This is a genomic window from Pedobacter psychrodurus, from assembly GCF_032678585.1.
GTDB lineage: Bacteria > Bacteroidota > Bacteroidia > Sphingobacteriales > Sphingobacteriaceae > Pedobacter > Pedobacter psychrodurus_A.
In genome coordinates this window covers 1-57,671 of record NZ_JAVTSN010000039.1, presented here as the reverse complement: position 1 = coordinate 57,671, position 57,671 = coordinate 1, and the positions used below count along the sequence as shown (strand labels likewise).

General features: G+C 41.4%; 42 protein-coding genes and 1 tRNA gene (1 of these 43 running past the window's edge). 28 read left to right on the top strand and 15 right to left on the bottom strand.

All coding sequences use genetic code 11. The features are described 5' to 3' along the window. The 4 genes in view from R2S57_RS22410 to R2S57_RS22395 are tightly spaced (at most 52 nt apart) and all read left to right on the top strand, a layout consistent with a single transcriptional unit that may run on beyond the window. Nucleotides 1-577: the 3' portion of a TonB-dependent receptor gene (locus R2S57_RS22410; protein ID WP_316847178.1), read on the top strand. 2,606 nt of this gene lie to the left of the window's left edge; 577 of the gene's 3,183 nt are visible here — the last part of the coding sequence; its start codon lies off the left edge, out of view; the stop codon is at nt 575-577. A gap of 52 nt (nt 578-629) precedes the next feature. Then, nucleotides 630-2,516: a RagB/SusD family nutrient uptake outer membrane protein gene (locus tag R2S57_RS22405; protein WP_316847177.1), complete on the top strand. Its 1,887-nt coding sequence runs from the start codon at nt 630-632 to the stop codon at nt 2,514-2,516. A 41-nt stretch (nt 2,517-2,557) separates the two neighbouring features. Then, on the top strand, nt 2,558-3,742 hold the full coding sequence (locus tag R2S57_RS22400; RefSeq protein WP_316847176.1) for a DUF5000 domain-containing lipoprotein: 1,185 nt from the start codon (nt 2,558-2,560) through the stop codon (nt 3,740-3,742). Between the two features lie 34 nt (nt 3,743-3,776). Then, the gene (locus R2S57_RS22395) at nt 3,777-4,907 is read left to right on the top strand and encodes a DUF4998 domain-containing protein (RefSeq protein ID WP_316847175.1); all 1,131 of its coding nucleotides are present in this window, start codon (nt 3,777-3,779) and stop codon (nt 4,905-4,907) included. Between the two features lie 327 nt (nt 4,908-5,234). Here the strand turns inward: R2S57_RS22395 and R2S57_RS22390 are convergent, their stop codons facing one another. From R2S57_RS22390 to R2S57_RS22370, 5 genes are all read right to left on the bottom strand, one after another. Then, nucleotides 5,235-6,050, bottom strand: a complete 816-nt coding sequence (locus R2S57_RS22390) for a hypothetical protein (protein WP_316847174.1) — start codon at nt 6,048-6,050, stop codon at nt 5,235-5,237. 50 nt (nt 6,051-6,100) lie between these two features. Continuing rightward, nucleotides 6,101-6,925 (bottom strand): phytanoyl-CoA dioxygenase family protein, encoded by an 825-nt coding sequence (locus R2S57_RS22385; protein WP_316847173.1) that lies wholly within the window; start codon nt 6,923-6,925, stop codon nt 6,101-6,103. 490 nt (nt 6,926-7,415) lie between these two features. Further along, nucleotides 7,416-7,489: transfer RNA gene (locus R2S57_RS22380), tRNA-Ile, on the bottom strand. Nucleotides 7,490-7,930: 441 nt separating this feature from the next. After that, complete coding sequence (locus R2S57_RS22375) at nt 7,931-8,656, bottom strand: DUF72 domain-containing protein (protein ID WP_316847172.1); 726 nt, start codon at nt 8,654-8,656, stop codon at nt 7,931-7,933. A gap of 75 nt (nt 8,657-8,731) precedes the next feature. Next, nucleotides 8,732-8,923, bottom strand: coding sequence for a hypothetical protein (locus R2S57_RS22370; RefSeq protein ID WP_316847171.1), 192 nt, complete (start codon nt 8,921-8,923; stop codon nt 8,732-8,734). A gap of 59 nt (nt 8,924-8,982) precedes the next feature. Between R2S57_RS22370 and R2S57_RS22365 the strand changes: the two genes are divergently transcribed. Next, nucleotides 8,983-9,285: a hypothetical protein gene (locus R2S57_RS22365; protein ID WP_316847170.1), complete on the top strand. Its 303-nt coding sequence runs from the start codon at nt 8,983-8,985 to the stop codon at nt 9,283-9,285. On the opposite strand, the gene R2S57_RS22360 is transcribed toward R2S57_RS22365, so the two are convergent. The 3 genes from R2S57_RS22360 to R2S57_RS22350 form a co-directional block, all read right to left on the bottom strand. After that, nucleotides 9,248-11,584 (bottom strand): PAS domain-containing protein, encoded by a 2,337-nt coding sequence (locus R2S57_RS22360; RefSeq protein WP_316847169.1) that lies wholly within the window; start codon nt 11,582-11,584, stop codon nt 9,248-9,250. The genes R2S57_RS22365 and R2S57_RS22360 overlap by 38 nt on opposite strands. An 82-nt stretch (nt 11,585-11,666) precedes the next feature. Continuing rightward, nucleotides 11,667-12,161 carry a DUF421 domain-containing protein gene (locus R2S57_RS22355; RefSeq protein ID WP_316847168.1) on the bottom strand — a complete coding sequence of 165 codons (495 nt, stop codon included), beginning with the start codon at nt 12,159-12,161 and terminating at the stop codon, nt 11,667-11,669. 12 nt (nt 12,162-12,173) lie between these two features. Further along, nucleotides 12,174-13,184: an SDR family oxidoreductase gene (locus tag R2S57_RS22350; protein WP_316847167.1), complete on the bottom strand. Its 1,011-nt coding sequence runs from the start codon at nt 13,182-13,184 to the stop codon at nt 12,174-12,176. Nucleotides 13,185-13,315: 131 nt separating this feature from the next. Here R2S57_RS22350 and treZ point away from each other — a divergent pair, with 131 nt between their 5' ends. The 3 genes from treZ to R2S57_RS22335 all read left to right on the top strand — a co-directional run bounded on the left by treZ (nt 13,316) and on the right by R2S57_RS22335 (nt 19,905). After that, nucleotides 13,316-15,175 (top strand): malto-oligosyltrehalose trehalohydrolase, encoded by a 1,860-nt coding sequence (treZ, locus tag R2S57_RS22345; protein WP_316847166.1) that lies wholly within the window; start codon nt 13,316-13,318, stop codon nt 15,173-15,175. Further along, a complete protein-coding gene (gene treY / locus R2S57_RS22340) occupies nt 15,168-19,220 on the top strand; it encodes a malto-oligosyltrehalose synthase (RefSeq protein ID WP_316847165.1) in 4,053 nt (1,350 codons plus the stop codon). Before treZ ends, treY begins: the two co-directional genes overlap by 8 nt. Nucleotides 19,221-19,320: 100 nt before the next feature. After that, nucleotides 19,321-19,905 (top strand): hypothetical protein, encoded by a 585-nt coding sequence (locus R2S57_RS22335; RefSeq protein ID WP_316847164.1) that lies wholly within the window; start codon nt 19,321-19,323, stop codon nt 19,903-19,905. Nucleotides 19,906-20,149: 244 nt separating this feature from the next. Here R2S57_RS22335 and R2S57_RS22330 read toward each other — a convergent pair whose 3' ends face one another. Both R2S57_RS22330 and R2S57_RS22325 read right to left on the bottom strand, forming a co-directional pair. Next, a complete protein-coding gene (locus R2S57_RS22330) occupies nt 20,150-20,854 on the bottom strand; it encodes a response regulator transcription factor (protein WP_316847163.1) in 705 nt (234 codons plus the stop codon). An 11-nt stretch (nt 20,855-20,865) separates the two neighbouring features. Continuing rightward, a complete protein-coding gene (locus R2S57_RS22325) occupies nt 20,866-22,299 on the bottom strand; it encodes a HAMP domain-containing sensor histidine kinase (protein ID WP_316847162.1) in 1,434 nt (477 codons plus the stop codon). A gap of 237 nt (nt 22,300-22,536) precedes the next feature. Here R2S57_RS22325 and R2S57_RS22320 point away from each other — a divergent pair, with 237 nt between their 5' ends. The 6 genes from R2S57_RS22320 to R2S57_RS22295 all read left to right on the top strand — a co-directional run bounded on the left by R2S57_RS22320 (nt 22,537) and on the right by R2S57_RS22295 (nt 32,894). Next, nucleotides 22,537-23,946 (top strand): alpha-L-fucosidase, encoded by a 1,410-nt coding sequence (locus tag R2S57_RS22320; RefSeq protein ID WP_316847161.1) that lies wholly within the window; start codon nt 22,537-22,539, stop codon nt 23,944-23,946. A 290-nt stretch (nt 23,947-24,236) separates the two neighbouring features. Further along, a complete protein-coding gene (locus R2S57_RS22315) occupies nt 24,237-27,479 on the top strand; it encodes a TonB-dependent receptor (RefSeq protein ID WP_316847160.1) in 3,243 nt (1,080 codons plus the stop codon). Between the two features lie 11 nt (nt 27,480-27,490). After that, the gene (locus tag R2S57_RS22310) at nt 27,491-29,416 is read left to right on the top strand and encodes a RagB/SusD family nutrient uptake outer membrane protein (RefSeq protein ID WP_316847159.1); all 1,926 of its coding nucleotides are present in this window, start codon (nt 27,491-27,493) and stop codon (nt 29,414-29,416) included. A gap of 17 nt (nt 29,417-29,433) precedes the next feature. Further along, the gene (locus tag R2S57_RS22305) at nt 29,434-30,699 is read left to right on the top strand and encodes a DUF5000 domain-containing lipoprotein (protein ID WP_316847158.1); all 1,266 of its coding nucleotides are present in this window, start codon (nt 29,434-29,436) and stop codon (nt 30,697-30,699) included. A gap of 11 nt (nt 30,700-30,710) precedes the next feature. Further along, nucleotides 30,711-31,919, top strand: a complete 1,209-nt coding sequence (locus R2S57_RS22300; RefSeq protein ID WP_316847157.1) for a DUF4998 domain-containing protein — start codon at nt 30,711-30,713, stop codon at nt 31,917-31,919. Between the two features lie 33 nt (nt 31,920-31,952). Beyond that, nucleotides 31,953-32,894: a hypothetical protein gene (locus R2S57_RS22295; RefSeq protein ID WP_316847156.1), complete on the top strand. Its 942-nt coding sequence runs from the start codon at nt 31,953-31,955 to the stop codon at nt 32,892-32,894. A gap of 525 nt (nt 32,895-33,419) precedes the next feature. Here the strand turns inward: R2S57_RS22295 and R2S57_RS22290 are convergent. Continuing rightward, complete coding sequence (locus R2S57_RS22290; RefSeq protein WP_316847155.1) at nt 33,420-34,238, bottom strand: alpha/beta hydrolase; 819 nt, start codon at nt 34,236-34,238, stop codon at nt 33,420-33,422. Between the two features lie 455 nt (nt 34,239-34,693). On the opposite strand from R2S57_RS22290, the gene R2S57_RS22285 reads away from it, so the two are divergent. Next, entirely contained in the window at nt 34,694-36,313 is a 1,620-nt protein-coding gene (locus R2S57_RS22285) for a Na+/H+ antiporter (RefSeq protein WP_316847154.1), read from the top strand. A gap of 203 nt (nt 36,314-36,516) precedes the next feature. On the opposite strand, the gene R2S57_RS22280 is transcribed toward R2S57_RS22285, so the two are convergent. The 4 genes from R2S57_RS22280 to R2S57_RS22265 all read right to left on the bottom strand — a co-directional run bounded on the left by R2S57_RS22280 (nt 36,517) and on the right by R2S57_RS22265 (nt 44,616). After that, nucleotides 36,517-38,469 carry a sigma 54-interacting response regulator gene (locus R2S57_RS22280; RefSeq protein ID WP_316847153.1) on the bottom strand — a complete coding sequence of 651 codons (1,953 nt, stop codon included), beginning with the start codon at nt 38,467-38,469 and terminating at the stop codon, nt 36,517-36,519. Nucleotides 38,470-38,639: 170 nt separating this feature from the next. Continuing rightward, nucleotides 38,640-40,556 carry a sigma 54-interacting transcriptional regulator gene (locus R2S57_RS22275; RefSeq protein WP_316847152.1) on the bottom strand — a complete coding sequence of 639 codons (1,917 nt, stop codon included), beginning with the start codon at nt 40,554-40,556 and terminating at the stop codon, nt 38,640-38,642. A 6-nt stretch (nt 40,557-40,562) separates the two neighbouring features. Then, nucleotides 40,563-42,815, bottom strand: coding sequence for a histidine kinase dimerization/phosphoacceptor domain -containing protein (locus tag R2S57_RS22270; protein ID WP_316847151.1), 2,253 nt, complete (start codon nt 42,813-42,815; stop codon nt 40,563-40,565). A 109-nt stretch (nt 42,816-42,924) separates the two neighbouring features. Continuing rightward, a complete protein-coding gene (locus R2S57_RS22265; protein WP_316847150.1) occupies nt 42,925-44,616 on the bottom strand; it encodes a sigma-54 interaction domain-containing protein in 1,692 nt (563 codons plus the stop codon). A 765-nt stretch (nt 44,617-45,381) separates the two neighbouring features. Between R2S57_RS22265 and R2S57_RS22260 the strand changes: the two genes are divergently transcribed. The 13 genes from R2S57_RS22260 to R2S57_RS22200 all read left to right on the top strand — a co-directional run bounded on the left by R2S57_RS22260 (nt 45,382) and on the right by R2S57_RS22200 (nt 57,506). Further along, on the top strand, nt 45,382-46,014 hold the full coding sequence (locus R2S57_RS22260; RefSeq protein ID WP_316847149.1) for a hydrolase: 633 nt from the start codon (nt 45,382-45,384) through the stop codon (nt 46,012-46,014). A 68-nt stretch (nt 46,015-46,082) separates the two neighbouring features. After that, the gene (locus R2S57_RS22255) at nt 46,083-47,411 is read left to right on the top strand and encodes an alginate export family protein (RefSeq protein ID WP_316847148.1); all 1,329 of its coding nucleotides are present in this window, start codon (nt 46,083-46,085) and stop codon (nt 47,409-47,411) included. A 10-nt stretch (nt 47,412-47,421) separates the two neighbouring features. Then, entirely contained in the window at nt 47,422-48,162 is a 741-nt protein-coding gene (locus tag R2S57_RS22250) for a M17 family peptidase N-terminal domain-containing protein (protein WP_316847147.1), read from the top strand. A gap of 24 nt (nt 48,163-48,186) precedes the next feature. Then, on the top strand, nt 48,187-50,079 hold the full coding sequence (locus R2S57_RS22245; protein WP_316847146.1) for an amidohydrolase: 1,893 nt from the start codon (nt 48,187-48,189) through the stop codon (nt 50,077-50,079). A 2-nt stretch (nt 50,080-50,081) separates the two neighbouring features. After that, nucleotides 50,082-50,516, top strand: a complete 435-nt coding sequence (locus R2S57_RS22240; RefSeq protein WP_316847145.1) for a DoxX family protein — start codon at nt 50,082-50,084, stop codon at nt 50,514-50,516. A 26-nt stretch (nt 50,517-50,542) separates the two neighbouring features. After that, nucleotides 50,543-51,016, top strand: a complete 474-nt coding sequence (locus tag R2S57_RS22235; protein ID WP_316847144.1) for a DNA starvation/stationary phase protection protein — start codon at nt 50,543-50,545, stop codon at nt 51,014-51,016. 12 nt (nt 51,017-51,028) lie between these two features. Continuing rightward, nucleotides 51,029-51,718, top strand: a complete 690-nt coding sequence (locus R2S57_RS22230) for a YoaK family protein (RefSeq protein WP_316847143.1) — start codon at nt 51,029-51,031, stop codon at nt 51,716-51,718. Between the two features lie 3 nt (nt 51,719-51,721). Continuing rightward, nucleotides 51,722-54,028 carry a histidine kinase dimerization/phosphoacceptor domain -containing protein gene (locus R2S57_RS22225; RefSeq protein WP_316847142.1) on the top strand — a complete coding sequence of 769 codons (2,307 nt, stop codon included), beginning with the start codon at nt 51,722-51,724 and terminating at the stop codon, nt 54,026-54,028. 5 nt (nt 54,029-54,033) lie between these two features. Next, complete coding sequence (locus R2S57_RS22220) at nt 54,034-54,969, top strand: ring-cleaving dioxygenase (RefSeq protein WP_316847141.1); 936 nt, start codon at nt 54,034-54,036, stop codon at nt 54,967-54,969. A gap of 5 nt (nt 54,970-54,974) precedes the next feature. Further along, nucleotides 54,975-55,280 carry a GNAT family N-acetyltransferase gene (locus R2S57_RS22215; RefSeq protein WP_316847140.1) on the top strand — a complete coding sequence of 102 codons (306 nt, stop codon included), beginning with the start codon at nt 54,975-54,977 and terminating at the stop codon, nt 55,278-55,280. 2 nt (nt 55,281-55,282) lie between these two features. Beyond that, the gene (locus R2S57_RS22210) at nt 55,283-55,897 is read left to right on the top strand and encodes an alpha/beta hydrolase (protein ID WP_316847139.1); all 615 of its coding nucleotides are present in this window, start codon (nt 55,283-55,285) and stop codon (nt 55,895-55,897) included. A 7-nt stretch (nt 55,898-55,904) separates the two neighbouring features. After that, nucleotides 55,905-56,531, top strand: coding sequence for a TMEM175 family protein (locus R2S57_RS22205; RefSeq protein WP_316847138.1), 627 nt, complete (start codon nt 55,905-55,907; stop codon nt 56,529-56,531). Nucleotides 56,532-56,558: 27 nt separating this feature from the next. Beyond that, complete coding sequence (locus tag R2S57_RS22200) at nt 56,559-57,506, top strand: D-2-hydroxyacid dehydrogenase family protein (RefSeq protein ID WP_316847137.1); 948 nt, start codon at nt 56,559-56,561, stop codon at nt 57,504-57,506. The last annotated feature ends 165 nt before the right edge of the window (nt 57,507-57,671 follow it).

Sequence of the window (57,671 nt, the reverse complement as noted above, 5' to 3'; positions counted from 1 at the left end):
CGGGCCTTATGGTGGCGGGGATATTAAGTATACCGATGTTAACGGCGACGGTCAGATTACGGGTGCGGATATGGTGCCAATCGGCAACCCACGACTGCCCGAAGTGGTTTACGGATTTGGGTTCTCATCCGGATATAAAAACTTTGACCTTTCGGCCTTCTTCCAGGGGCTATCCAATGAATCTTTCTGGATCGATTCGCGGGCTACTTCTCCCTTCGACAATGAAACCCAATTGTTAAAAGCTTACGCCGATAGCCATTGGTCTGAAGATTCGCGTGATATCCATGCACTTTGGCCAAGATTGAGCCCTAATATTAACGATAACAACAACCAGCGAAGTACCTGGTTTATGCGGGATGGGTCGTTTTTAAGACTTAAACAAGTGGAAATTGGTTACAAGCTTCCACAAAGTATCCAGAAAAGACTGCACACCTCTAATTTTAGAATTTATGCAAATGCAACCAATCTGGTCAACTTCAGCAAGTTTAACTTATGGGATGTAGAAATGGGCGGCGATGGTCTGGGTTACCCAATTCAACGTGTGTTCAATTTTGGTGTAAACGTATCCCTTAAGTAATTGGATTTATGGCGTGCCTACCTGCGCCTGTTAAATTATAAACAGACAAATTATGAGAAAATATTTTATAACCGGATTTTACACTACACTCTTCTTATTCGCACTCAGTTCGTGTAAGAAATTTTTGGATGTAGTTCCAGATAATGTAGCCACAATTGACAACGCTTTTACCATGCGTACCCAGGCGATGAAGTTTTTATACACTTGTTATTCTTTCATGCCTAAAAATGGGCAACTGGGAGATGATCCGGCAATGGTTGGTGGAGACGAACTCTGGGAAATACCAGAAAGGGCTGCCTATTTGGATATGGCAAAAGGATTTCAAAGCAAAGTGGGGCCGCTTGGAGACCGGTGGCAATCCATGTATCAGGGGATAAGAGATTGTAACATCTTTCTGGAAAATATCGGTAAAGTGCCAGACATGCAACCAGAAGAAAAAAACCGCTGGATCTCAGAGGTGAAATTTTTGAAGGCCTATTATCACTTTTTGCTGGTGAGAATGTACGGGCCAATTCCATTGATCAAAGAGAATTTACCGATCTCTGCAGACGTAAACGAAGTTAAGGTTTACCGCGATCCGGTCGACTCCTGTTTTAATTACATTTCATCTTTGCTTGATGAAGCTGCTGTCGGACTTCCTGCCATTATTAACAGTCCGGCTACAGAAGCTGGCAGAATTACCCAACCCATCGCTTTATCTTTAAAAGCAAAAGTATTGGTCACTGCTGCCAGTCCGTTATTTAATGGAAACACGGATCAATCTACTTTGAGAAGTCCGAATGGTACCGCATTATTTAACACCACATATTCTCAGACCAAATGGGACAATGCAGCAGCAGCCTGCAAAAAAGCTATAGATGCCTGTTCAGCGGCAGGAATGAAATTGTACATCTATAATCCATCATTTCAGCAATTTGCGGTTAGCGACCTCATCAAAACTCAGTTGAGCATCAGTGGTGCCGTTACCGAAAAATGGAACAGTGAAATTATTTGGGCGAATACCCAGTCCAACACCGATGGCCTGCAGAGATTAATATCTAACTGGTGGGATCCCAGGTACCTTGATGGTGTTATTACCAGAGGAGAACTGTCTCCACCTTTGAAAATTGCAGAAATGTTTTATTCTTCAAATGGTGTCCCGATTAACGAAGACAAAACTTATGATTATACAGGCCGGTATAATCTGCGGGTCTCGGGAGATGCAGATCGTCTTTATGTGCACAAAGGATACACAACTGTAGGCCTGCATTTCAACAGGGAGCCACGTTTTTATGCCGATCTGGGGTTCGATGGTGCAGTTTATTACGGACACGGGCGTTATGATGATAATGACTTCATGGGGCTGTTTTATTTAGAAAGTAAGTTCAAACAGCGGAATGGTAAAGGTAAATACGGATATAACACCGTAACCGGTTATAACCTGAAGAAACTGATTCACTTCCAAAACGTGATTAATGGACAGAATGATTATTCGGTGGTTAATTATCCATACCCGATCCTCCGTTTAGCCGACCTCTATCTATTATATTCAGAATCATTGAATGAATCTACAGGGCCCAGTGCTGAAGTGAGCAAGTACATTGACCTGGTAAGGGCACGTGCTGGATTACCTACGGTGGAAACATCATGGTCAAATTTCTCTACCAACCCTGGGAAATACCAGAATAAGGTTGGTATGCGCTCCATTATACATCAGGAGAGACTCATTGAATTTTCTTTTGAGTCGCAGCGCATGTGGGACCTTCGCCGATGGAAAGAATCTGCGACAGAGTTGAATAAACAAATTTTGGGATGGGACCTTTCGCAAACAGAACCGATTTCATATTACAGAACAACTGTGGTGTATAACCAATCGTTTGGATCCAAAGACTATTTCTGGCCAATTGATGAAAATTATATTGTCAACAACAGGAATCTGGTTCAAAATCTAGGTTGGTAAGTGGTATCATTAATAGCATTGTCATTTAAATAAGATAGAAAATGAAAACAATATATTTAATCGGAGCAGCGTTCATCACCCTTGCATGGTGTGGATGTTCAAAAGAGGGGAGGCTGGATTTTGTAGACAGTAATGCACCGGCTCCAATGCAAATTAGCGACGTAAAAGTTGAGGCAACTCCGGGTGGAGGCATATTAACCTACAAGCTTCCTGCAGATCAAAACCTGGCTTATGTTAAAGCGGTATATGAAATACAAAAAGGGGTTTTCAGAGAAGCGAAATCATCAAAATATACAGATACACTTCGCTTAGTCGGCTTTGGAGATGAGTTGAGCCATAACGTAAAAATATACAGTGTGGCTGCTAACGAAAAAGAATCCGACCCGGTGATAGTGGAAGTGACACCAAAGACTCCTCCAGTTAAAACTGTATTTAAATCGGCGGTCTTTAAAGAAACCTTTGGTGGGGTCAACGTCGCCATAGCAAATCCCTTCAAGGCAGATTTAGCTATAGTTATTTTAAAAGATACTACCGGAAACAATAACTGGGTAACGGTAAGGACCTTTTATACCGCGGCTACGGTCGGAGATTTTGCCGCGCGTGGGTTTGAAGCAAGGCCACAAAAATTTGCAATGTATATCCGAGACCGTTGGAACAACAAATCTGACACTGTTATTAAGACGCTAACACCCAAACCGGAGATAGAAATTCCGAGCGATACGTATAAAAAATTGGTATTGCCTACCGATCAGGTCGCACTTGCAGACCCTGGTTACAATATGGAGAACCTGTGGAATGGCTTGCCGGACCGAAGGCTTTATGCATCGTCCAACGCTTCCTCTCTTCCGCAGTGGATCACCATCGATTTAGGCAAAAAAGTATTGCTCAGTAGATTTAAGCAGTACATGGAGCAGAACGATCATTGTTATACGGGCTCTGGTTTAAAAACTTTTGAGCTTTATGGCTCCAACGCCCCCAACCCTGATGGGAGCTGGGCAAGCTGGAAGTTACTGGGTGAGTTTACAACCTTGAAACCTTCGAACCTGCCGTTAGGGCAAAAAACCAATGAAGACATCAACTACGCTTGTAATCTGGGTGCTGACTTTTATTTCACCACGCAACCGGAGGCTGTAAGATACCTTCGGATCAAATCTTTAGAAACATATAGCAGTCCGGGTCAGGTGGTTATCATGGAGTTGAAGTTCTTCGGGCAAATCATACCTTAAACCGCTTATCTAACTCAATACAAAAACATAGTATATGAAAAAGACAATTCATTTTTGGTTAATATTATTAACAACTGCCTTTCTGCTTTCTGCTTGTAGAAAGATGGATGAGACCTATAGAGCATTCGTAGTTCCTGCCGGCCTGGTCTATCCAGGAAAAGCAGTCGCAGTAGCACAATCTGGCCGAAACAGGATACAAATTGTATGGCCAAAAGGTGTTGACAGGACTGTTGTCACCGCCAAAGTCTATTGGAATAGTTTTGCCGATTCTATCATTGTTGATATTGCTTCGGTTCCTGGAGATACGGTTAAAGTAATGGTGAACGATTTACTGGAGAAAAACTACACCTTCGTAATCCGGACGTTTGATGCAAAAGGAAACAAATCTGTTCCGGTGGAAATAAACGGCGGCTCGTTCGGTAGCAGGTATCAATCGCAACTTCTGACCAGGCCTGTGAACTCCACATTGATCAATGCTGCGGGTAAGCTGACTATCAATTGGGGTGGTGCCGACGTAGCCAATGGCGCTTATGCATCAGAGGTTAAATACACAGATGTTTCCGGAACTGTTAAAACGCAAATCTTTCCGGTTATCGTTAAGGGTAGGGAAGAGAAAATTACCGAAATCAGCGATATGAAGGCCAATACAAACTACCAGTTCCGAACCATATTTCGGCCCGATTCTTTGAGCATCGATAAGTTTTTAACCCCTTATTCAGATGGAGTTTTATTTTCTATTGATAAGAGAGACTGGATAGTTGCTGCTTTCTCGTCTCAACACCCGGGCGGAGATAATGCGGCAGCTAATTTTATTGATGGCACAGAAGATACCCGCTGGCATAGTTGTGCAGGTTGTTCTAGTTATCCACACTGGATCGTAATAGATATGAGGGCGCCCAGGGTTCTTACTCAATTTGGCGTTTGGCGTACCGATTTCGATTCCCCTGGCGGAGATGTGCGCGGTCCGGATAAGTTTGAGTTTCTTACCAGTATAGACAATGTAACCTGGATAAGTCAGGGCATCTTTAACTTTGACAGGAACTTGAATGGCGAGCAACGGTTTTTGCTTCCAAACAGCCCAAAAGCAAGATACTTTAAATTTATGGGAACACAAGGTCCTGAAAATAATATGGTATTGGGTGAAATTAGTGCTTACGGCCTCTAGTTAACGCTGGTAGTTAGCAAATTTGTATTTATTTGGGTAGTAGAGTGTCAGCGGGTGGTTCCCGTTGGCATTTTTTATTAAAAAAAGAACTGTTTTCAAGTGAACCATTAAAAATTTTAGTCTGATAAGGGCCATTTCTCACTTTCCACTTCTTTGTATGATGATAACTAGTATAGTTAATGCTAATAAGTAATCGTTTTATAGTATAATGACCTACCGGATTCAATACAATAGGCTTTGGTATTGAGGTTTTTAACAACAAGCAGTTGTCGTTTTTACATCGCTTATATCCCATCTAAAATGGTGTATAACATAACCATGAATTTGCTAGATCCCATATCTTGTTGATATCAGTTCCTTTAAGTAAAGATTAACTTCAAACTGATCAGTCAGGGCCTGTTCGGTAAATGGCATATTTATCATATAGGGATGTGGTCCAAATTCAGTTGTAATGGGCAGTATAGGGGTATTTATCTTCACATTAATGGCTACAATCTCATCCCACCATTTAAAAAATTTACGTTTAACGTATTCCCATCTTGGGTCCCTTGGATCTGGGACTTGCGGGCCTTGTTCATAACCAAACCGTGCATGGATATGACGCGATACTCCGATCGCTCTTTTCAACTGTGGCCCAAAATGTTCCAGCATACTTTCTGTCACACACACCCAATGCGAAAAATCAGCTGTAAGCAAAAACGGGCTATCGGATTTAAAAAAATCATCAAGCATTTGCGGTGAATAGCCGAATCTTCCCCGATGGGTTTCGTGAGCTACCCTTACGCCTGTTTTATCCGTGAATTCGTTGGCGATATCAAGTAGCGCTAAATTTTGCTGAAACGAAAAATAATCCTTGCCTGTATGAGAGTTGATAAGGAGTGGGTCCGCTTCTGCGCATTCATTTAGATTTTTTGCAAATGATTTGCAAAACTGTGAAAATGTTTTTCCGGTAGCCTGATGTTGGTGCGCCACAGAATACATCTGATGCTTTTGCAGATAATTAAATAGCAACTGTTTCTCTTTATGTTGTGTCGGAACCCAGGTATCAACACCGTGATAGCCTGCGGCACGTACTTTGTCCAAAAAAATTGTTATTGGCAAATCTTCATGTCCCCATGTGGGGCTTAATAGAACTATCTTCATGATTAAAATAAGTGTGCAATTATGACATAAATGTTTTACCCAGGTTATCTTTAACGCACTTTCTTATGGTAAATAAGGGGATTTAAAGAGTCATTTTTGAGGGTGTCACCTATTTCTAGCAACGCTATTTCATCTTCTGGTAAGACGTTTTGGTTCCCATTGTAAACACTTCCATCGGGCATATAAGCACAAGTCATAGCGCGCCTGTTTCCTGGCGTCATATTAGCGTGTGCACCATGAATAATCATCCCGTTATGAAAGGAACAACTCCCTGCTTTCATGGGTACAGCTACCGTGGGTGAGGCCTTGAATTCGGGATACATAGTAAATATAGAATCCATATTTCTTCCAATGCCGGGATTTTCGAATCTTGTGCCTTTATGGGATCCGGGAACGAAGAACAGACATCCATTTTCGAGGGTCACATCGTCTAATGCAACCCATATCGATAATGCTTTGCGATTGGTAAATGACCAAAATGGTGTATCAAGATGCCAGGAGGTAGGATTGGCCCAGGGCTTTTTGAACAGCGCCTGATCATGCCAGATCCTGATGCCATCCACCTGAGCCAGTTCGGCAGCCATTTCACCGATCTGAGGATTAAACATTAATTCTTTAACCTTATCGTTGGTTTGCCACAAGTTGATCAGCTGGTCGAATACCTTGCTTTGATATTCAGTATCTTTATTAATCCCGTCATCCTCTCCAATATTCCCCACACGTCCAGGTATTTTTTGTCCTTTGCGGTCATAGACAGCTTCAGTAACTGCGGCCCTCCAGGTTTCCAGCTCTAACGTGTTTAAGAAATTTTCAATCACTATAAATCCGTTATCCTGGTAATATTCGACATCCGCTGGGGTAATCTTCGTGTTCATATCTGATAAGTTTTAGATTATTCTCTTTGATGAAGTTATTATTTAAGCAAAGTAGGTTGCGTTCAAACGCAACTACAAAACAAATTTAGGCAAGAACAGGAAAGTAAGTGTGCAATTTTTCAACCATTGATTGTACATTTTGATATTTATGATTGCATATTTAAGCAAATAGCTGGCGTTTCAATAATATCATCCATGGGCCGGCTATACGCTATCTTTTTTTCTAGGTACGGAATAGGACGACGCCTGTGCCTGGTAGGGAAGACCGGTGGTGAGGTTGAGAAGGATTACCTTCTGTTTTATAATAGGAGTATAATTAAGCCTTCGCTAATGAAAAACAAAACAGTGTTTCAGGTGTAAGTACAAATACTTAGCTTTAAATCGGCAGCAGTAGTCTGCCATCATCAAAACAGCCTTTGAATGGTTTATAGCATAGCTTTTTGAGCAACAAAAAACCCCTTCAAGTTATCCTTAAAGGGGTTTAAAGCAGTGGGCCCACCTGGGCTCGAACCAGGGACCAAAAGATTATGAGTCTTCTACTCTAACCAGCTGAGCTATAGGCCCGGAAAAAAGGTATTCCTTTTTTGCGAGTGCAATGTTACAAAATTGAATTGAATTTTGGAAAAGGTTTCTCGCAATTTTTTGCTAAAAAACAAATATAAACTCATTTTCAGCTCTTTAATCTTTATCAGTAGATTGGAATGAGCTATTTTTTTTGCGCATCCTAACGCATTAACCAATTCGATTACTTTAAAGCCTATTGGTTAAAATCATTGTATTCGAAATTAATTCTCACCTCCGTTAATCTTTTTCGATCAGGCGATGTCAAAACCCCATTTATTATTTATAACCATGATGGATCAAAGAACAATTGATTGCCTCAGTTAAAAATACAAATAGATGAGCGAAGACAGGTTTCCTAAAGGCATAATATTTTTTATCCTCGTACTCAGTTTGGTTCTGATGATTTTACTGTTGTTCAGGCATTAGCGATCAACATAATATTTATATCATTTTTTTAATTTTCATTGCATTAAAGGCAGCATAACCTTTCTGGTCATTATCGAAATACAGATAAACATCTTTCTTTTCATTTAGCCAGTTATTACACATTTTAGCCCATCGTTCTAAATCCGATCGGCTGTAAGTACCCTGGTATTTTTCTCCGGGACCATGTAACCTGATATATACAAAGTTGGCGGTAGCAAGGATTGGCGATTGGTGCCCGGCAAGATCATAAATGCAGAAAGCGCAATTGTACTTTTTTAAAAGGACAAATACCTCATCATGATACCAAGTCGGATTTCTAAATTCAAACGTATAGTGGTAAACTGGTGGGAGCATTTCTAAAAATCTTTCCAAACGTTCGGTATTAATGTTCCATTTTGGAGGCAGCTGAAAAAGGACTGGTCCTAATTTCTTTTCCAAGCCCTGGCATGCGTCTAAAAATTCAACGATTTCCTTACGTGCCACATTCAGTTTTTTTAAATGTGTAAAATATCTATTGGCTTTAACAGCATAAGTGAAATTGGCCGGAGCCTGTTCTTGCCAGGTCTTGAAATTTTGCAGTGTTGGCTGGCGATAAAAAGAATTGTTCAGCTCCACGGTATCAAAATGTGCTGTGAAATATTTCAGTTGATCTTTCTTTTTAAGATCAGATGGATAAAAAGTTCCCTCCCAATGGCGGTATTTCCACCCTGATGTACCAATATAAATTTTACCTAATTTCATATAATTACTAGTATTATTCAAAACTTGCTGCCATTATACCAGAGCAACTAACAGTATTTAGGCTATTCAAGTTGGTTATTCTATTTCACCATTTGTCAGTCCATCTAAAAACCATCCCGATTTGTATTCAAATCTTACAGATCCGGTTTTTGATTTATTGGTAACCTTGCCCGAAAAATCATGCGCTATATCACCCTCGCTTTCAAGTATCTGTTTTGCAACAAGAGCGTATTCATTTAAGTCAAGTCCATCATTGATGATATACATTAATTCTCCGTTTTCACTCCATAATGATTCTATTACCCCATCGTCGAACTTTTTCTTTAATGCGTTTAGATCTTTTTCAAAATGTTCCTTCTTATATCTTCCATGTTATTTTTTTTAAAGGTTTCTATCTTAAAACAGATAAATTGAGGCTTTGGTTCGGATTGTTTTTATTTATCCCTGAATCCAACGGTTTTGCGGTAGGCAGTAATGATTACAGAAAAGCAAATGATGATCTCTGGATTACAGGTAACGATGGTAAATATCATGGCGTATCACATTTTGTTAGAACAAATTGGCAAAAAACATCAGTATGGGGAAACAGTGCTAAAAGGGCTGTATGGGTAGCGAAAAATAAAATGTAGCTCCATCTCCGGGTGTACTTTTTACGCCGATTGTTCCATTGTGCCATCTTACAATTTCTGCACTAAGGTATAATCCGATGCCAAACCCCGAAATGGTGGGCATGCGTTTGTCTTCTACCCTGTAATATCTTTCAAAAAGTTTTTCCTGATCGGATACTTTGATGCCTGGACCATTGTCACTGACCGATATTTCAATGGCTTCGCTACCCGGTATACAAGTGATGGTGATGACCGACATTGCAGGCGAGTACTTAATTGCATTTCCGATTAGATTGGATAATACACTGGCAATTTTATCACGATCGCCCTGAAGTAAAGCCGGGCCACTAGCACGGTAGTTGATATGATGGCTTGTGCCAAAAAGATTAAGGTCGCTAACAGTTTCGATGATCAGTTTATCGATGTCGAAGGTTTCATAATTAAGCTGAATCTTACCGGATTCAAAACGGGAAACGTTTAGAAAACCGTTAATCATGGTCGTCATTTTGCGGATCTGCCGTTCAGTGCGTTCCAATGTTTTTGATAATTTTTCATGATCAAGGCTTTCGGCCAACAATCTGCCCACCTGAGTATACGCTTTAATGGTAGTTAATGGTGTTTTAAGTTCGTGGCTCACCATTCCGATAAAGTCGTTTTTACGGAGCTCATCAAGTTTTTGTTCCGTAATATCCAAAACAGATCCAATAAAGCGAATGGGGAGGCCACTAGGTGAAAAGTATACTTTCCCCTTAGCTTTTACCCATCTCAGTTTTTGATCTTCCTGCCCAATTGTTCTGTATTCGACATCGTAATCACCATCGCTTACCGTCTTGTTAAAAGCGCGGTCTATGGCTGCGCGAATGCGTTCATTATCTTCTGGATGGAGGCCTTCTAAAAAATCGCGTTCATAAATAACCTTATCGTTATGGCTGATGCCAAATAAGGTTCTGCAGCGCTCGTCCCATTCCATGGTTTCATTTTCGAGATCCATATCAAAAGTGCCCATTTGGGCAGCCTGCTTTGATAAACGGGCTTGTTCGTAAACCCTTTCGAGTTCCTTTCGGATGGTAACATCGCCTGTAATGTCTTCGGCTACGCCAATAATGCGGTCGATCCTGCCTTTGGCATCGTATTCGGGTTTGCCATGCGCACGGATCCAATGGATTGAACCATCTGGCCAACAGATCGGATAATCTGCTACATAAACATTTTGCTCTCTTACGCAGCGTGCAATAATTTCTCTAACTGTGCTGCGGTAGGCGGGAAGTATGGATTTCATCAGATCCTCCAGGTCGAATGTTTCTTCTGGTTCTTTGCCAAAGTTGGTTTTAAACTGTGGGGTAGAATTCATCTTTCCGCTACGCACATCAAGATCGTAAGAACCCAGCATGGCCGCATCAAGAGCCATTTCCAAACGCTGATTACTTTCGGCAAGCTCAAGCTGATTGCTCCGTTCGCTTGTAATATCTTCCATTGTGCCACTAAAGCGGTAAACTACACCATCGGCATCAAAGAGTGCCTTTCCTTTTGCCCGTACAAGCCTCGGACTTGGCATAAGAGGGTTTATAATGGTATATTCAATATCATAATGTCCGCCAGAGGACGGTTGCATGGCCTCCGCTATTGCTTTTAATACGGCATCGCGGTCATCCTCAGAGATCACCTCTGTTGCCTTGGAAAGTGCTATCTCCGCATCTGCAGAAATACCGAACCACGATTTGAGCCTTTCATTTCCAATGAAGGTATTGGTAACAGGGTCGAGGTCCCAGGTGCCAAGTTCTGCAGCCTCAATGGCAAAATCCAGTTCCATTTTTGCCTGCTTAAGCTCGTTAAATGAAGTAACCTGTTTTGTTGTTTCGTTACAGATTACCAAAACTCCACCTGGCTTTCCGCTTTCGTCATTTACACGGCTATATGAAAAAGTCCAGTAAACATCTTCCAGTTCTCCGTTTCGGTAGATAGGGATAAGCTGATTCTCACTCCAACTTGATTCTCCACCAGCCATAACCTGAGCAATGAGTGGATAAATTACAGGCCATATTTCCTGCCAACAGTCTGCTCCACGTTGCCCAAGTGCAGCAGGATGTTTTCCTTCTTTTCCCAGGCTTGGGCGGTAGGCATCATTATAAAACTGAATCAGCTCTTCACCCCACCATAAAAACATTGGAAAGCGGCTATTTAATAAAATGCTGACCGTTGTGAGCAGGCTTTGAGACCAGTTTTGGGGTGATCCGATCAGTGTATCCGACCAGTTAAAAGCGCGTGTTAGCGCGCCCATTTCACCCCCTCCCTGAAGGTATTGTTTGTAGGCTATTGACATAAAGTAGATGCATGCGGGAAAAAATTCCCAAACATTTAAAAATACCAAAAAAAGGATACAAAGCGTTAATCTAGATTAAAAATTAGGCATTAGCTTTCAGTATTATTGAAAGCTTTCCATCTCTTTCCATGAAAATCTTATCTACTTTTTCCAGACTTTCTGCGTGAAGTGCGGTTCTGATCTGTTGCATAATTTCTTCCTCGGATATCAAAGCCCGTTTCATTTTTATTTCCATGAATTTTCCTTGTTCGTAGAGCAGAATTTTTTCCCCTTCTGCAAATTTCCCTAATTTAGGATAGGCACTGATTAACCAGCCCCAAAGCCGATGGAGCAGTACAATAATCAAACTCGCAATCAATACAGGTATAAAGGGAGAAGCACCTACTACCACACGGCTTAGAATTGCGCCAAGCAGAATGGCTATAATATTATCAACCGGACTTTTCATGCCAAAAGACCTGCGGCCGGAGATCCTGATCAAAAGATAAGCCACTATAAAAATAAGGATTCCCCTTATCGACATCTGCAATGCCGTTAAGTCGTTTTTCCGTCCAATAAGGTCATGAATGGTATCCATATTACCCGGAATTTATGGCTGCCCGTTTCCACCAGCAGCACCGTATATCTGTCCGGTAGAAAAACTTGCATCGTTTGCCGCAAGCTGAACATAAATCGATGCCAGTTCTGCCGGTTGGCCAGGTCTGCCCAACGGTGTCTCTTTACCAAATTCTTTAAGTTTTTCGGGGGTAGAACCACCACCCATTTGTAATGGTGTCCAGATCGGGCCTGGTGCAACGCCATTTACCCGAATACCTTTAGGTCCGAGCTGTTTAGCAAGAGATTTTACAAAATTGGTTGTTGCAGCTTTTGTCTGTGCATAATCAAAAAGATCGGGTGAAGGGTCTGTTGCCTGTACAGAGGTAGTGCCGATAATAGACGATCCGGGTTTTAAATGTGGCAGTGCCGCTTTAATAATCCAAAATGGAGCATATATATTCGTCTTTATCGTCCAATCAAACTGATCGCTGGTTAAATCAGCAAGTGAAGGCGTACTCTGTTGGCGGGCAGCATTGCTGATCAGAATATCAAGACCGCCTAGCTGACTTACAGCGGTATCTACCAGTTTTTTACAAAAGGCCTCATCTCTGATATCACCTGGAATTGCCACAGCTTTACGGCCGGCTTTTTTAATCAGTTCGATTACTTCTTTAGCATCAGGCTCTTCCTGTGGAAGATAACCGATGGCCACATCTGCCCCCTCTCTGGCGTAGGCAATTGCTGCAGCTCTTCCCATGCCAGAATCGCCACCTGTAATGAGTGCTTTCCTGCCCATCAACCTTCCTGAGCCTTTATAACTCGTTTCTCCATGGTCGGGTTTGGGTTCCATTTTACTTGCCAAGGCTGGCCATGGCTGATTTTGATGGTTAAAAGGTGGTCTTGGATATTTTGTAGTAGGGTCTTCAAGTGCTGCCATAGGCCTATAATTGTTTTCGCTTAATGTTGCAGCAGTTAAATTAGGGGAAATGGCCATGCCGGCCAGTCCAATGCCGAGACCTCCAATCGCCTCGCGTCGTGTAATGTTGTTTTCCTTGTTCATCATGATGTTTTTTAATAGGTATATATATAACCAGCTAAGATTTTAGATGGTTTGTTTTTTTTGAACTTTAATGCTTTCTGGCCACTGCTCCAAAACTTTGACCCGTTTTTTTTGTTTTTTTCAAAAGCGCTTCAATGGAAATAGACCTAGGGAAAAGAAATATCGGATTAAATTTTAATGAAAATGGAGAAGCGGAGATCAGGCTTTGGGCACCGTTGGCAGCGCAGGTTTCTATTTTAATATCAGATGGCAAAAGGGGGGTAGATCTTCATCTCGAGGGCTATGGTTATTGGTTTCTGCAAACAGACCAGATTAAGCCATCTGACCAGTACAGTTTTAGCATCAAGACATTGGCTGATGGGAAAACGCTTGAGCGTGCAGATCCTGCCACTATATTCCAGGCAGAAGGACCGCAAGGATGCTCCACTGCCTTTGATGTCAATGCTTTCCGCTGGACTGATTCTGATTGGATAGGTCCAAACCTAAAGGATTATATCATTTACGAGCTTCATACCGGAACCTTTACGCCAAACGGCGATTTTGCTGCCATCGAAACCAAACTCGATTATCTAGTTACGCTGGGTATCACGGCCATAGAGATTATGCCTGTTGCACAATTTTCGGGCAACAGAAACTGGGGTTATGATGGTGTATTCCCCTTTGCGGTGCAAAATACTTATGGAGGGCCCTTGGCTTTACAGCATCTCGTTAATGCCTGCCATGCCAAAGGTTTAGCCGTAATTTTAGATGTCGTTTATAATCATATAGGTCCTGAAGGCAATTACTTTGCCGATTTTGGTGCCTATTTTACTGATAAATACCATACCCCCTGGGGGCAGGCCATTAATTTTGATGATGCGGGCAGTGATGCCGTGCGTAATTTCTTTATCGAAAATGCGATGATGTGGTTCAGGGATTTTCATATCGATGCCCTGAGACTAGATGCAGTACATGCCATCAAAGACTTTAGTCCGGTCCATATTCTGGCAGAAATTAAAACATACACCGAAAAACTTGCTCAACATACCGGTAGGGTTTACCAGTTGATTGTTGAACTGGATTTAAATGACGACCGTTATATCAGGCCACAAAGCAAATGCGGTTACGGCATGGATGCGCAATGGATTGATGAGTTCCACCATGCGCTTCGGGTGAGTACTGGCCAACCGAAAGAAGGATATTATTCTGATTTTAACGGCGTGGCGGATCTGGCCAAATCTTATCAGGATGCCTATGTGTACAATGGGCAGTATTCGCCCCACCGGCAGAAAAAGTTTGGCGCACCCGCACATGATGCTACAGGTAGTAAATTTGTCGTTTTTTCGCAGAATCACGATCAGGTGGGGAACCGCATGTTGGGCGAAAGAAGCAGTAGCCTGGTAAGTTTCGAAATGTTAAAGGTAATGGCTGGAGCCGTTTTTTGCAGTCCGTTTTTGCCCTTAATATTTATGGGTGAGGAATGGGCAGAAAATAATCCTTTCCAGTTTTTTGTTAGTCATAGTGATGAAGAACTGATAAAAGCCGTTAGAAAGGGAAGAAAGACAGAGTTTGCTGCTTTCCATACCGATGGAGAAACACCCGATCCGCAGGATGAATCTACTTTTGAACGGTCGAAACCCGACTGGAAAAAAACAGGCGAGCAGGGCCATAAGCTTATGCTCGGTTATTATCAAGCTTTAATTGCGCTACGCAAACAAAATCCGGTATTGACTATTCTGGATATGGAAAACGTGTATTCAGAAGCCTTTCCTGAAAAAAACTGTCTTCTGTTAAAACGCTGGAAGGGCAGCCAACAAATCACTGCGCTCTTCAATTTTTCTGGCCAACCACAAAATTTATCCATTGATCCGGCATTTCAACATTCGTTGGTGTTATTAGATTCTGCTTTGGTTAAATGGGGCGGTCCAAACCAGGAGTCGAACCGTGTATCCGCTGAAGGCCAAATTACTTTATTCCCCGAATCCATTCTTATTCTTTTTAAAACAGATGTATAAACCAACTTCCACTTACCGGATCCAGTTTCATAAAAATTTTAACTTTAAATCTTTAGATCATATTATTCCTTACCTGATTGAGCTTGGGATTGGTACGCTATATGCCTCGCCAATTTTTGAGGCGATGCCCGGAAGTACGCATGGTTATGATGTGGTAAATCCCTTGAAGATCAATCCCGAGATCGGTACCGAGGCCGAATTGTTAAAGGTTTCTAAAAAGTTAAAGGAAGCCGGGATCAGCTGGCTGCAGGATATCGTGCCCAACCATATGGCCTTCCATCCAGATAATACCTGGTTAATGGATGTGCTGCAAAAAGGAAAGGATTCTGATTTTGCCCGTTTTTTCGACATCGATCTGCAAAAGGGTGACGGACGTTTGATGGTGCCTTTTTTAGGTGAAGATTTAGATGAAGCGATAGCGCAGCAGAAAATAACATTACAGAAAATTAAAGGCAATTATTATTTAAATGATGGTGCTTCCAGTTGGCCGGTTAATGCGGAAACGACTAAAATGCTTTCGGCGCAGAACTTAAAGAAAATAAATAATGATGCTGCTGCTTTAAGCGGGATTGTGCAAAATCAGCATTATCGCTTGTGTAATTGGCAGGAAACCGATTATAACATCAATTATCGCAGGTTTTTTACGGTGAACAGCCTTATCTGCCTTAATATGCAGCATCAGGAAACATTTGATCTTTACCACCGCTACATTTTTGATTTGGTTGAGAAAGGCGTTTTTCAAGGCTTAAGGATCGATCACGTGGATGGACTTTATGATCCTAAGGAATATCTATTGCGGCTTCGGAAAGCGGTGGGGAAAGATAGTTATATCGTTGTAGAAAAAATTCTGGAAAAGGGCGAAGAGATGCCCGAAAATTGGAAGGTGCAGGGCAGTACCGGTTATGATTTTTTGGCCATGGTAAACAATCTTTTTACCAATCGCGAAGCAGAAAAACCTTTTACTGCGCTTTACCAGGAAGTAACGGGCAAAAAACTGGATCCATCCCGCCTGATTTACGAAAAGAAAAGCAATATATTATTTGAACACATGCAGGGCGAACTCGATAATTTATTCGCACTGCTTTTAGAACTTAAACTTGCCGATTTTTCGGCCATCGATCAAGCCGACCTTAAAATGGCGCTTGCCGAAATGCTCATCAACATGTCCGTATACCGATATTACAATTACCGCTTTCCACTTGCAGAGGCTGATGTTGTTGCTATACAAAGTTTGTTAATGCCCATTCTCGAGGATAAAAAGCTGGCCAAAGCCGGTGCATTATTGAGCGAAATTTTTTTAAAAAAGCCCATCAAAGCAAATATCGCCCACAATAATAAGGTGCGTCGGTTTTTTCAACGCTGTATGCAGTTTACAGGGCCGCTAATGGCTAAAGGAGTGGAGGATACTGTAATGTTTACCTATAACCGTTTTATAGGCCATACCGAAGTGGGCGATGCGCCAGATGCTTTTGGGATGCCGGTACATAAGTTTCATGATGAAATGCACCAACGCCAGCAGTACTGGCCATTAAGTATGAACGCAAGCGCCACCCACGATACCAAAAAAGGGGAGGATATAAGGGCAAGGTTAAGCGTGCTCAGCGATCTTCCAGAGGATTGGGCTCAATTGGTGCGGCGTCTGAAAAAGAGTTTCGCAGCTTTACAAAAACAGCATACATCTTTTAAACAGTTGCACGATAACGATATTTACCTGCTGCTGCAAACCATTATCGCTGCTTTACCTTTTCAGGAGGATGATGATCCTGATATCGATAAACGATTGGCTCAATTTATTGTTAAAGCCCTTCGGGAATCGAAAAAGCGATCAGACTGGGCAAACCCTGATGAAGATTACGAGGAAAACTTAACTCAATTTTCGCAGGCAATTTTAGCTGAAGAACAGGAGTGCTATCGTTTGATCAGGGAATTTTTAAAACAAATAGCTGATTTTGCGATCATCAATAGTTTAGGTCAACTCACCTTAAAATTTACCTGTCCGGGCATTCCGGATATTTACCAGGGAACGGAATTGTGGGATCTGAGCCTTGTTGATCCTGATAACAGACGACCTGTTGATTACGACAATAGGACCAGTTTGATGTCGGCGCTCGATGCGCCAGTTGATTTTAAAACGCTGTGGCAGGAGAGGTTTTCGGGAAAGATAAAAATGTGGCTAACTAAAACTTTGTTAAAGATCAGAAAATCTGAGTCTGAAGTTTTTGAGCGTGGTGCCTATATTCCATTGCAGGTTAAAGGGAAGTATAGCCAGCACATTTGTGCTTTCGCAAGGCAATATAAACAGCGCTGGCTAATTTCTGTGGTGCCTTTGGGTTTGGCTAGATGCTGTAAAATCCAAAAGGTAAGCGCCGTCAATTTTGATTGGGAAGACACTGCAATAGTTTTACCCAATGATGCTCCTCTTGGCTGGGAAAACCTGCTTACCGGAAAAAAAGAATATAAAGATCCCTTACACGAAGGAATATTGATCAGCCAATTGTTTAACCACGCTCCATTGGCTGTGATCAAATTGAATCCTCAAAACAATGGACGCTCGGCAGGAGTGCTTATGCATGTTACTGCCTTGCCCTCTTCATTTGGTATTGGCGATTTAGGACCGGCTGCATTCAAATTTGTCGATTTCCTTGCTGCGGCCCGGCAAAGGTACTGGCAGGTATTGCCACTTAACCCCACTAAAAAAGATAGTGGCTATTCACCTTATTCCAGTAGTTCGGCCATGGCCGGAAACATCATGCTCATCAGTCCGGAAAGTTTATTTGAAGAGGGATTATTAAGTGAAAGCGATCTTAATGCCTGTATCTTACCAGAAACAGCGCAGGTGGATTTCGAAAAAACTGAAGAAATAAAAGGGCTGATGTTGAACAAGGCCTATCGCCTGTTCAAAAGGAAGGCAGATCAAAATCTGCTAAGCGAATATGATCTTTTTTGCAAAAACGAACAGCGCTGGCTAGGAGATTTTGCCACTTACACCCGCATCAAGCAATGTAATAAAAACAAGGAATGGTTTAACTGGCCAGAAAAATTTAAGTTAAAAGATAAGCAGGCCATCATCGATTTCGAGCAAAGCAATGCGGCCGGACTTGAAGAAATAAAATGGAGCCAGTTTGTTTTTTATAGTCAATGGTTTAGGTTAAAGGAATATGCAAACGCAAAAGGAATTAGCCTGATTGGCGATCTTCCCTTTTACCTCGATTATGATGCTGTTGAAGTATGGGCACAGCGCGAAAATTTTCTGCTCGACAAAAACGGAAACAGGACCGAGGTTGCTGCCGTTCCTCCTGATTATTTTAATGAAAAAGGCCAGCTCTGGGGCATGCCTATATACAATTGGAAGAAAATGAAAGCGGATGGTTTTAAATGGTGGGAAAACCGGTTAAGAAAAAGCGAGCAGATATACGATCTCATCCGTTTAGATCATTTCAGGGCCTTTTCTAATTACTGGCAGGTTAAGGCCGATAGTGAGGATGCGGTAAATGGCGTTTGGAAACCTGGTATTGGCGCTGCGTTTTTTAAATTAATGAGAAACAAGTTGGGTAAACTTCCCTTTATTGCAGAAGATCTGGGCGAAATTTCGGAGGATGTAGAGCAGTTGAGAAAACAGTTTCGCCTGCCCGGGATGAAAGTACTGCAATTTGCTTTTGGCGAAGATTTAGCGGGTTCCCTACATATTCCACATCAATTCGACTCCACAAATTTTATGGTCTATACCGGAACGCATGATAACAATACCACCTTAGGCTGGTTCAAAAATGAAACGGACGCCAACCTTAAAAAACGCATCTCCAAATATGTAGGTACTCCGGTTAATGAAAAGAATATCAATAGCATCCTGATCGGGCTTTGTTATGCTTCTATTGCCAAAATTGCGGTTATCCCCATGCAGGATATCCTGGGCTTAGACGAATCCGCACGGATGAACGTACCGGGAGAGGCGAAGGGAAACTGGGGCTGGAGGGCCAGTAAAGCATTTATAAACGAGGAAATAATACAATGGCTGAAAGCGGAGACCGAACTTTATGGACGCTAAAAAAATTAGAAAAAATCTAATTTATGTTGAGCAAATGTGAGCAGCCAGATTGCTGCTTTTTTTGTAAGTTTGATCATATTCAGCTTTTAACAAAACAAATTTGTCTAACCTAAAACACATATTTTACACCGCTTTGGTACTGCTGCTTTTCAGTTCCTGCAAAAATTCTCCACAAACACCGGAAGATAAAGCAAAGGAACTGATCAGTAAATTATTTGAGGCACGTGAAAACCATACTTATGGTTACAAGGCAGGCGCATTTGGTAAACTGGATAGTGCCTATACCACCTATCGTGAAGATTCGCTCTTTAAGGTAAATTCAGACCGCATTTCTCACTGCCTGGATAATAGTACATTAGCTTTTACCAAACTGGCAGATCTCGGCTACCGGACAGATACCACCAGAAATGAGCGTAAAAAAGAAGCATTATGGAAGGAATTACTGGCCGCTTCTGCAGAGCAAAAATTGTATAACGACAGTGCTTCACTTTTTTCAGCCAAAATCGATTCTTTAAAAAAGCACTATAAATCCTTTTTTAAAGGATGGAAAATTACGCATGAATACAAGGCTAATAATGCTTTTGGTATTCCGGTAGCGCAAAAAACGACCTTTTATTTTGATGTGCAATTAACTAAGATTACCGGGCCTGAAGAGATTGTTAAAATTATGGGAAACAAATTGTAGCGCTGTAGCTTGTCATCATAAATAAAACATATTGTTCTTAATCCCTTGGTGGTTATTATACCACCTTAGGCACATAAATACTGATTTATTATCCTCGTATGCTAACGCTCGTTTCTAACGAGCGTTGTATAGCAAATCGTTCACAACGATAAAATCGTTTAGCTATTTATGCACGCGTTAGGCAACGAGCGGAGGCCTGTAGGATCTTGATTATATGATCCATATTGAAACCCTCAAAATCGCATCACTTTACCTTCAGTATGTAGCCTAATCCATAAACATTTTCGATACTCACCTGTTCAGATGCTTTAAAAAGCCTGCGTAGCCTTGAAATAAACACTTCGAGGCTTTTACCATTAAAGTAATCATCATTTCCCCATAGCGCCAAGAGAATATCCTTCTTTTTAACAACCTGATTAATATTGCCGGCCAAACGGTCCAATACTTCCGATTCCCTTACGGTTAGTGAAACCTCTCTACCATCGGGCATGAACACCAATAACTGGTCTTTCTGATACCTGATGTCGCCAATAGTGAAATAGTCTGCTTTCGAAAGCGATGCTACTTTGGTATTACTGGAAAATTTATTGATAATATTTCCGATCCTTAGAACCAGTTCTTCGATTTCGAATGGCTTTGATATATAATCAATCGCGCCGAGTTTAAGGCCACGAAGCCGGTCTTGTTTTTCATTATGTGCCGTAAGAAAGAAAAAAGGTTGATTGGGATTGATTTTTACCATTTCTGTGGCCAGGTCGAAACCATTCATATCGGGTAATTGCACATCAACAATTACCAGTTTGTTGTCGAGCTGGTTTGCGCCGTAATAATCCAGGGCCTCTGTAGCGGTTTTAAACCACAGTACGCTAAAACCCCTCAATTTCAGGTATTCCGAAATTACGTTTCCCAGGTCGATTTCATCTTCAATAATTACGATATCATAAAGCATAATGCTGTTGGTTAATGATTTGTACTGATTAATGTCTGTTCAACAGGAATATGCACCAGGAATTCAGTCCCTTTTCCCAACTCTGTTCTTACACTGATTTCCCAGCCATGAATATCCAGGCATTGTTTAACATAATATAAGCCAAGTCCCAAACCCGAAACCGTATTATCCTTGCCCGCCCGGAAGAACTTGTCGAATATTTTTTCCTTCATGGTGTCTTCAATTCCCTTCCCATTATCTTTAATGTGGAGGGTATAACCGTCCTTATCACTTGTAATAAAAATCACGGTCATTTTTACATAGCTATGGTTATGTTTAAAGGAGTTATCCAGAATATTCTGCAACATGGTGGTAAACACAAAAGGATCCATCATCAGCAGTATTTCCGAACCATGAGGATCAAAAGTAAGGCTATCGGGTGCCTGTACTTTTATTTTATAATCGTTAACCAGGGTAAGCACTTCATAATTAAGGTCTGTTTCTTCCAGGTTGATATTGTTGTTGATTTCTGAAATTTCCAGCATCTGATTAATATGCGAATGAAGTCTTCGGGCCTGTCTTTCTACAATGTTAACGAGTGTATTTACACGCGAACGATCATTGAGCACCTCTTCCTCATGCAGGCTTTTGCTCGCTACCAATATAGTAGTAATAGGCGTATTAAATTCGTGTTTGATACTGTTCAGGAAATCAGATTTAACATCGGTTTCCTTTTTTTGCCGCATCCAGCTGATATAGGTATAATAATTAATACCTACGATAATGATGATACACAGGGCAACCAGCGAAAATGTAGGTAACATTTGGTAGGCTACTTTTAAGGTACGTCCCGGAGGATCGACAAAAAGATTGAAGGTAATTCTATAATCGTAAACCAGTTTGCCACTAACCGAAAGATTGGTTACCCTATTTTGAAGGCTTGGATCAGTTAATGTACCGCTGATAATCACCCCATAAGGCGTTTTTTGGTCTGCCCGAAAATCGGTTTCGCTATTATTGTCGAGTATGGTGATGTTCCCGATTTTGGTATCGAAGTTGATTTCTATCTGCTGAAAGGTAAGCAGATATTGTAAGTTGCTATCCAGGTCATTTCTTTTTACGATCGAGCGGAAAACACTGTCCATAGTACTTTCCTTTTGCAGGTCTTTTAAAAGTGTGTTGCTCACCCTTTGAGAAAGCTTAACAAATTCTTTTTTATTACTGAGGTAAGTTTGCTTGAGTGCAGGCATATTACTGGAGAGGATCGAATCGATGATTTTTCCACCGCCCCTGTACACTTTATCTTCGGATATACTGCGTCCATATTCATCGTTAATCAGCGTTTTTTCCTTTAAACTATAATCCCTGTCTCTCAGTACATAAGAATTATAGGTTAATCTGAGCTGAACCAGGAGCAAGATCAGAAAACTGACCAGCACAACGGATTTATATATACGATCTTTCATTTTATCCTTTAAAAATAGACGTATTATTCCATAAATACCATCACGTTAAGCTTTTGTTAGGTTTCTGTTACGGTTTCGTTCGACAAATTTCGTCGATGTATGGTGTAGCTTTGGATAATGAAAGCTGGATAGTTCCTGTAAATCCGATTTAATTGACCGATTGGAATCAACAAATCGCTGCAGGCCAGTTCATCATTCAAACAACTCACACCAATACATAAACCAAAAAAAAGAGAAATGACCTTTAAAAGGATTTTATCATTATTACTTATCGTTTCGGGAACGACATCCATTTACCCCGCAATGGCCCAGCAAAAATCGGCCAATAAACCTTTACCTGAGCTTCAGCAGGATTTTGTTGACCTTGGGCTTGGTATGTTTATCCACTATGGGATGCCAACTTTTATGGATCAGGACTGGTCGGACCCAGATGCAGATCTTTCCCTGTTCCAATCACCAAAGCTTGATGCTGATCAATGGGCAAAAGCGGCAAAATCGGCTAACATGACTTATGGTTGCCTGACTACTAAACACCATAGTGGTTTTCCGATCTGGAATACTAAAACTACAGCATATAATGTGATGAATACGCCGCTGAAACGTGATGTGGTGAAGGAATATGCAGATGCTTTCCGCAAAAACGGATTAAAAGTAATGTTGTACTATTCTATATTGGATACCCACCATGGCATCCGCCCGAACCAGATTACAGCAGCAAACGTTAAGATGATCAAAGATCAGATTACCGAACTGCTCACCAATTATGGCGAAATCACCGCGCTGATTATTGATGGATGGGATGCACCATGGTCGAGGATTTCTTACGATCAGGTACCTTTTGAAGATATTTATTACCTGATTAAATCTTTACAGCCCAACTGTTTGGTGATGGACTTGAATGCCGCTAAATATCCTACTCAGGCATTATTTTATACCGATATCAAATCTTACGAGCAGGGCGCAGGTCAGTTTATTTCTAAAGAAAACAACAAACTTCCGGCACTTGCCTGTTTACCACTTCAGGCCAATTGGTTCTGGAAAACATCTTTCCCTACAACTCCTGTAAAAAATGTACCCGAGCTGGTAAACAAGTTCATTATTCCCTACAATGGTGCCTATTGCAATTTTATATTAAATGTGGCGCCAGGCAAAAATGGGCTGATCGATGATAACGCTTTAGTGGCACTTAAAGAAATGGGCCAGATTTATAAAAAACCTGCAGGTCTTCCACGTATTCCGGCCTACGCTGCACCAATTATCTCGAGCAACATGGCCAAGCATATCAAAAGCAACAGCAGCTGGAGTGATGACATGAATATCATGGATTTTGCCAATGATGATGATTTTGGTTCAAGCTGGTCATCTAATCCTACCGTAAAAGCACCCTGGTATGAGTTAAACTTCGAAAAAGCAGTGCCTTGCAACATGCTGGTACTTACCGCAGGCAATAATAGAAAAGCTACCTATAGTTTACAATATTATGCAAATGGCAAATGGAATGCGTTAACAGCAAAAAATGAAGGGGAGAAGAGGGTGAGCATTTTTAGGTTCGAGCGCATCTGGTGCGAAAAAATAAAGGTTACCATTACCGATTTCGATAGCCCACCAGCGATTGCTGAACTAGGGGCATTTAACGAAAGAAAATAAAATATAGTTTAGCCGGATCAATTTTGGCCCGGCTAATTTATTAACCTCTCTTTTTAATATTCTTATTTGCCATTGCAGATAGAGCGGCCTAGATGTTAATGTATTTAAGGGGAAAGAAACATTCATCACGGAGCAATAAAAAACCTGTGTTTATCCCCGCCTGAACGGCAGGGCAGGTGTGCGCATCCGTGGTGAAAAAGAAAGAGTTATGGTATCAGGCATTGACTACTCCAGGGCCTACCGACAAACATTTTTTTTGAAATAAATCAACAATTAACCAACCAAACTTTATGAACCAAACTTTTACTGCTAGGGTAAGGCATCTGCCTTATCTGGGAAACCTGTGGATACTGCTCTCTGTATTCGGTGCCTGTTTGCTGCTCTTGGACAGTCCCACTTTTGCGCAACAGGGCGCAACAATCAAAATTACAGGAACCGTTAAAGATTCACTCGGTCTGGGTATCCCAGGGGTTAGTCTGCAGGTTAAAGGCCAGAGCGCTATGGGAACCATTACCGATGGCGATGGTAAATTCGTGCTGAACGCCACGGCCAAATCTACTGTTGTGGTATCGTCAGTCGGTTTTAGGCAAACAACTTTTGTAGCTGATCCATTAAAACTGAAGGTAGACCTGATCCTGCACTCCGATGATAATAATCTTTCCGATGTAGTGGTTACTGCTTTCGGGAAAAAGGAGCGGAGAGAAGCCATGGTGGGATCGGTAACCAGCATTACTCCTTCCAAGCTGAAAATCCCCTCAAGCAATTTGACGAATGCTATGGCGGGGCAAATCGCTGGGGTGGTAGCCTACCAACGGAGCGGGCAGCCTGGATTGGACAATTCTACTTTTTTTATTCGCGGGGTAACCACATTTGGTTACAAACAAGATCCATTAATTCTGGTAGATAACGTAGAGCTTACCCCAACCGATCTGGCGAGGTTACAGGTTGATGATATCGCCAGTTTCTCTATCTTAAAAGATGCCAGTGCAACGGCTTTATACGGTGCGCGGGGAGCAAACGGGGTGATTTTGGTTACCACCAAAGAAGGTGTAGAAGGCAATGCGAAGGTAAACGTACGCTTTGAGAACTCCATTTCGCAGGCCACACAAAACCTCGAAATTGCCGATCCCATTACTTTTATGAAGATGTACAATGAGGCCCTAACCACAAGGAATCCTTTAGCAGTGCCCAGGTTTAGCCAAAATGATATCTACAACCGCGAGCAGACTTTAAGCGGTGCACCGGGTAGTAACAAATATGTGTATCCTGCGGTAAACTGGATCGACGAACTTTTTAAAACCAGCACCAACAACCAACGGTTGAATGGGAGTGTGAGCGGTGGCGGAAAAATTGCCAGATACTATATCGGTACATCTTACAACCGCGACAACGGAATATTAAAAGTGAGTCCGGTAAACAACTTCAACAATAACGTAAAACTCGAAAACTATCAGCTGCGTTCTAACGTCAACATCAATGTAACACCGACCACAGAGGTGGTATTAAGGCTTTCGGGTACTTTTGATGAGTATAATGGCCCTATTACGGACGACGGTTCTTTTTCTGCCGATCTGTATAAAAAGGCACTTCATACCAGTCCGGTATTGTTTCCTGCATTTTATCCTGCCGATCCTTCATTGGGTATTGATACACATATTCTTTTTGGCAACAGCTCAACTGAAGGAACTGGAAATACCGTAGGTTTTTCCAATCCTTACGCAGATATGATGAAGGGATATAAATCCTTCTCAAGGTCGAGAATGTCGGCGCAATTGGAGCTGAACCAGGACCTGAACTTCCTGACTAAGGGCCTGACTTTTAAAGGGCTCTTTAATACCAACAGGTATTCCTATTTCGACCTGACGAGACAATATTCGCCATTTTTTTATAACATAGCTTCCTATGACCGGATAAGTAATCAATATACACTTAACTGGATCAACAACCAACCTGGTCAGGCTTCAGAATACCTGAGTTTTGAACCCGGCTTTAAGGATATCAATACATTTGTATACATGCAGGCCGTTGTCGATTACTCGAGACAGCTGGGCAGTAAACACAACATCAGCGGTACAGTCATTGCAACCAGGCAACAGCGTTTATATGCCAATGCTATTGATCCGGCTACCGGCTTATCCAGTCTTCAATACTCACTCCCTTACCGGAATGTTGGCCTATCGGGTAGGCTGGGTTATGGGTATGATAACCGTTATTTTGCTGAATTCAACTTTGGTTACAACGGATCGGAGCGTTTCGCTGAGAAAAACAGATTTGGTTTCTTTCCTACCATTGGCGGCTCATGGGTAATCTCGAACGAAAAATTCTGGAACGGTGGCCTAAAAGACGCTGTAAATAAGCTTAAACTGCGTGCAAGTTATGGTCTTGTGGGTAACGATGCCATTGGCGCACAGCGTTTCTTTTACCTATCAAACGTAAACCTGAATGGTGGTAATCCGGCTTATTTCGGACAAACCAACAGCGTAACCAGACCAGGGGTGAGCATTACCAATTATGCCAATGATGCGGTAACCTGGGAAACTTCCAGACAGACCAATATCGGTTTGGAGATCAGTTTGTTTAAAAGCCTGAACATCATTGCCGAGGTCTACAAACAGCACCGTTACAACATCTTGATGGAACGTGCTTCTATTCCTACCAGTATGGGATTGGAATCGGGTGTGAGCGCAAACCTAGGCACTGCTGATTCGAGGGGAATAGATTTTTCGGCCGATTACAGTAAAACCTTTAGGGGCGGATTTTGGATGTCGGGTAGGATGAACTTTACCTTTTCGCAGAATAAATACGGACAATATGAACAACCAGCCTATAAAGAACCATGGAGAATACTCTCCGGACAGAAAATTGGGGTAAGATGGGGCTATATTGCCGAGCGTTTGTTTGTTGATGACCAGGAGGCGGCAGCTTCGCCAACACAGCTTTTTGGCGCCGGAGCATCTGCGCCTAAGGGTGGCGATATCAAATATACCGATGTAAACAATGATGGTAAGATAACCGAAGCCGATCAGGTTTTTATCGGTCTGCCTTCAACGCCCGAGATTGTTTATGGTGCTGGTTTATCAATGGGATTCAAAAAGATCGATCTGTCGCTCTTCTTTCAGGGAGTAGGTCGTACGAGTTTCTTCATCGATCCCTCAGAGGTTAGTCCATTCTTATCAAACAGACAGGTGCTTCAGCCTTTTGCCGATAGCCATTGGACAGAAGAAAATCAAGATTTATATGCCAAGTATCCACGTTTGGGAACCACCTCTTCTGAGATCAGTAACAACCTGCAAACCAGTTCGTGGTGGATGCGCGATGGTGCTTTCATTCGGTTGAAATCGATAGAAGTTGGTTATACCTTTCCTGATAAGTTATCAAAAAAGGCATTTCTGTCTAACTGCCGAATCTATTTCAATGCCTTAAATCCGTTTACCTGGAGCAGGTTTAAAGATTGGGATCCGGAACTGGCTTCAAACGGCTTCAGCTATCCGATCCAGAAAGTGTACAACATTGGAATCAACGTAAACTTATAAGCACACCTGTAATGAAATTCAACATAAAACTTCTCCTACTCATTGCAGTGATTTCGGGAATGACCCTTTCCTGCAAGAAATATCTGGATGTAACGCCAGATAATGTGGCCACTATCGATTATGCTTTCAGAAACAGAAACGAGGCCGAAAACTACCTTTTTACCTGTTATTCTACGATCCAGAATATGGGGCCATCCAATAACGATGCAGCCTTTACCACCTCTGGTGAAATTTATTTCCCCAATACTTTAACCGAGGCCACATTGGGCAGCAGAGATGCAGAACAAGGCTTTCACCTCATCAGGGGTGTACAAACTACTGATAATCCCTCATTAAACTATTGGGATGGAGAACAGCTTGGTCAACCTATTTTTAAGGCCATCAGAAGATGTAATATTTTTCTGGAGAATATCGACCGTCCGAAAGATCTGCCACAATTTGAACGCAACCGCTGGATAGCAGAGGTAAAGTTTTTAAAGGCCTATTACCACTTTTATCTGTTAAGGATGTATGGGCCTATTCCTTTAATTAAGCAGAATTTGCCGATAGATGCCGGCACAGATGAGGTAAGGGTAAAACGTGCTACTGTTGACGAGGCCTTTGCCTATATCGTATCCTTATTGGATGAGGCCACGCCCGATCTTCCACGCACCATTCAAGATCCAGCAAGGAGTTTAGGCCGGATTACGCAAAACATTGCCCTATCGGTTAAGGCTGAGGTGCTGACCACTCAGGCTAGCCCTTTCTTTAACGGTAATCCCGATTATACGGGTTTTAAAGATAAAGATGGCCTTAATCTGTTCCCGGCGACTTTTAGTGCCGAAAAGTGGAGCAAAGCGATGCTGGCCTGCCAGGCAGCTGTAAAATCATGCGAGGAAAGTAATCTTTCACTTTACCGTTTTACTTCTCCCGGCAATCTTCCAAGCATTCCGCCAGCATTAAAAACCGTAATGGACATCAGACAGAGCATTACCGAGAACTGGGAGAAAAATCCTGAAGTGATCTGGGCGCTTAATCCTGAATTTGGACTACAATCTATGGCTATGCCAAGACTTACCAATGCCATGGTTCAGAATATGGGCGGTGCGCCAGGCAATTTTGCTGTGCCTATTGGTATGGCCGAGCTGTTCTACTCCAAAAATGGTGTTCCAATGGCTGAAGATGCCGGTTACGATTACAGAGGAAGATATGCCGTTGCTGCAGCACCTGCCGAAAGCAAATATTATCTGAAAAGCGGTTACCAAACCATTAAAATGCACATGGATCGGGAGCCCCGGTTTTATGCTGATTTATCGTTCGATGGAAGTTGCTTTTTTGGTAATGGACAAACCGATCCTGAGAACATGTTGTATGTACAGGCTAGAGGAGGAACTTCTCTTGCTGGTCCGAAAGATAATATTAGGGTTAACGTATCGGGATATTGGCCGAGCAAACTAGTCAGTTACCAATCTGTTTTTGGTACAGAGGTTACCCAAACGGGTTTCAGAATGCCTTTAATTCGACTTGCCGGACTATACCTTCTTTATGCAGAAACGCTCAACGAGGTAAATGGTCCTACAGCAGATGCGTATACCTATATCGATAAAGTACGCACACGTGCAGGCTTAAAGGGGGTTAAAGAGTCCTGGTCATCTTATTCTACAAATCCTGGTAAGGCTTCGAGTAAAGATGGCTTAAGGGCAATTATCCAACAGGAACGCCGCATTGAGCTTTGTTTTGAAGGAAGAATAGGATGGGACTTAAGGCGCTGGAAAGTGATGCAGGATGTACTCAGCAAACCGCTTCAGGGCTGGAACATTCAGGATACCACACCTGAAGGTTATTACCGTCAGCGCAACCTGGTGGTTCCGGTATTTGGCCTGAAAGATTATTTATGGCCGCTGAAATACAACGACCTGATCGTAAACCCGAACCTGGTTCAAAATCCTTATTGGTAAACTCTAAATAGATGATGATGAAAATTAGATCAAAAATATACAACAGGCTTTACAGCTTGCAGTTTCTTGCGCTGTTGCTGGTGGCCTGCTCACTTTATTCGTGCAAAGAAAGTGAAGGTTTTAATGAGGTGGTATCGAAAGATATGACAAAACCCGGCGCACTTACCGGAGTAAAGGTAGAGAACCTGGCTGGTGCCGCAGTAATTTCTTATGTGTTGCCCAATTCGGAAAACCTGCTCTATGTACAGGCAGAATACCGGATCAATTCGCGAACGGTAAGGCAGAGTAAATCTTCATATTACAGCGATACAATCAGGGTAGACGGCTTTGAAAAAAGTGCCGATTACGATGTTACCCTATATGCCGTATCGCGTGCAAATGTGAAAAGTGATCCTGTGCAGGTGCGTGTTCGCCCGGCAACTCCCTCTTATCTGGCCGTTTACCCAACCGTTCAGCTCCAGGCCGATTTTGGAGGAGTGAATGTAACAGCCAGTAATCCTGCTAAAAAACCGATCGGGGTAATTGTGATCTCGAATGACAAAACTACAGGGAAAATGCTACCGATTGAACAGTTTTATACTGAAGCCGAGAGTATTAATTTCAGCGTAAGGGGATTCGATACATTAAAAAGAGATTTCGGCGTATATGTTACCGATAGATGGGGAAATATCTCTGATACCTTGTATAAATCGATTAGTCCCATCTTCGAAATTATGGTGCCAAAAGCACAGTTTAGTGAGTACAGGTTAGCTTCAGATTCTCCTTTAGGTGCAATATCATTGGGATGGAATACCACCAGACTTTGGGATAATAATACCTCAGATCCGGGATGGCACACAGAAGCCGGTTATGGCAAGCCCCTACAGCTCTGTACTTTCGACATGGGCGTACTTACCAAGCTCAGTCGTTATAAAATATGGGAAAGAGGAGAAGCTTATGGAAACGATTATTCTTATAACCATGGTAACCCTAAGGCCTGGACACTCTGGGGATCGGCCAAAACTGCACCCACAGATATCGCATTGCCTGTAACATCAGCAAAAGGTACCGTGGTTGGCGACTGGATCAATCTTGGCAATTTCAACTGTCCGCCACCTCCATCGGGCAATGCTCCGGGACAAACTACTCCTGCAGATCTTGCTGCGGTTAAAGCCGGATTTGAATTTAACATCGCCCTTGATATTCCAAAAGTGAGGTTTATCAGGCTGGCCGTAAACTCGACCTGGGGAAATGCGGATTTTGCCCACGTAATGGAATTATCTTTTTGGGGAAACACCAACTAAAATTTATACAGATGACAACTAAACATATAAACAGTATTTTAATGGTTTTTTTGACCATTGCAGTGCTTTGTGGCTGTACTAAGGATGCCCTTGATTATAGGAAATATCTCGATGGAAAAGAGCGGGTGTATCCAGGCTTTCCGGGCAAGGTTGCAGCGGCACCGGGCAACTACAGGGTAAAGCTAAATTGGAAGGCCAGTCCCGATCCAAGTGTAACCCGCTACAAGATATTCTGGAACAATTCGGCTGATTCATTGGAAATGGCCGCGCCCGACCGCGCCATTACTGATGTATCGGTAATCATTCCTAAGCTGGTGGAATACAATTATTCCTTTACCATCTATTCGTACGATAAGGCCGGCAATAAATCAGTGCCTGTTCAAATCAGCAACATAAAAGTTTACGGCGATAGCTACAAGTCGAGTCTTACCAACAGATTTCTGGTTTCTGCAGATCCTTATCAGTTGGACGATAGCGGCATCACGCTTAACTTCGAAAAACCTGATACCATCAATATTACAACCGAAATACGCTACACGTATAAAGATGGTACCATTCATAAAAGCGCATTAAGCCCTGATCAAAATTCGATCAGGCTGGCCGACTATAAAACTGGCACAAAAATTTATTTCAAGTCGGCCTATGTACCCGTAAAATCGGCAATCGATACCTTTTATACGGCTGATTTTGACTCCTTGAGCAACATTATGGTGCCAGTAGATAAATCGTTGTTCCGTCCGCTTAAACTTGCCAATGATGTAGGGACTTATTCGAGTGAAACCTCTTTATCGAAACTGTGGAATGGCAATAAAGCCCCTACCGGATATCCGGATATTTTCCATAGCGACGACAAGACGCCGCTTCCACATCACTTCACTTTTGATATGGGAAAAGCGATCACAAACCTGGCACAGTTCGAAATCATCGGGCGCGACTGTTGTAATAATCCTACTAAATTTGAAATCTGGGGGATCGCCGATCTTACCGGTGCAGAAACACAATCGCCAGGCAATTCTGCAGGCTGGACAGCAGAATCGAAAGGAAGAGGATGGACACTGCTTAAAACCGTTGAACGCTCAGATGATGGATCGGCACCATTTAAGGTAAGCCTTCCCGATGGGCTGCCTGCGATGCGCTACATCCGTATACGCGTGATTGAAGTAGCTAGTGGTGATGCCTATTACAGTAATATTAGCGAAATATCCTTTTGGAATAAATAATTTTCTCCTGCACAATGGAGGAATAATACAATTATGAATAAAAATAAAACAATCAATTATTTACTAGTCCCAATCTTTTTTTTGGGACTAGTTTCAAGATCCAATGCGCAGCTTAAGGATCAATCTAATAAAACATCTAGTACTCCAGGTTCTGTGTGGAAGGAACATTGGTTTGAACATCAGGAGGAACTGAAACTGGTAGAAAGTAATGCGAATGTGGCTGTTTTTTACGATAAAAACATGCCAGCCGATGTAAAATGGCCTGTTGCTGTAATGGCCGATTGCTGGGCCTATGTGAAGCGTAATTATGGCGATTTCGGGCCAGACCCAAAACTGTATGTGATTTTACACCGCGCAATTGGTAAGGATTATGGCGGTGGCCATCCATCGCCGTTTTTTGATGCAAGCCACGATTACCGGAACGTTATCGATTGTGGTTTAGGCCAATGGAACAATCCCATTGGAGAACAAATTGGTATGCCGATCCACGAAATGGGGCATATTGTAACCAGCGCCAGCCATGGTACCAAAGGTTCGCCATCTGATGTATTATGGGGGGATAGTAAGTTTATGGAGATTTTCAATTATGATGTGCTCAAAAACATAGGCATGACCGAAGAAGCCAATAGAGTATTTACACAGATGCAGACCCAGTACGACGACTTTCCGAGGTCGGGTACGCAGTGGTTCAAAAACTGGTTTTTTCCCATTTACAGCAAGTACGGGGAAGGAAAAGTACTGAACAGGTATTTTGAACTTTTGGCCTTAAACTTTCCAAAAAGTAAAAATGGACGTTTTAAAAGAGACCTGAATTTTGGAGAGTTTATTCATTTCTGGAGCGGTGCAGCAGGAGTAAACCTACAGGATGTTGCAAAAAAGGCTTTCGGTTGGCCTATGGAGTATGATCTTCAGTTTAAGCAGGCGCAGAAGGATTTTCCGAAACTGCCTTATAAAACCGAAAGTAGTTCAAGGTAAACACGCTATTATTAAAAGATTCCCATTGACGGGTTTGTTAAGTCGAAGATTTGATAAATCATGAATGGATAAGATACCGGTGAGGACCGGTCATAAACCAGCTTGTTAAGATTAATCTTATCAATAGCTGATTTAGTTTGGTCAAAACATAGGTTGTGGCGGATACCCAACCTATGTTTTATATATGCTCACTCTAGTTCGTATAGTAGATAGAGAGATATCGTCATTGCGAGGAGGAACGACAAAGCAATCTTTCATGCTCGTGATTCTTGCTAAAAAGATTGCCTGCCGGCAGCAGGCAGGCTTCGTCGGCTGAAAAAGCCTACTCGCAATGACGATATTCTATTGTCATTTGTCATCCTGAGCTTGTCGAAGGACCTTTTTAAATACAATTGCAGGCATTGCGACAAACACAATGACTGTTTTTCGAGCTCCTCAATCTTAACCCTTTTATTTTTTACAAAAAAAAATGCGCACCAACAAATAACGGTGTCTATTGGTGCGCATCAGTGGTTAATTGGGTTTTTACGATTTAATAAACGCTAAAAGATCCTTATTAATCGTGTCGGCCTCGGTAGTTGGCATACCATGAGGGAAACCTGGATAAGAAATTAATTTTCCGTTTGGCAACAATTTTGCCGCCCTTGGTGCCTGGTTAAATGGAACGATCTGATCATCTTCACCATGTAAAACCAATACCGGAATGTCTACGCTTTTTAAATCTTCAGTAAAATCTGAATCTGAAAATGCTTTTATCCCTTCATAATGTGCCAATACAGAACCCATCATGCCCTGGCGCCACCAATTGTGTTTGATGCCTTCCTGAACGGTTTTACCTTCACGGTTCCATCCGTAAAATGCTACCGGGAAATCGTAAAAATATTGTGCCCTGGTAAAACCGGTACCCTGACGGATTTCATCAAATATCGCCAAAGGCACACCTTCAGGATTGCTTTCATTTTGAATCATAATCGGCGTTACCGCACTAATTAATACTGCTTTTGCCACGCGGCCTTTTCCGTGTTTTGCCACGTAACGGATTACCTCTCCACCACCGGTTGAGTGTCCAATGTGAATCGCATCTTTCAGGTCGAGTGCTGCTGTTAGTTCTGCAATGTCGGCAACGTAAGTATCCATATCATTGCCATTGGCACTTTGTCCTGAGCGGCCATGTCCGCGGCGGTCATGCGCAATTACACGGTAACCCTGTTTCAGGAAAAACATCATTTGTGTATCCCAGTCATCACCAGATAATGGCCATCCATGATGAAAAACGATTGGTTGTCCAGTTCCCCAATCTTTGTAATAAATTTCAGTTCCGTCTTTTACTTTAATGGTACTCATAGCTTTTTTATTAGATTAATTTTAATTGTTTAAAGTAGCCTTGCAAATCCGCCAACTCATTGGATGATCACCAGGTCATAATTTTTATAAAACCATTTATTCAATTTACGCGCCATTGATTTAAGTGACTGAAATACAGTCGTTTTGTGGTTTGCTGCCCCGGGATCTATTGGCTTTATTTCGTTAATTTACGTTAGTTATCTGGAAGAATCAATTATTGCGCATGTTGTTTTATAAACAGAATCATGGTATGGAATAAAACAGCAGGTTGAAGCAGAAGTTTCATTTGCAATTATATTTACAGATTTAAGATGTCTAGGTCGGTTTTAGCTATTATTCCACGTAAAATCACGTGATATCGTCAGTTTTTTTTAATAAAGTAACGGTCCTTTAAAGCTCAAATAACTGGTTATTTGTTGATTATATTTGTGGTTTATTCTTTGCGAGAAAAAGCCATGCATTATACCCTTCTTCAGTTTCTTATTTTACTTTCAGTAGCCTTCCTGTTAATCATGTTGGCACAAAAGGTGAAAATTTCCTACCCTATATTTTTAGTGCTTGCCGGTTTGGGGATCAGTTATATTCCGGGGATTCCTGCCATGTCAATTGATCCTGAAGTAATCTTTTTAATTTTTCTTCCGCCCTTACTTTATGAGGCTGCCTGGTATACCTCCTGGAACGACTTCTGGCGTTTTAAAAGACCAATCAGTTTGCTTGCCTTCGGTTTGGTGATCATCACCTCACTGGCTGTCGCATTTTTAAGCGCCTCCATGATCCCTGGTTTTACATTGGCCATGGGCTTTTTATTGGGAGGAATTGTATCACCACCAGATGCGATTGCGGCAACATCGGTACTTAAAAATATAAAGATTCCGAAACGCATCACGACCATTTTGGAAGGCGAAAGTTTGGTTAACGATGCATCCAGTTTAATCGTACTCCGGTTTGCCCTCGCTGCGGTAATTACGGGGCAGTTTTCACTTTCTAATGCAGCAGGCGATTTTTTCTTAAGTACCATAATGGGCATTCTGATCGGTTTGGCGGTAGCACATGTATTATATCTTATCCACAGGTTTTTACCTACCACGCCGAGTATCGATGCCGCCATCACATTAATTTCACCGTATTTTATGTACCTGGCTGCAGAGCAGTTCCATTTTTCGGGCGTGATGGCTGTGGTAAGTGGGGGTTTGTTTTTGTCTTATCGATCGCACGAGATTTTTGTTGACGGGCAAAGCCGCTTACAGGCTATCAATGTATGGGCAACACTCACCATTATCCTTAATGCTTTCGTCTTTATTTTAATTGGATTGGAATTACCCATTATCATGTCAGGTTTAGAGGGTTATTCGCTTTGGGAGGCCTGTAGCTACGGACTGATCATTAGTGCGCTTGTGATTGTGCTCCGAATCGCCTGGATTTATCCGGTAGCCTTTATTCCGAGGTGGTTATCCGCTAAGGTGAGCAGGAGTGAAGCACATCCCGGCTGGAAAGGTCCGTTAATTATTGGTTGGGCCGGAATGCGCGGTGTAGTTTCATTAGCTGCGGCACTTTCATTACCACTTACTACTGCAGCTCATATTAATTTCCCCCACCGTAACCTCATCATCTTTATCACATTTGTGGTTATTTTGGTTACGCTGGTTTTTCAGGGCCTTACCTTGCCCTATATCATCAAAGCGCTTCATATTGATGAAATTGATCCATTAGTGCCCGATGAGCAGCAAGAAGCCGGCATTAAACTCCGCCTTTTACAGGTTTCTTTAAACCGCCTGGAAGAAAAGTATGTGGAAGAAACTGAGGGTATAGCCTTGGTAAGGGGTTTGAAAAATGAATTGGAGAACAGTTTAAACCATGCATCCAGAAGGCTGGAATCGATGGAGTGTGAGGCAATTGAAAATGCGGAAATGGAAGTGTACAATCATATTTTAAAAGATATTTATCATGTACAGCGCCAGGAGCTACATAAAATCCGTAAGGAAAAAGGGTTTAGCGATGAGGTAATCAGAAAGCAGGAAATGCAGATTGATTTATCAGATACTAAAATTCCGCATGGGAAAATAGCAATAAAGTAGTTTGTGTATCAGTAAATTAAAGCGATCTTATTAGATAGGCTAATCTGTATTTGCTATTTGTGAAAGACGATACCCCGAGTGATTTGTTTCCTTCAGAACATATTATTTATATTGATTTTTATCCAATAAATTATCTTGCAGGATGACAAATCGCGGAGTTTAATCGACTCTGGACTCCAGACTACCGACTTCGGACTAACCGCTTATTTAACAAATTCAAACTTTATCCCAAGTTTTTTAATTTTCGAGTTTAAGGTGGTTGATGGGATATTCAGTATTTCTGCCGCTCCGCCTGCTCCAAATATCTTGCCTTTACACATTTTCAAGATGTTTAAGATGTGCTCCCTTTCCATTTCTTCCATCGTTTTAATTTTGAGCTGATTTTCGCCAGTGAAACCTGTAGCAGATGCGGAATTGGGGAGATCGATTTTAGTGATCGTTTCTCCTTCGGTTAACAACATCGTTCTTTCAATCAAATGTTCCAATTCTCTGATATTTCCCGGCCAGTCGTATGCCTGTAATTCGTGCAGAGCTTCGGAAGAAATTCCGGTAACATTTGATGAACTTTTTTTGCCGTATTTAGAAATGAAATATGCCACCAATGCTGGTATGTCTTCTTTTCGGTCTCTCAGGGCGGGTAATGCTATCGGGAAAACATTCAAGCGGTAATATAAATCTAATCGGAACCTACCTTCTGCCACTTCTTTTTCGAGATTCCGGTTGGTGGCAGTTATAATCCTGACATTTATTTTTTTGGTATAGTTTCCGCCTAAACGCTCAATTTCTTTTTCCTGTAACACCCTTAATAGTTTTACCTGTGCCTCCAGGGGAAGTTCACCAATCTCATCTAAAAAGATAGAACCACCATCTGCTTGCTCAAATTTACCAATCCGTTTTTCGTTCGCACCTGTAAACGCCCCTTTCTCATGACCGAAAAGCTCAGACTCAATTAAGGTTAAAGGTAAAGCCGCACAGTTTACGGTAACCAATGGTTTGTTTTTACGGGGGGATAATTGATGGATGATTTGGGCAATTTTCTCTTTACCTGTACCACTTTCGCCCAGAATAAGCACTGAAGTATCATCGGGTGCCACCAGTTCTAGTTTTTTAAAAGCAGCGTGTAACAATACGCTATTGCCAATAATGCCATTAAAATCTTTCGGAATTTCAGGGATTTCTCTTTTAACAACCGTTTTTTCAACTGCAATTAAAGTTGTCGCCGAAACTTCGGCTATAATATCCTTTCCGTAAATAACTTCATTTAAAATCAGTTCCAAACTTTTCTTAAACTGGTTGATAATTCCTGCATGTACTTTTGTATACAGATCTGATAAGTGATGGAAGAAAATAAACTGGAATTGCCCGCCATCCCTTTCAATTTCGGTAATCAAGGCCGATTCCAGTTTGTAATGATCAGAAAGCACCTGTGTCCATGGGCTTTCCATCCTCAATTTTCGAAAATCATAGCCATTGAAAATCGGTTTCCCGTTGTGAGCAATAGCTGTGCTATTCCATGTTTTAAAATCACGACTGGAAATATTGACTGCTTTCAATAAATGCTCGTTATTCAGCGTGCTAAATTTGCCATCAGGCGAGCGCACAATATTTAGATCTTTTGTAGTGGTCCGGGGATTTGATTTGGTGATCCAAAGGAAATCAAAAGGGACAACTGGATGCAATACGGCACTGATTTGTTTCAACCGTTCCGAAACCGGTTCCTGCTTTTGTATAATATGTTCAATCTGTTTGTGTAATGATGGCTCTGCATGATGGTTGTATTTCAGATGCTGTTCATGCCTGTATCGGGCAATATCCAGCATCACCATCAGGTCTTTCTCCCGAAAAGGTTTAACCAAAAAACCGTAGGGCAAGGTTGCTTTCGCAGCTTCTAAAATCCCCTGATTGGTATTTGCAGAAATATAAATAAACGGAATCCCCATTTCGGTAAGCTGGCCAGCTAAATCAATTCCTGTTTTATCGCCTTGCAAAAAAATATCCAACAGTATCCAGTCGGGTTCTTTGGTTGCGATTAACTCGAGCGCCTTTACCACTGATGGTGCTATACCACACACTTTGTAACCTGCTTTTTCGAGCATAATCCTCAGATCGTTGGCTACAATAAATTCATCTTCTACAATTAAGATTTTCTGTTTCATTTTCAGGCGAGCGTAATATAAAAACCGACATTCAATAAACGGTTTGAGCAGATTAATGCCATTCTATGCATTCAATTAAAATACCAATCCTTAAGTTTTTGTATATCAGTAGTTTGTTTCGTTTGTGTGGTGTTGATATTCATGATATTTCGCCGATTTACTAAATATCATCAGCGTTTGATATCCAGCTTTTTAATTTTGGAATTTAAAGTAGTTGCCGGAATGCCTAAGAGTTCCGCTGCGCCACCGTTGCCTGCAACCTTACCTTTGCAGAGCTCCAAAACCCTGATAATATGGTCTCTCTCGTTATCGCTAATCGTTTTTATTCCATTTTGAGAAAGCGGTTCCTCGTTTTTAATTCCGAGCTCCAAATGATCAGAATTGAGTTTTCCGTTTGATGAAAGCAATACGCTCCTCAGGATCACATGCTCCAGCTCCCTGATATTGCCTGGCCAATCATATATCATCAGCCGATCCATAAAATCAACGGGAATTTCCGGAATATTTTTACCCACGGCCTTTGCATGTTTTTGAACAAAATATTCTGCCAATAATGGAATATCGGTTTTTCGTCTGCAAAGTGAAGGGACGTGTATCGGGAATACATTAAGGCGATAAAAAAGATCAAGCCTGAACCTCCCTTTTGCAATTTCTTTCTCTAAATTGAGGTTAGTAGCGGCGATTATTCTTAAATCTACTTTAACAGGCTGTTTGCCGCCAATCCGTTCAATCTCTTTCTCCTGCAAGACCCGGAGTAATTTTGCCTGAAGGTCGAAGGGCATTTCGCCAATCTCATCCAGAAAAATAGTGCCGCCATTGGCCTCTTCAAATTTGCCGGTTCTGGTATGGAATGCACCTGTAAACGCACCTTTCTCATGACCGAATAAAATGGATTCAATTAAATCTGCAGGTAGTGCCGCGCAGTTTACAGCCACAATCGGTTTTGTGTTTCGATGTGAGAGCCGGTGAATGCTTTTGGCAATTTCCTCTTTTCCTGTGCCACTTTCTCCGGTAATCAATACCGATACATCTGTTGGGGCAACAATTTTTACTTTATCTAAAACACTAAGCAAAGCCGTGCTTTTACCGATAATATTTTCGAAATCTTTTTTAGCTGAGGGATAACCGTTTTCTTGGTGCAAAACGGATTCCGTTCCGGCTTTTTCCAATTCGATAATATGGATCAGTTTTTTCTCTAACGTGCCCGCCAAAAAGTTAAGCAACTCCATGTGGGCTGGTTGGTAAATATTTTCAGTTCTGCTGTAAAATGAAAAGCTGATTTGATCGCCATTTTCCAGGTAGAATGTTTTTACCATGTTGGAATAAAGATGATAAGTGGTGGCGATTAAATTTTTCATTGGCGCTGCCTTTTTCACCCCTTCAAAATCAGCACCGATATAAATGGCGTCGGCTGTGGTTTCTGGTACGAGCTGATTGATGTTGTTGTATTCTGCCCTGCTTAAACCTGTATATTTTAAAAATTCATTGGCAGTAAACAAGTCGTACTGATCAAAGTTTTTCCTGGTGATCCCAATTTCGCTATATCGTTTTCCATCTTTTGCAATACCCGAAAGCGCAATAAAATCAAACGGGACATAAGGCTGAAAGGCACCTGCAATGCATAAGATTTTTTTCTGCCAGGTTAACGATTTCATGGATATATCTACAATAAAATCCTGCATAAAGCGCTCGCTGCTCATTTTCATGTTATTGCTGTTTTCCTTACGGTACCTGGCAATATCAATGCTCAATAAGATATCCCGGTCGCGGTAAGGTTTAACAATAAAGCCATATGGACAGGTAGATTTCGCAGCCTCCAATACTTTCTCATTCGAATTTGCAGAGATATAAATAAATGGGATCTGGCTTTTCATCAAATCATGCGCCAGGTCAATTCCAGTTAACCGGCCCTTTAAGTAAATATCCAGAAGAACCAGGTCTACCTGATGTTTTTCCAACAATTCCTGTGCGTTTTTAACAGAATCGGCAATGCCAACAACCTGATAGCCGGCACGCTGCAAAATCATCTGCAGATCGTGCGCAACGATAAATTCATCTTCAACAATTAGAATCTTTTCTGTTTTCATTTCTAATTAATCTTTCAAGGGGAATAAATCTTCATTTCTGTTCATAAAGGTTAAGCTTAACGAAACACCATCGTTGTTTTCCATCGTAAAAATCCCATCAATTTGGGCACTCAGTCCTTTCATTAAAATAATGCCCAGTGTATTGCTTTGTTCATAATCAAAATCAGCCGGCAATCCGATGCCGTTATCCTTAATAAACAATTGGTAATGATCTTCCTTACATTCTTTCAGGGTGATGATCACTTTTCCACCACGGATATTGGGATAAGCGTATTTAAAGATATTGGTAATCGCCTCGTTAATAATCAAGCCAAGCGGAACAGCTTTTGAAATATCCAGTTCGAGATTTAAAATATTCAATTCGAAACTGATCATTTTATCGTCGTTTAGGCTTTCCTTTAAATACTCGACCAATTCTACGATATAGGGCTGGATATTTATGGTAGCCAGATTTTCTGTTTGATAGAGTTTTTGATGGATCAACGCGATACTTTTAAGCCGGTGCTGACTTTCTTTTATGGCCTCAATTGCCGATAAATCTTCCAGGTAATAACTCTGGCTGTTCAGTAAACTCATGGTTAATTGCAGGTTGTTTTTAACCCGGTGATGTACTTCCTTAATCAAGCCCTCTTTTTCTTCGATTAATTTGTTCTTTTGTTGAATATTCACTTCAAGCTCAGCATAAGCGAGGTCTATTTCGGCTTTTTTCCTGACCAATGTATCATGAAGTTTCTTTTTCAACCGGAACCTGCCATAAATTAGAACAAGCACAATGGTTAAAAAAGCTAAACCAGCTACAGTTGCATTTTTGATCCATTGAATGCGGTTAAGTTCCTGGCTTTGCAGTTGTGATTTTTTCCTGAGGATTTCATTTTCATTCTCCTTTTGTGAAGCCTGGAATTCAACTTTCAATCGTTCAATGGTATTTAAATTATCCTGGCTAAGCATAGAATCCCTAAGCTTATGAAAGTTTTGCAGGTGAATAATGGCTTCTGCCGGCCGATTCGTAGACGCATCTATTTTGTAAAGGATTTCATTTAAACGCATCTGTCTTGGCAGAGTCATGCTGATCTGGTTTTCTCTTGCCTTTTCTGCAAACTGTAAAGCAAGTGCATATTTGTTTTGGGCAAAGTAAAATTGGCTTACAGAGAAAAAAACTGAAGTTTGGAAAGGGTTGGAGTATGTTTTTAATGTAGCATCTTCCAGCAGTTTATCATAATACTTTTGTGCCTCATCGTATTTTTTTAGCGCAGCATAACATTCGCCAAAAGCCAGAAACATAAAATATTGATGTCCGCTTGATGGATTGTTTACTTCGTTCCATGTTTTTTCGAGGATGGATAGAGCCTTTTTCGCCTCGCCCAATTTGATCATCTGACTCGTAATGGCATATGCCGTTATAAAACGGAAAGGGTCTTTTTTGTCTTGGCCGTTTAGGGTTTTACTATACCAGATGATACTTTCTTTGGCTTTGCCCATAGCCTCGTAAGCGGAGCCTACGCGGTTTAAATAGGTGTCGAGTACTTCTTCGTGGTTATTTTGGGCAATTTTTACACTCAGCAATGCGCAATTTAAGGCCTTACTGAGTTCTCCTTTTCTTTCGTAAACTGCCGAAAGTAAATCGTAGGCCATTGGCAGATCCGGAAGTTTAAATTTTTTATCTAAGACAATTACCTCAAAAAGCTCTTTTATCGATAAATCAAATTTTTCTTCTTCTAAGTGGAAATCGGCCATTGTTTTTAAAAGTGATGCCTCTCTGTATTTTTCCTCGAAAGAAGTGCCGATTTCTTTATACAGGGCATGTGCATTAGCGGCCCGATTGTAAAAAGTTCTGTTTTTATAATCTGAAACCGTGTCGGGAACATTAACATAATAAGCATACCATGCGCTGGCTTCAAGGCGCTTGTTGCCGATGTTTTTCGCAATAGCAATTGCCTTTTCATAAGTAAATGCCTGCTGCACCCGTAAATGTTTTTTATTCAGAAACCTGGCGTAAACAATAAGCGTATGAAATTCCCAATTTAACGACTTGAGTTGATCGCTTAAAATGCGCGCTTTTTGTAGATAGGGTAAAGCTTTATTTAAATTTATGCGCTGATTTTCTGGTTGATTGATGAAATGATTGGCAATTTTTAGCAGATATTGTACACGGTTTGTGTCCGGTTTTGACTCAGTCAGCAGTGTTTTTAATTTTTGAAGTGAATCTGTAGGATTTAATTCTTTCACCTGATTTCTGGCTGAACTGCTGTTGCTCTTCATGAGAATTAAACTAAGAACCCCAAGCATGGCAAAAAGAACCATCATTTTATGGAGGTACTTTACTGTTGCGACTTTTTTAAGCAATTCCTTTAATCCGATCATTTAATTTTTACTTGTTCAGGATGTGTTCCCGTTTAATCTTAAATTTTTTAATTTTTGAGTTGAGCGTCGTTGCCGGAATGTTTAAGATTTCGGCAGCGCCACCGATACCGGATATTTTTCCCTTACAGCGTTTTAATATCGATAGGATATGGTCGCGCTCGTTATCGTGAATACTTTTTATTTTTTGCTCTTCTGTATGGTTAACCGCCTCATTTCTATCGATTTTAGGAAGGTGGATCTCTTTTAATACATTGCCTGATGCCAATAATATGCTCCGTTCAATTAAATGTTCCAGCTCCCTGATGTTTCCAGGCCAGGGGTAGAGCATCAGTTTATTGAGTGCGCTTTTGGAAATGGCATTTACCTGCCTACCTGTTTTTGTAGAAATACGGTCGATGAAGAATGCGGCAAGAGGAGGAATATCATCCAGCCGATCCCTTAGCGGTGGAATGGAGATGGGAAATACGTTTAGCCTGTAATAAAGGTCACTCCTGAAATTCCCTTTTTCTACCTCTTTTAATAAATTTCGGTTGGTTGCGGCTACAATTCTAACATTCGTTTTAATTACATCTTTGCCGCCTATACGCTCAATTTCTTTTTCCTGTAAAGCACGGAGCAACTTTACCTGGAGGTCTAATGAAAGTTCGCCAATTTCATCTAAAAAAAGCGTTCCATTGTGTGCCAGTTCAAACTTGCCGATCCGCCGTTCTGTTGCACCTGTAAAGCTGCCTTTTTCATGACCGAAAAGTTCGCTTTCGGCCAGGCTGGCCGGGATTGCAGCACAATTGATTTTAACCATCAATTCATTGCTGCGCAGTGAAGAATTGTGTAATGCCCGCGCAATAAGTTCTTTCCCAGTTCCTGTTTCGCCCGTAATCAATACCGTGCTATCCGTAGCGGCCACAGCATCTACCAGGTGAAAAACACCTTTTAACGATTCGCTTTGCCCGATGATTTCTGAATGATTGTATCGATGTTGGATTTCTTCCTGCAGGTAACTTTTTTCGCCTTCTAATTTTTGCTTGTATTCATTTATTTCCACAAACTGCTGTTCAATTTTTTCATTCGCCAGGATGTTCGATATGGCTATCGAAATTTGTAGCGAAATGCCATGAAGCAGATCAAAATAAATATTCGATAATGAATTTGCGTTTTTGGTATAGAGGTAGAAAAAACCGATACAGCCTGATCTGTCGGCCATTTTCAGACCAATCATTTCTTTAATGCCTTTATTGTGCCAAAATTCCAGCCATGCTGGCGCATCTGCCCAGGTTAAAACTTCTTCAACGTTAAAAACGATTGGTTTTTCCGACGAAATCATTGCCCTGCACATGCCGTCATCAAGCGTATATTTTTTGGATGATTGTGGTGCTATACCGGCTGTTTTAAGAAAATCTTCTTTCTGGTTATAAATGAAAGCACTATGGGTTTTCTGGTCATCGTTAATCAGGCAGATAACGAAATCATCAAAGTCAAAAAGTTTTTTAAGTTTTTGGTCGATCACTTCAAAAAGATCGAGTTTATTGCGGATAGAAGCGATGGAGTTGCTTAAGGATAATAAAACTGCATTCTCTCTCTCTTTCTGCTCAAGTTTTTTAATTAAGTATGCATTTTCATTTTCAAGTGCTGTCGCAACATCAATATTTAGGGTGGCATGTTCACGATTTTGAATTTCAGATGCTCTGCCTTTGCTTTCCATATTGCTAAAGTAGGGTTTATAAATTTAAATAGTGATTTTTGGTATATTAAATGTGTAATGATATTTCGTTATTTTAATATTTAATTATTTGATTTTTAATTATTTAATTAGTTTATTGTATGTTGATGTTTTTTGTATTATTTCGTTATTTGGTGTGGTGCACCGCCGAGCTTGTATAACCCTTTCAGCGTCCTGCTGAACTTGGTTCAGCAGCTTTGAAATCAACGATCTTTCTAAAAAGATCCTGAAACAAGTTCAGGATGACGATCCGATGAGGAGTGAGTACAGCTGAATCGCACTTTCTAATCAAATAGTTCTTAATGTAATTGAATGTGCACCCAACTCCGTGCCCTCTGTGCCTTTCTCCGTTTTCTCTGTGGTTAAAACACTCGCCTTTCCCTTAGCGCTCTTTGCGGTTAAAAAATATTCACCCAACTCCGTTTTTCTGTGGTTAAAACACGAACGCTTGTCCCTTAGCGCTCTTTGCGGTTAAAAAATAATCACCCAACTCCGTTTTTCTGTGGTTAAAACACGAACGCTTGTCCCTTAGCGCTCTTTGCGGTTAAAAAATAATCACCCAGCTCCGTTTCTCTGTGGTTAAACACGGACGCTTGTCTCTTTGCGGTAAAAGCAAACCTAAAATTCGTAAATCAACGCTATATCGTAAATCATACTCCTTGATGTTTTATGTAAGTTGCTGGTATGTAGTGTTTTATTCGCTGGTATGTTTCTTGGAACAGGGAGGGAAACAAAAAATATTTAATTATGAAACCATCACCAGACTTATTGTCTCCAGAAAACCATGCATTAGTATTAATCGACTATGAAGGACAAATGGCTTTTGCAACAAAAAGCATTTCCATTACCGAACTTCGTACCAATGTGGCTATCATTTGTGGCGCCTCTAAAATTTTTAAGGTGCCCACCATTGTAACTACAGTTGCTGAAGAATCGTTTTCTGGTCCTGTTTTTCCTGAGGTTGAAGAGTTTTATCCTCAGGCTATCTCAAATTATATCGATAGAACTTCAATGAACACATGGGAAGATGAACCTGCTTATAAGGCCATAACCGGAACAGGGAAAAAGAAACTTGTATTGGCAGGCCTTTGGACAGGTGTATGTATTGTTGGTCCGGCTTTATCTGCCTTATCTGAAGGTTTTGATGTTTTTGTAATCACCGATGCCTGCGGCGATGTAAGCAATGAAGCACACGAACGTGCCATTCAACGAATGGTACATGCAGGTGTAAAACCGGTAACTTCGGTTCAATACATTCTTGAATTACAAAGAGACTGGGCCAGAACAGAAACTTATGAGCCCGTAACCACTTTGATGAAAAAATATGGTGCAGGTTATGGTATCGGCATCCAGTATGCGCACAAAATGGTAAAACACTAATCCTCATTTACCATAAAATGAGAACTCATTATCCCCATTTGGCATGTGTTGTGGCAATTTGTTTTTGCTTGTCAACAACAACGGCATTTGCCCAAAACATCAAACTGATGCGCTACGATGAGGATTATAGCAAATTGAAAGATTCGGCCAGGAACTTCTACAACACATTAAAGTTCCTGCCGCTTTCAACAAATAAAAAAGTTTACCTCAGTTTTGGCGGCGAGCTCAGGGAGGAATATGGCGGGAAAATCAACGAGGATTGGGTCAAAGATCAAGGGTTTAATTATTCTTTTTTGCAACGTTATTCAATTTACGCGGATGTAAATATCGGAGAAAGACTGCGGGTTTTTGCGCAGGTAAACAGTGCACTCGAAAACGGCAGTAAATATGGGCCATCGCCTGTTGATGAAGACCAGCTTGCGGTACAGAATCTGTTTGCTGAATATAAAATACTTAAAGATTCGTCAAATAGATTAGCCGTTCGGGTAGGCAGACAGGAAATTAATTATGGTTCGGGCAGGTTAATTTCTGTTAGAGAGGGTACAACCGTTCGGCAATATTTTACAGGAGCCAAACTAATGTATGCCACGCCACGGTTTTCGCTTGATGCATTCGTTTTGGCAGCCGATGAAGTTAATTTTGGAATATTCGATAACCACACTAATCATCAGGCCAATCTTTGGGGCGCTTATTCAAATCTAAATGTTCAACAAGCCGGGAACTTTGATTTCTATTATTTAGGGATTAGACGCGATAATGCTGAATTTGAAGAAGGAATAGCCAAAGAAGTCCGACATACTTTAGCTACTCGCTATTGGAAAAGCGGCGGCGGTTTTATCTATAATCTGGAAGCTGCCTATCAGTTCGGGAAATTTGGAAATGGCAATATCAATGCCTGGACAATGGCCATTGAGTTCGGTTATACTTTTGAAAAAACAAAATTCAAACCTTCGATTAACCTGCGGAACGACTATATTTCAGGAGATCAAAAAGCAGGGGATGGAAAATTGCAAACCTTTAATCCATTATACCCGAAAGGCGGTTATTTTGGATTTAACCCACTCATCGGGCCATCAAATTTGATTGATTTACATCCCTATTTAATGCTTACCGTAACTGATCAGTTGAGCATACAGGCTGATGTAGTTTTCAATTGGCGATATTCCGTAAACGATGGGATTTATCGGCCAAGTGGAAACTTTAATACCGCAGGTTCTATTTCCAACCACCGCTTTATCGGTACAACATACCTGCTCAGCGCAGATTATAAATTCAGTAGCAAACTTTCATTCAGTTGTGGCGGACAATATTTCAGGCCAGGTGATTTCATCAAAGATATCGTACCACTCAACGACAATTCCAGGTTTTTTAATGCCCAGGTATCATATAAATTTTAAACATAAGAAAATGAAAAACAACTTCACTAAACAATCAAAATTTGCGCTCCATAACATTAGGATAGCGATAATCATATTTTCAATATTTATTGCAGGAAGGGGATTTGCACAAAATACCACTGCACTCGGTACAGCCAAAGTGTGGGGTACAATTAATGGAATCGCCATCGAAGGTGTAGTTCAGGGCCCATCTGCACAGGTTAGCGATTTACAGGTGGCCTGTGTTTTCGAATACACCGAAGGCGATATTTTTAATTCACCGCCTGCACTTCCGCCAGCCTTAAACGGTTTGGTGCACTTAGATCAGGATATGAAAGGATTGATCACCGAAATCCGGAAAAGCGGGAAATTTCTGGGTCACGCCAACGAAACATTATTAATTACGCCTCCAAAAGGCACAATAGGTGGCAAACATTTGCTTTTAATCGGTCTTGGCGACCGCAACAAATTTTCACCAGAATTAATGACTGGAGTTGGTAGCGTGGCGATGAGAGAGGCATTAAAACTTGGAGTAAGCAACCTTGCTTTCGCGAGTGATTTAAAAGATGCGGGAATTGATTCGCCAACAGCATTGGTTGCCGGAAACGTGGTGAAAGGCATTTTCGAAGCTTACCGCGCGCAACTTTGGTTAAAAGAAAAGAAAATGGCAATCATTAAACCCATTTCTAAGGTGATTCTTTTAGCTGGTCCGGCATTTTTTACAACCGCTGGCGAAGGTATCCAGGAAGCCATTTCAGCAATTAAAAATTAATCACCTTATAAATTGAGAAATACGATGAGTGCAGACATGATTTTATTCAATGGTAAAATACATACCATCGCCAAACACAATGGGAAAATAACAGCGGTTGCCATAAAAGATGGAAAGTTTGTTGCTGTTGGAAATGATGCAGATGTAATGGCCTTTTCAGGGCCATCTACCAGACTGATCGACCTGGGGAAAAAACGTGTTGTTCCAGGTATTAACGATTCGCACATTCACTTGATCCGTGGTGGATTAAATTTCAATCTCGAATTGCGATGGGATGGCGTGCCATCACTTGCCGATGCATTACGGATGCTTAAAGAACAGGTTGATATTACCCCATCGCCACAATGGGTGCGCGTGGTAGGTGGCTGGTCTGAATTTCAATTTGCTGAAAGAAGGATGCCCACACTCGAAGAAATAAATGCCATTGCACCCGAAACGCCAGTATTTATTCTGCATTTGTACGACCGTGCTTTTATGAACCGTGCTGCGCTTAAAGCGGTCGGATATACCAAAGATACACCTGCGCCTCCGGGTGGAGAAATCCAGAGAGACGCAAACGGCGAACCTACCGGATTGATTATTGCCAGTCCGAATGCGATGATTTTGTATAGCACTTTGGCAAAAGGACCCAAACTTTCATACGAACACCAGGTAAATTCTACCCGTCATTTCATGACAGAACTGAACCGCTTTGGCATTACCAGTGTGATTGATGCAGGTGGAGGTTTTCAGAATTTTCCCGACGATTATAAGGTTGTTAATGAATTGAACGAGCAAAAACAACTTACCGTTCGCATTGCTTACAATTTGTTTACCCAACGGCCGAAACAGGAATTTGAAGATTTCGATAACTGGACAAATACCGTAAAGCTTTATCAGGGTGATGATATGTACCGCCATAACGGAGCAGGCGAAATGCTGGTTTTTTCGGCAGCCGATTTTGAAGATTTCCTTCAGCCTAGGCCAGATCTTTCTGATAATATGGAGCCTGAACTAGAGCGTGTGGTACGTTTGTTGGTCGAAAAGAGATGGCCTTTCAGATTGCACGCCACTTATAACGAAAGTATCAGCAGGTTTTTAAATGTATTTGAAAAAGTAAATGCAGATATTCCTTTTGCAGGTTTACCATGGATTTTCGACCATGCCGAAACCATTGATGAACGTAATATCGAACGCGTAAAAGCTTTGGGCGGTGGTATCGCAATTCAAAGCCGGATGGCCTATCAAGGCGAATATTTTACCGAACGTTATGGCACAAAAGCGGCATTGCAAACGCCACCAGTTAAAAAGATGCTCGAAATGGGCGTTCCTGTTGGTGGTGGCTCTGATGCCACACGCGTAAGTAGTTACAATCCATGGGTTTCGATGTTCTGGTTAACGGCGGGTAAAACAGTTGGCGGTTTAAAAATCTACAGTGAAGAAACCGTTTTATCAAGAGAAACTGCCTTAGAACTGTATACCAGGGGCAGCGCATGGTTTTCGAACGAACAACAAAAAAAGGGTGATATCGAAGTGGGGATGCTGGCCGATTTAGCCGTACTCAACCACGATTATTTCGAAGTGGCCGATGAACAGATCAAAAGCATCGAATCCGATTTAACCATTGTTGATGGTAAAATTGTTTATGGTAAAGGCGATTTTTCTTCCTTTTCGCCACCCAAAATCCCGATTCTGCCCGATTGGTCGCCGACGAAAAGTTATAACGGATATTTTTCACCAGCTACCCATAAAACAAATCAACAGGGAAAAACAAAAAGTTCAAATGGAACCGATTCCGTTTTAGCAATGGTACACTCTTGTGTGGGTAGCTGTAATGTGCACCACCACAATCATGATGCGGTAAGAACCAGTAACCTGCCTGTAAACAACTACACCGCATTTTGGGGCGCATTGGGCTGCTCTTGTTTTGCTTTTTAAAAATGGAAAATATCATCAAATACCTGTTATATTCTGATCTGGGATCAGACCTTAACAACTGGGCAGTACTTGTTTTTAGGGTGTTGCTCATGCTCGAACTTTTTAGGGTTCATGGAATGAAAAAGTTCCGCATTCAAAATGGAGAAAAGGAGCATGTACCCAACCCTTTGGGTTTACCCGATAAACTGAACGGATTAGTAGCTACATTTTCTGATACTGTTGTGCCATTTCTGGTAGCCATAGGTTTCGGAACCCGGGTTTTTCTTTTACCATCTATCGGAGTAACCGCAATCGGATATTTCGTAGTGCACAGAAAAGACTCGATTGAAGTACGAGATGTACCATACATGTATACACTGGCCATGCTTTTTTTATGTCTGGTCGGGCCAGGAACTATTTCAGTAGATCATTATTTAATCAACATTTTTTTTAATTAACAAATAAACATTAAAACCACAAAATCATGGAAGCTAAAATTGGAATCAGCGCAGAACACCTTGCCGAGGTGGCGCATTCATTGAGCAAAATTCTTGCAGATGAATACGTTTTATACACGAAAACACGCAAAGCGCACTGGAACGTAGAGGGACCAGACTTTTACAACAAACACAAATTTTTCGAAGAGCAATATACCCAACTGGAAGATATTGTTGATGAAGTTGCTGAGCGTATCCGCAAACTTGGTCATTATGCACCGGCATCGCTTAAACAGTTCCTGGAGTTAACACACCTGACTGAAGACGACCGTGGTAAAAACGATGCGCCAACCTACATCAAAATGCTGCTGGCCGACCACGAAAGTATCTTGATCCACTTAAGAGAAAATATCGACAATTATGCTGGCGCACTGAAAGATGCCGGAACCAGCGATTACATTACAGGCTTAATGGAAACACACGAAACCATGGCCTGGATGTTAAGGGCACATTTATCATAAATCAAAAACAACATGGAAGAAAAACAGAACAATATCTGGTTTGTAACCCTGGTATTGACCATTATAGCTGGTTATTGTGATACAATTACCTTTGTTGCTGCCGACAAAATTTTCTCTGCACACGTTACAGGAAACTTTATTGTATTCGCATATCAAATGATTAAAGGCTCTGATGGCGATGCATGGATCAAACTGTTAACTTTCCCAATATTTATGCTCTCGGTTATGGCTGGAGGCTGGATATCGGCGAAATTTTCGAACAGGCATTTTCTGCTTTTGTGCGAGGGGATTATCCTTTTGCTTGGCGGGGCAATTGCTTATTCGCTCGGCTATATCGATAATGGAGAAATCACCTGGCCCATCTACCTGGTTACCATGATTGTTGTTTTTGCCATGGGGCTTCAGAATGCATTTGGGAAACTTTTTGCAAAGGAAACCTACGGACCAACAACCATGATGACGGGTAATGTAACACAGTTTGCACTCGATATCAGATCTTTTTGTAACTCCGGTTTTAAAAATGCTGATTTCCTTTCGGGAATCAATAAAGGATTAATTACACTCGGTGGCTTTTTAATTGGATGTCTTCTTGGCGCCTGGATTGGGCAGCTTTTTGGTCTTGTTGGTATCTTACTGCCTGGTATTGCGATGATTGTTTGCTATTACAGCACAAAACCACGCATAAACGATGTTAAACTTTAAAACATGTTGACAAGAAACAACGCGATCAAATTTTTGAGCACGAAAATCAAATTCTTGTTGGTTACTTTCGTTCTGATAAACCCTTTCCTTGCAAAAGGGCAGGGCATTAGAACGAAAACAGAGGTAGCGGCGGCTGAAATTAAACTCCGCAGACTTGGTCAAACAGAAAATAAGGTCGATTTATGGGTAGATGTTGGCACCTATTATCTCAATTTACCCGGCGAAATAAAAACAGATTTAGCGAAGGCAATGACTCTTCAACAGCAAGCTTTTAGCCTCGCTGGCAAAATCGAATACCCCAAAGGAATAGCCCGGAGTATGGTGCTTAAAGGCAATATCTTCCGCGAATCGGGAGATAAAACGGGCAGTACCAAAATCTATGCGCAAGCAATCGCTTTTGCAGTTAAAATGGATCTGAAAGAACAGTTGGCCGAGGCTTATTCTGCTATGGGTAATGTTTTTGGCAATGAAGGGACAGATCTCGATAAAAAGATCAGCTACAACGAAAAATCCCTGTCCTTATACCGTCAGGCTGGGAATAAGTTGGAAGAAGGCAATTCGCTCAAAAACCTGGGCGATTATTACAATATTAAAGGCCAACCAGCTTATGCCATTAAACTGATGGATTCATCACTCGCGGTATATAAAGCCATTGGATTTAAGGAACTGCAGGGCGTTTACAACAATATGTGTATCATCAATATTAGCCTGGGCAACTTTTCCAATGCACTAAAGTACGGTTTGCTGGCCGAGAAAACTGCCGATCAATTGGCCGATACAAGTTTGCAGCGAAGTTCGATAAACAACCATTTAGGCTTAACCTATTATTACCTGAGGAATGATCAGAAAGCATTGGGGTATTGGTTAGCGGCAAAAAGAATTGCAGAACGATATAAGGATCCCGGTTACATGCAAACCATTATGGCCAATGTAGCCACCATTTATGTGCGGATGAAAAAGTTCGAAGCGGGTATAGCGGCACTGAAAGAACTGATTAAAAAGTATCCCCCAACCGATACACAGATGAAGTTGCGGATTCCCTATATTTTGTTTAACACCTATTACGATATTGAGCAATACGCCAAGGCCGAACCTTATTTTAAGGAACTGCAAAAGTTTCACCATGATCTGCCTAAAGATGATCCGAATCAGATTTATCTATATCGCAGCATTATCAGAAAACTGATCCATGATAAACAGTTTGTAGCTGCTGATGCTTATTTAAAAGAACACGAAAAACAAAGTTTACAACAAAAAAACTTACTGGCACTTTCGCAGTTACACCGGCTTTGGTTTGATGTAGATTCGGCTCTGAATAAACCATGGTCGGCAGTAGCGCACTATAAAACCTATAAAAGGTTAACCGATTCCATCTGGAACAACGATAAGAACAAACAGATTTCGGGTTTGGAAATCGAATTCCAGACGGAGAAAAAGGATAAGGATATTGCCTTGCTCAGTCAGAAAAATCAATTGCAGGAAGTAACGATTGTAAACGAGGGGAGACTGAGGTATATCTTCATCGCCGGTCTTTTTATCGCCGCCATATTTGTGGGTTTGATATATAACCGTTATCGCTTAAAAAGACGTAGCAATCTCGTTTTAGAACAAAAGCAGAACGAAATCAATACGCAAAACGAATTGCTTAGAAAAATACTCGAAGAGAAAGAGTGGCTCCTGCGCGAAATCCACCACCGGGTAAAAAACAACCTGCAGATTGTCATCAGTCTGCTCAATACCCAATCCGCTTATCTGGATAATGAAGATGCTTTAGTGGCCATCAGAAACAGTCAGAACCGCATGCACGCCATGTCGCTCATTCACCAGAAATTGTATCAATCCGATAATCTTGCCGAAATTGATATAAAGTGGTACATCAAAGAACTAGTCGATTATATGATCGAGTGTTTTGGCACCGATAAGAAAATCCAGTTTTCATTAGAAACAGAGGCGATTAAATTAGACGTTGCACAGGCGGTACCACTTGGCTTAATCCTGAACGAGGCCATTAGCAATGTAATTAAATATGCTTTTCCAGGTGATAAAAAGGGGAAAGTGCACATTTCTTTCCTGTTTATTGGAGAGGAGCTTTGCGAACTGAAAATTGCGGATACTGGCGTGGGTTTGCCAGAAGGTTTTGATCCTGAAAATACCGAATCATTAGGCATGAGTTTAATGACAGGACTTACCGAACAGCTTAACGGCGAGATTAAAATGTGGAATGATGATGGCCTGGTACTGGATGTTATCTTCAAACGACACAACGAATTAATTACAGAAAGAACAGAAATATTAACCAATAAAAATTAAACGATATGAATAACAATATTTTAGGCCTGCACCACATTACGGCTATAGCAGGCAATGCCCAACAAAACTTCGATTTTTATACCAAAACATTAGGCTTAAGGTTGGTGAAAAAGACGGTTAATTTTGATGATCCTGGTACTTACCACCTTTATTACGGCGATGAAACCGGATCAGCAGGAACAATCCTGACCTTTTTTCCCTGGGATGGAATCGGGCCGGGGACCGAAGGCGTGGGTATGGCAACAGAAATCGGTTACTCGGTACCTGCAGATAGCCACACGTTTTGGCTAGAAAGATTCGGCGATGCAAATGTTAAAACAAAAGAAATTACCGAACGCTTTGGTGAGCAGGTATTGGCTTTTAAAGACCCTGATGGTTTGTCGCTGAGTTTAATCGTGCCAAAAACAGCAGATATTAGAACACCCTGGGAAACCGCCGATGTTAAAAAAGATACCGCAACCAAAGGTTTTCACAGTACTACTTTAACCTTGCAAAGTATCGATGAAACAGCAAAAATACTTACCGATCTGTTTGGTTACCGCTTATTGGGTCAGGAAGAAAACCGCTATCGTTTTATTACCGATACTGTAGAAAATGCAGCCATTGTAGATCTGTTGGAAGTGCCAACTGGCCACCGGGGAAGAAATGCTGCCGGTACCAACCATCATGTTGCCTTCCGTGTTAAAAATGAAGATATTCAAATGGAATTGCGGGAACAGATTTTGAGTAAAAACCTGCAAATTACACCAAAAATTGACCGCGATTATTTTTATTCCTTATATTTCCGTGAACCAGGAGGCGTGCTTTTCGAAATTGCCACAGAAAATCCAGGCTTTACCGTTGATGAGCCTTTGAATGAGTTGGGAATGCATTTAAAATTGCCGCACCAACATGAACATTTACGTGAAGATTTAGAAAAATTACTTCCAAAATTAACTTAAAAAATATGGCACAAGTAAAATTAAACATTCAGGAAGGCGAACCAAGTTCGTTCGACATTTATGATGAAGACGGAAAAGCTGGCGAAATGATTTTCGACATCAAAGACAGGGATTTAACCGTATACCATACCGAAGTAGACACTTCAAAAGAAGGAAAAGGTTATGCCAAAATGCTGCTCGATGCCATGGTGGCCTATGTGCGCGAAAACAAATTGATGGTGATCCCGATGTGCCCCTATGTGCACATTCAATTCAGACGGCATGAAGAGTTGTACCGCGATATCTGGAACAAAATAAAAGAAGAAGAATAGAAATGAAAGATATTATAAAAGCTGGAAAAAGCTTTGGTCAGGCTGAAAAAGTGCTGGTCATGATCCATGGGCGTGGCGGAACGGCAGAGGATATTTTATCAATGGCAGAATACCTTAATGTTTCCAATTTTGCATTGGTAGCACCACAGGCAATAAATAATACCTGGTATCCACAGTCATTTTTGGTTCCACGGGCAGCCAACGAACCTTCCTTGTCGGATGCTTTAAACACCATAAAGGAAGCTGTACTCGATCTCGAAAAAGCAGGTTTTTCAAAAGAACAGATTTACTTTTTAGGTTTTTCGCAGGGTGCCTGTTTAACGCTTGATTTTGTCGCCACAAATGCAGCCCGCTATGGTGGAGTGGTGGCTTTTACCGGTGGCCTTATTGGTGAGCAGGTAGATCACCGAAACTATCATGGCGATTTCGATGGCACACCCATATTTATCGGCAGCAGCGATCCCGATATGCATGTTCCGGTATCGAGGGTAAAAGAATCAACTGTTTTGCTCGAAGAAATGGGTGCACAGGTTACCGAAATAATTTACGATAACATGGGGCATACCATCAGTCAGGCAGAAATTACACAGGTGAATAAATTAATTTTTAAGGACTAATTACACGATGGAAAAAGAGACGGGTAGGATAGAGGCTTTTAGCGACGGTGTTTTTGCAATTGCAATTACACTTCTTGTACTCGAATTGCATATTCCAGAAGCCAGTGAAGGAGATAAGCCCATCCATTTTTTAAATGCATTGAAAATGCAATGGCCGGGTTACATTGCCTTTATTATATCTTTCTTCAGTATTTTTATCATCTGGGTAAATCACCACAAAATTTTTAAACAAATCTATAAGCGAAACACAGGGCTGATGTTTGCCAACGGACTCATTCTGTTCCTGGTTTCGCTGGTTTCTTTCCCCAGTGCTTTATTGGCCAGGTTTTTTTTAACAGATTCAAAACAGCTATCCGTTACCATTTACACCGGATTGTTTGTTTTAATTAACCTGGCTTTTAACCTGTTGTGGCAACAAGCTACTTCAGATAAAAAATTATTGCGACCAGGAATCAGTGATGCCGCAATTGTGCAACTCAGGAACAATTACCGTTATGGATTCCCCACATACTTAATTGCTTTTATTATTTCATTCTTTTATCCGGATTTCGCTTTACTCATCTGCGTTTTACTCTGGATTTTTTGGGCAGCATCATCAAAGAAAATTAACTTTACCGAAACACCTGCTTTCTAATTAGAAAAAGACTTAAATTCATAGAACATGTCAAAATATAAAATCGCGATATTAGATGATTATCAGGACGTAGCAAAATCATTTGCCGATTGGACGCCCGTTACCGAATATGGAGAAATTGAAGTGTTTACCCAGCATCTTCATGAAGAGGATGAAATTGTAGCACGCCTGAAATATTTTGATATCATTTGCGTGATGCGCGAGCGTACGCCACTAACGGCTGCTTTACTCATGCAGTTACCCAACCTGAAACTTATCGTTTCTACAGGTGCCAGAAACCGGTCTATTGATGTTGCAGTTGCAGAGAAACTGGGCATTGAAGTGCAGAATACAGGATACCTGGGCCATGGTGCATTAGAGCTTACCTGGGCTTTGTTAATGGCCATTGCAAAACATATCCCGCAGGAAAATGCCAATCTGCGTGCTGGCGGATGGCAGCATATGGTAGGTAACGATTTAAAAGGCAAAACCCTTGGTATATTGGGACTGGGCAATTTGGGTGCACAGGTGGCTGCCGTAGCCAAGGTTTTTGATATGGATATCATTGCCTGGAGCGAAAACCTTACTCCTGAAAAAGCGATAGCTGGCGGGGCCAGGTATGTAGACAAAAAAACTTTATTTCAGGAGGCCGATTATTTAACCGTTCACATGGTGTTGAGCGATAGGAGTAAAGGCATTGTAGGTGCCAACGATCTGGCATTAATGAAACCGTCCGCCTACCTGATCAATACCTCAAGAGGGCCATTGGTTGATGAAAATGCACTGATCAAAAGCCTGGAAGAAAATAAGATTGCCGGAGTGGCTTTAGATGTTTTTGATAAAGAACCGCTTGATGCAGATCATCCCTTTAGAACATTGAAAAATGTATTGGCAACACCACACATCGGCTTTGTTACCCAGGATACCTACCAGCTTTTCTTCAACGATATTGTAAAAGCCCTGCTAGATTGGTTGCCTCAACATCCAAAAAATTAAATTTCCGTGGTTGCCGTGGTGTCAGATGTTACCATCTGACACCCTTGTCATCCTGAGGCACGAAGGATCTGCAAGTTAAGAGACTTTACCTTTGCCAGCTTGTAGCGGCCAACATTGATTATTGCCAATCGGAAATAGATTCTTCCTATCGTCAGAAAGACAAGC

Excerpts from the sequence above, each read along its gene's own strand:
- R2S57_RS22350 (WP_316847167.1), bottom strand. The coding sequence starts at position 13,184 with ATGATGAACAAGGAAAACAACATTACACGACGCGAGGCGATTGGAGGT.
- R2S57_RS22330 (WP_316847163.1), bottom strand. The coding sequence starts at position 20,854 with ATGCTTTATGATATCGTAATTATTGAAGATGAAATCGACCTGGGAAAC.
- R2S57_RS22230 (WP_316847143.1), top strand. The coding sequence starts at position 51,029 with ATGGAAGAAAAACAGAACAATATCTGGTTTGTAACCCTGGTATTGACC.
- R2S57_RS22260 (WP_316847149.1), top strand. The coding sequence starts at position 45,382 with ATGAAACCATCACCAGACTTATTGTCTCCAGAAAACCATGCATTAGTA.
- R2S57_RS22320 (WP_316847161.1), top strand. The coding sequence starts at position 22,537 with ATGACCTTTAAAAGGATTTTATCATTATTACTTATCGTTTCGGGAACG.
- R2S57_RS22215 (WP_316847140.1), top strand. The coding sequence starts at position 54,975 with ATGGCACAAGTAAAATTAAACATTCAGGAAGGCGAACCAAGTTCGTTC.
- R2S57_RS22310 (WP_316847159.1), top strand. The coding sequence starts at position 27,491 with ATGAAATTCAACATAAAACTTCTCCTACTCATTGCAGTGATTTCGGGA.
- R2S57_RS22210 (WP_316847139.1), top strand. The coding sequence starts at position 55,283 with ATGAAAGATATTATAAAAGCTGGAAAAAGCTTTGGTCAGGCTGAAAAA.
- R2S57_RS22220 (WP_316847141.1), top strand. The coding sequence starts at position 54,034 with ATGAATAACAATATTTTAGGCCTGCACCACATTACGGCTATAGCAGGC.
- R2S57_RS22385 (WP_316847173.1), bottom strand. The coding sequence starts at position 6,925 with ATGAACACGAAGATTACCCCAGCGGATGTCGAATATTACCAGGATAAC.
- R2S57_RS22360 (WP_316847169.1), bottom strand. The coding sequence starts at position 11,584 with ATGTCAATAGCCTACAAACAATACCTTCAGGGAGGGGGTGAAATGGGC.
- R2S57_RS22290 (WP_316847155.1), bottom strand. The coding sequence starts at position 34,238 with ATGAGTACCATTAAAGTAAAAGACGGAACTGAAATTTATTACAAAGAT.
- R2S57_RS22365 (WP_316847170.1), top strand. The coding sequence starts at position 8,983 with ATGCGTTTAGATCTTTTTCAAAATGTTCCTTCTTATATCTTCCATGTT.
- R2S57_RS22370 (WP_316847171.1), bottom strand. The coding sequence starts at position 8,923 with ATGTATATCATCAATGATGGACTTGACTTAAATGAATACGCTCTTGTT.
- treZ (WP_316847166.1), top strand. The coding sequence starts at position 13,316 with ATGGAAATAGACCTAGGGAAAAGAAATATCGGATTAAATTTTAATGAA.
- R2S57_RS22280 (WP_316847153.1), bottom strand. The coding sequence starts at position 38,469 with ATGAAACAGAAAATCTTAATTGTAGAAGATGAATTTATTGTAGCCAAC.
- R2S57_RS22240 (WP_316847145.1), top strand. The coding sequence starts at position 50,082 with ATGGAAAATATCATCAAATACCTGTTATATTCTGATCTGGGATCAGAC.
- R2S57_RS22250 (WP_316847147.1), top strand. The coding sequence starts at position 47,422 with ATGAAAAACAACTTCACTAAACAATCAAAATTTGCGCTCCATAACATT.
- R2S57_RS22375 (WP_316847172.1), bottom strand. The coding sequence starts at position 8,656 with ATGAAATTAGGTAAAATTTATATTGGTACATCAGGGTGGAAATACCGC.
- R2S57_RS22405 (WP_316847177.1), top strand. The coding sequence starts at position 630 with ATGAGAAAATATTTTATAACCGGATTTTACACTACACTCTTCTTATTC.
- R2S57_RS22270 (WP_316847151.1), bottom strand. The coding sequence starts at position 42,815 with ATGAAGAGCAACAGCAGTTCAGCCAGAAATCAGGTGAAAGAATTAAAT.
- R2S57_RS22400 (WP_316847176.1), top strand. The coding sequence starts at position 2,558 with ATGAAAACAATATATTTAATCGGAGCAGCGTTCATCACCCTTGCATGG.
- R2S57_RS22200 (WP_316847137.1), top strand. The coding sequence starts at position 56,559 with ATGTCAAAATATAAAATCGCGATATTAGATGATTATCAGGACGTAGCA.
- R2S57_RS22235 (WP_316847144.1), top strand. The coding sequence starts at position 50,543 with ATGGAAGCTAAAATTGGAATCAGCGCAGAACACCTTGCCGAGGTGGCG.
- R2S57_RS22325 (WP_316847162.1), bottom strand. The coding sequence starts at position 22,299 with ATGAAAGATCGTATATATAAATCCGTTGTGCTGGTCAGTTTTCTGATC.
- R2S57_RS22205 (WP_316847138.1), top strand. The coding sequence starts at position 55,905 with ATGGAAAAAGAGACGGGTAGGATAGAGGCTTTTAGCGACGGTGTTTTT.
- R2S57_RS22300 (WP_316847157.1), top strand. The coding sequence starts at position 30,711 with ATGACAACTAAACATATAAACAGTATTTTAATGGTTTTTTTGACCATT.
- R2S57_RS22390 (WP_316847174.1), bottom strand. The coding sequence starts at position 6,050 with ATGAAGATAGTTCTATTAAGCCCCACATGGGGACATGAAGATTTGCCA.
- R2S57_RS22265 (WP_316847150.1), bottom strand. The coding sequence starts at position 44,616 with ATGGAAAGCAAAGGCAGAGCATCTGAAATTCAAAATCGTGAACATGCC.
- R2S57_RS22225 (WP_316847142.1), top strand. The coding sequence starts at position 51,722 with ATGTTGACAAGAAACAACGCGATCAAATTTTTGAGCACGAAAATCAAA.
- R2S57_RS22285 (WP_316847154.1), top strand. The coding sequence starts at position 34,694 with ATGCATTATACCCTTCTTCAGTTTCTTATTTTACTTTCAGTAGCCTTC.
- R2S57_RS22275 (WP_316847152.1), bottom strand. The coding sequence starts at position 40,556 with ATGAAAACAGAAAAGATTCTAATTGTTGAAGATGAATTTATCGTTGCG.
- R2S57_RS22245 (WP_316847146.1), top strand. The coding sequence starts at position 48,187 with ATGAGTGCAGACATGATTTTATTCAATGGTAAAATACATACCATCGCC.
- R2S57_RS22305 (WP_316847158.1), top strand. The coding sequence starts at position 29,434 with ATGAAAATTAGATCAAAAATATACAACAGGCTTTACAGCTTGCAGTTT.
- R2S57_RS22355 (WP_316847168.1), bottom strand. The coding sequence starts at position 12,161 with ATGGATACCATTCATGACCTTATTGGACGGAAAAACGACTTAACGGCA.
- R2S57_RS22315 (WP_316847160.1), top strand. The coding sequence starts at position 24,237 with ATGAACCAAACTTTTACTGCTAGGGTAAGGCATCTGCCTTATCTGGGA.
- R2S57_RS22395 (WP_316847175.1), top strand. The coding sequence starts at position 3,777 with ATGAAAAAGACAATTCATTTTTGGTTAATATTATTAACAACTGCCTTT.
- treY (WP_316847165.1), top strand. The coding sequence starts at position 15,168 with ATGTATAAACCAACTTCCACTTACCGGATCCAGTTTCATAAAAATTTT.
- R2S57_RS22295 (WP_316847156.1), top strand. The coding sequence starts at position 31,953 with ATGAATAAAAATAAAACAATCAATTATTTACTAGTCCCAATCTTTTTT.